This window comes from Desulfovibrio sp. 6_1_46AFAA (assembly GCF_000224635.1).
Classification (GTDB): Bacteria; Desulfobacterota; Desulfovibrionia; order Desulfovibrionales; family Desulfovibrionaceae; genus Desulfovibrio; species Desulfovibrio fairfieldensis.
In genome coordinates, this window is the sequence record NZ_JH114302.1 from 116,578 (window position 1) to 172,281 (window position 55,704).

General features: G+C 62.0%; 54 protein-coding genes and 1 tRNA gene. 26 read left to right on the top strand and 29 right to left on the bottom strand.

The window, feature by feature from the left end; all coding sequences use genetic code 11:
• Positions 1–182 precede the first annotated feature (182 nt).
• The 7 genes from grdB (at position 183) to HMPREF1022_RS07250 (ending at position 7,638) form a co-directional block, all read left to right on the top strand.
• Positions 183–1,493 carry a glycine reductase complex selenoprotein B gene (gene grdB / locus HMPREF1022_RS07210; RefSeq protein WP_083823266.1) on the top strand — a complete coding sequence of 437 codons (1,311 nt, stop codon included), beginning with the start codon at positions 183–185 and terminating at the stop codon, positions 1,491–1,493.
• Positions 1,494–1,568: 75 nt separating this feature from the next.
• Complete coding sequence (trxB, locus tag HMPREF1022_RS07220; protein WP_008683204.1) at positions 1,569–2,486, top strand: thioredoxin-disulfide reductase; 918 nt, start codon at positions 1,569–1,571, stop codon at positions 2,484–2,486.
• 146 nt (positions 2,487–2,632) lie between these two features.
• Positions 2,633–4,171, top strand: a complete 1,539-nt coding sequence (gene grdC / locus HMPREF1022_RS07225) for a glycine/sarcosine/betaine reductase complex component C subunit beta (RefSeq protein ID WP_009302564.1) — start codon at positions 2,633–2,635, stop codon at positions 4,169–4,171.
• Between the two features lie 8 nt (positions 4,172–4,179).
• Positions 4,180–5,361 carry a glycine/sarcosine/betaine reductase complex component C subunit alpha gene (gene grdD, locus HMPREF1022_RS07230; protein WP_008683206.1) on the top strand — a complete coding sequence of 394 codons (1,182 nt, stop codon included), beginning with the start codon at positions 4,180–4,182 and terminating at the stop codon, positions 5,359–5,361.
• A 198-nt stretch (positions 5,362–5,559) separates the two neighbouring features.
• Positions 5,560–5,880: a thioredoxin family protein gene (locus HMPREF1022_RS07235; protein ID WP_008683207.1), complete on the top strand. Its 321-nt coding sequence runs from the start codon at positions 5,560–5,562 to the stop codon at positions 5,878–5,880.
• Positions 5,881–5,931: 51 nt separating this feature from the next.
• The gene (gene grdA / locus HMPREF1022_RS07245; protein WP_083522096.1) at positions 5,932–6,408 is read left to right on the top strand and encodes a glycine/sarcosine/betaine reductase complex selenoprotein A; all 477 of its coding nucleotides are present in this window, start codon (positions 5,932–5,934) and stop codon (positions 6,406–6,408) included.
• A gap of 291 nt (positions 6,409–6,699) precedes the next feature.
• The gene (locus tag HMPREF1022_RS07250; protein ID WP_008683209.1) at positions 6,700–7,638 is read left to right on the top strand and encodes an AEC family transporter; all 939 of its coding nucleotides are present in this window, start codon (positions 6,700–6,702) and stop codon (positions 7,636–7,638) included.
• A 29-nt stretch (positions 7,639–7,667) separates the two neighbouring features.
• Here the strand turns inward: HMPREF1022_RS07250 and HMPREF1022_RS07255 are convergent, their stop codons facing one another.
• The 13 genes from HMPREF1022_RS07255 to HMPREF1022_RS07315 form a co-directional block, all read right to left on the bottom strand.
• Entirely contained in the window at positions 7,668–8,252 is a 585-nt protein-coding gene (locus HMPREF1022_RS07255) for a hypothetical protein (RefSeq protein WP_009302568.1), read from the bottom strand.
• Positions 8,253–8,520: 268 nt separating this feature from the next.
• Positions 8,521–9,057, bottom strand: coding sequence for an HdeA/HdeB family chaperone (locus tag HMPREF1022_RS07260; protein ID WP_008683211.1), 537 nt, complete (start codon positions 9,055–9,057; stop codon positions 8,521–8,523).
• 166 nt (positions 9,058–9,223) lie between these two features.
• Complete coding sequence (locus tag HMPREF1022_RS07265) at positions 9,224–10,084, bottom strand: FAD/NAD(P)-binding protein (RefSeq protein ID WP_035061158.1); 861 nt, start codon at positions 10,082–10,084, stop codon at positions 9,224–9,226.
• A gap of 393 nt (positions 10,085–10,477) precedes the next feature.
• Positions 10,478–11,551, bottom strand: a complete 1,074-nt coding sequence (locus tag HMPREF1022_RS07270) for a 4Fe-4S dicluster domain-containing protein (RefSeq protein ID WP_009302573.1) — start codon at positions 11,549–11,551, stop codon at positions 10,478–10,480.
• Positions 11,548–12,996 (bottom strand): hydrogenase iron-sulfur subunit, encoded by a 1,449-nt coding sequence (locus tag HMPREF1022_RS07275; RefSeq protein ID WP_009302575.1) that lies wholly within the window; start codon positions 12,994–12,996, stop codon positions 11,548–11,550. Before HMPREF1022_RS07275 ends, HMPREF1022_RS07270 begins: the two co-directional genes overlap by 4 nt.
• A complete protein-coding gene (locus tag HMPREF1022_RS07280) occupies positions 12,984–14,945 on the bottom strand; it encodes a CoB--CoM heterodisulfide reductase iron-sulfur subunit A family protein (RefSeq protein ID WP_008683215.1) in 1,962 nt (653 codons plus the stop codon). Before HMPREF1022_RS07280 ends, HMPREF1022_RS07275 begins: the two co-directional genes overlap by 13 nt.
• Positions 14,942–15,838, bottom strand: coding sequence for a CoB--CoM heterodisulfide reductase iron-sulfur subunit B family protein (locus HMPREF1022_RS07285; RefSeq protein WP_009302578.1), 897 nt, complete (start codon positions 15,836–15,838; stop codon positions 14,942–14,944). Before HMPREF1022_RS07285 ends, HMPREF1022_RS07280 begins: the two co-directional genes overlap by 4 nt.
• The gene (locus HMPREF1022_RS07290; RefSeq protein ID WP_008683217.1) at positions 15,835–16,419 is read right to left on the bottom strand and encodes a 4Fe-4S dicluster domain-containing protein; all 585 of its coding nucleotides are present in this window, start codon (positions 16,417–16,419) and stop codon (positions 15,835–15,837) included. The genes HMPREF1022_RS07285 and HMPREF1022_RS07290 overlap by 4 nt, the downstream gene beginning before the upstream one ends.
• A 126-nt stretch (positions 16,420–16,545) precedes the next feature.
• Complete coding sequence (gene aroQ, locus HMPREF1022_RS07295; RefSeq protein WP_008683218.1) at positions 16,546–17,004, bottom strand: type II 3-dehydroquinate dehydratase; 459 nt, start codon at positions 17,002–17,004, stop codon at positions 16,546–16,548.
• A 430-nt stretch (positions 17,005–17,434) separates the two neighbouring features.
• Positions 17,435–18,328, bottom strand: a complete 894-nt coding sequence (locus tag HMPREF1022_RS07300; protein ID WP_009302580.1) for a shikimate dehydrogenase family protein — start codon at positions 18,326–18,328, stop codon at positions 17,435–17,437.
• A 247-nt stretch (positions 18,329–18,575) separates the two neighbouring features.
• On the bottom strand, positions 18,576–20,087 hold the full coding sequence (locus HMPREF1022_RS07305; protein ID WP_009302582.1) for a flagellar hook protein FlgE: 1,512 nt from the start codon (positions 20,085–20,087) through the stop codon (positions 18,576–18,578).
• Positions 20,088–20,243: 156 nt separating this feature from the next.
• Positions 20,244–20,705 carry a rhodanese-like domain-containing protein gene (locus HMPREF1022_RS07310; RefSeq protein ID WP_009302583.1) on the bottom strand — a complete coding sequence of 154 codons (462 nt, stop codon included), beginning with the start codon at positions 20,703–20,705 and terminating at the stop codon, positions 20,244–20,246.
• 16 nt (positions 20,706–20,721) lie between these two features.
• Complete coding sequence (locus tag HMPREF1022_RS07315) at positions 20,722–21,912, bottom strand: pyridoxal phosphate-dependent aminotransferase (RefSeq protein WP_009302585.1); 1,191 nt, start codon at positions 21,910–21,912, stop codon at positions 20,722–20,724.
• A gap of 89 nt (positions 21,913–22,001) precedes the next feature.
• On the opposite strand from HMPREF1022_RS07315, the gene HMPREF1022_RS07320 reads away from it, so the two are divergent.
• On the top strand, positions 22,002–22,433 hold the full coding sequence (locus tag HMPREF1022_RS07320; protein WP_009302587.1) for a hypothetical protein: 432 nt from the start codon (positions 22,002–22,004) through the stop codon (positions 22,431–22,433).
• Positions 22,434–22,588: 155 nt separating this feature from the next.
• Here HMPREF1022_RS07320 and HMPREF1022_RS07325 read toward each other — a convergent pair whose 3' ends face one another.
• Positions 22,589–24,340, bottom strand: coding sequence for a hypothetical protein (locus HMPREF1022_RS07325; RefSeq protein ID WP_009302589.1), 1,752 nt, complete (start codon positions 24,338–24,340; stop codon positions 22,589–22,591).
• A gap of 419 nt (positions 24,341–24,759) precedes the next feature.
• Here HMPREF1022_RS07325 and aprB point away from each other — a divergent pair, with 419 nt between their 5' ends.
• The 6 genes from aprB (at position 24,760) to HMPREF1022_RS07355 (ending at position 33,258) form a co-directional block, all read left to right on the top strand.
• Positions 24,760–25,248: an adenylyl-sulfate reductase subunit beta gene (gene aprB / locus HMPREF1022_RS07330; protein ID WP_008683225.1), complete on the top strand. Its 489-nt coding sequence runs from the start codon at positions 24,760–24,762 to the stop codon at positions 25,246–25,248.
• 37 nt (positions 25,249–25,285) lie between these two features.
• Positions 25,286–27,274: an adenylyl-sulfate reductase subunit alpha gene (gene aprA, locus HMPREF1022_RS07335; protein ID WP_008683226.1), complete on the top strand. Its 1,989-nt coding sequence runs from the start codon at positions 25,286–25,288 to the stop codon at positions 27,272–27,274.
• A gap of 341 nt (positions 27,275–27,615) precedes the next feature.
• Positions 27,616–28,851, top strand: a complete 1,236-nt coding sequence (locus HMPREF1022_RS07340; RefSeq protein WP_009302591.1) for a CoB--CoM heterodisulfide reductase iron-sulfur subunit A family protein — start codon at positions 27,616–27,618, stop codon at positions 28,849–28,851.
• 5 nt (positions 28,852–28,856) lie between these two features.
• Entirely contained in the window at positions 28,857–31,133 is a 2,277-nt protein-coding gene (locus HMPREF1022_RS07345) for a hydrogenase iron-sulfur subunit (protein WP_008683230.1), read from the top strand.
• 13 nt (positions 31,134–31,146) lie between these two features.
• A complete protein-coding gene (gene qmoC, locus HMPREF1022_RS07350; RefSeq protein ID WP_009302593.1) occupies positions 31,147–32,331 on the top strand; it encodes a quinone-interacting membrane-bound oxidoreductase complex subunit QmoC in 1,185 nt (394 codons plus the stop codon).
• A 201-nt stretch (positions 32,332–32,532) separates the two neighbouring features.
• Positions 32,533–33,258, top strand: coding sequence for a hypothetical protein (locus HMPREF1022_RS07355; protein WP_009302595.1), 726 nt, complete (start codon positions 32,533–32,535; stop codon positions 33,256–33,258).
• Between the two features lie 96 nt (positions 33,259–33,354).
• Here the strand turns inward: HMPREF1022_RS07355 and HMPREF1022_RS18530 are convergent, their stop codons facing one another.
• The 3 genes from HMPREF1022_RS18530 to HMPREF1022_RS07370 form a co-directional block, all read right to left on the bottom strand.
• Positions 33,355–33,570 (bottom strand): GNAT family N-acetyltransferase, encoded by a 216-nt coding sequence (locus HMPREF1022_RS18530; RefSeq protein WP_332248523.1) that lies wholly within the window; start codon positions 33,568–33,570, stop codon positions 33,355–33,357.
• A 168-nt stretch (positions 33,571–33,738) separates the two neighbouring features.
• Complete coding sequence (locus HMPREF1022_RS07365; protein ID WP_009302597.1) at positions 33,739–33,957, bottom strand: hypothetical protein; 219 nt, start codon at positions 33,955–33,957, stop codon at positions 33,739–33,741.
• Positions 33,958–33,992: 35 nt separating this feature from the next.
• A complete protein-coding gene (locus HMPREF1022_RS07370; RefSeq protein ID WP_009302599.1) occupies positions 33,993–34,217 on the bottom strand; it encodes a SlyX family protein in 225 nt (74 codons plus the stop codon).
• A gap of 118 nt (positions 34,218–34,335) precedes the next feature.
• Between HMPREF1022_RS07370 and HMPREF1022_RS07375 the strand changes: the two genes are divergently transcribed.
• On the top strand, positions 34,336–34,746 hold the full coding sequence (locus HMPREF1022_RS07375) for a diacylglycerol kinase (protein WP_009302601.1): 411 nt from the start codon (positions 34,336–34,338) through the stop codon (positions 34,744–34,746).
• A 150-nt stretch (positions 34,747–34,896) separates the two neighbouring features.
• Here the strand turns inward: HMPREF1022_RS07375 and HMPREF1022_RS07380 are convergent, their stop codons facing one another.
• The 6 genes from HMPREF1022_RS07380 to HMPREF1022_RS07405 form a co-directional block, all read right to left on the bottom strand.
• Complete coding sequence (locus tag HMPREF1022_RS07380; RefSeq protein WP_009302602.1) at positions 34,897–36,744, bottom strand: YgiQ family radical SAM protein; 1,848 nt, start codon at positions 36,742–36,744, stop codon at positions 34,897–34,899.
• A gap of 448 nt (positions 36,745–37,192) precedes the next feature.
• Positions 37,193–37,627, bottom strand: coding sequence for a calcium-binding protein (locus HMPREF1022_RS07385; RefSeq protein ID WP_009302603.1), 435 nt, complete (start codon positions 37,625–37,627; stop codon positions 37,193–37,195).
• Positions 37,628–37,862: 235 nt separating this feature from the next.
• Entirely contained in the window at positions 37,863–38,258 is a 396-nt protein-coding gene (locus HMPREF1022_RS07390; protein ID WP_009302604.1) for a hypothetical protein, read from the bottom strand.
• Between the two features lie 63 nt (positions 38,259–38,321).
• Entirely contained in the window at positions 38,322–39,587 is a 1,266-nt protein-coding gene (locus tag HMPREF1022_RS07395; protein WP_008683254.1) for a phenylacetate--CoA ligase family protein, read from the bottom strand.
• 147 nt (positions 39,588–39,734) lie between these two features.
• A complete protein-coding gene (locus tag HMPREF1022_RS07400) occupies positions 39,735–40,277 on the bottom strand; it encodes a hypothetical protein (RefSeq protein ID WP_008683255.1) in 543 nt (180 codons plus the stop codon).
• Between the two features lie 9 nt (positions 40,278–40,286).
• Entirely contained in the window at positions 40,287–41,663 is a 1,377-nt protein-coding gene (locus HMPREF1022_RS07405; protein ID WP_009302605.1) for a chloride channel protein, read from the bottom strand.
• A 134-nt stretch (positions 41,664–41,797) separates the two neighbouring features.
• Here HMPREF1022_RS07405 and HMPREF1022_RS07410 point away from each other — a divergent pair.
• The 8 genes from HMPREF1022_RS07410 (at position 41,798) to HMPREF1022_RS07445 (ending at position 50,380) form a co-directional block, all read left to right on the top strand.
• A tRNA-Phe gene (locus tag HMPREF1022_RS07410) sits at positions 41,798–41,873 on the top strand.
• Between the two features lie 598 nt (positions 41,874–42,471).
• Positions 42,472–44,058, top strand: coding sequence for a DNA primase family protein (locus tag HMPREF1022_RS07415; RefSeq protein WP_009302607.1), 1,587 nt, complete (start codon positions 42,472–42,474; stop codon positions 44,056–44,058).
• A gap of 251 nt (positions 44,059–44,309) precedes the next feature.
• Positions 44,310–45,752 (top strand): primase-helicase zinc-binding domain-containing protein, encoded by a 1,443-nt coding sequence (locus HMPREF1022_RS07420; RefSeq protein WP_009302608.1) that lies wholly within the window; start codon positions 44,310–44,312, stop codon positions 45,750–45,752.
• The gene (locus tag HMPREF1022_RS07425) at positions 45,742–46,092 is read left to right on the top strand and encodes a DUF1937 family protein (protein WP_009302609.1); all 351 of its coding nucleotides are present in this window, start codon (positions 45,742–45,744) and stop codon (positions 46,090–46,092) included. The genes HMPREF1022_RS07420 and HMPREF1022_RS07425 overlap by 11 nt, the downstream gene beginning before the upstream one ends.
• The gene (locus HMPREF1022_RS07430; RefSeq protein ID WP_009302610.1) at positions 46,085–47,452 is read left to right on the top strand and encodes a DNA modification methylase; all 1,368 of its coding nucleotides are present in this window, start codon (positions 46,085–46,087) and stop codon (positions 47,450–47,452) included. The genes HMPREF1022_RS07425 and HMPREF1022_RS07430 overlap by 8 nt, the downstream gene beginning before the upstream one ends.
• Positions 47,445–48,206 (top strand): hypothetical protein, encoded by a 762-nt coding sequence (locus HMPREF1022_RS07435; RefSeq protein WP_009302611.1) that lies wholly within the window; start codon positions 47,445–47,447, stop codon positions 48,204–48,206. The genes HMPREF1022_RS07430 and HMPREF1022_RS07435 overlap by 8 nt, the downstream gene beginning before the upstream one ends.
• The gene (locus HMPREF1022_RS07440) at positions 48,206–50,149 is read left to right on the top strand and encodes a terminase gpA endonuclease subunit (protein ID WP_009302612.1); all 1,944 of its coding nucleotides are present in this window, start codon (positions 48,206–48,208) and stop codon (positions 50,147–50,149) included. The genes HMPREF1022_RS07435 and HMPREF1022_RS07440 overlap by 1 nt, the downstream gene beginning before the upstream one ends.
• Positions 50,150–50,158: 9 nt before the next feature.
• Positions 50,159–50,380, top strand: coding sequence for a helix-turn-helix domain-containing protein (locus tag HMPREF1022_RS07445; RefSeq protein WP_009302613.1), 222 nt, complete (start codon positions 50,159–50,161; stop codon positions 50,378–50,380).
• A 33-nt stretch (positions 50,381–50,413) separates the two neighbouring features.
• Here the strand turns inward: HMPREF1022_RS07445 and HMPREF1022_RS07450 are convergent, their stop codons facing one another.
• The 6 genes from HMPREF1022_RS07450 to HMPREF1022_RS07465 form a co-directional block, all read right to left on the bottom strand.
• Complete coding sequence (locus HMPREF1022_RS07450; protein ID WP_009302614.1) at positions 50,414–50,734, bottom strand: helix-turn-helix domain-containing protein; 321 nt, start codon at positions 50,732–50,734, stop codon at positions 50,414–50,416.
• Between the two features lie 9 nt (positions 50,735–50,743).
• Complete coding sequence (locus HMPREF1022_RS07455; RefSeq protein ID WP_009302615.1) at positions 50,744–51,106, bottom strand: type II toxin-antitoxin system RelE/ParE family toxin; 363 nt, start codon at positions 51,104–51,106, stop codon at positions 50,744–50,746.
• 109 nt (positions 51,107–51,215) lie between these two features.
• The gene (locus tag HMPREF1022_RS07460) at positions 51,216–52,487 is read right to left on the bottom strand and encodes an SEL1-like repeat protein (RefSeq protein ID WP_156802899.1); all 1,272 of its coding nucleotides are present in this window, start codon (positions 52,485–52,487) and stop codon (positions 51,216–51,218) included.
• Between the two features lie 704 nt (positions 52,488–53,191).
• A complete protein-coding gene (locus tag HMPREF1022_RS18090) occupies positions 53,192–53,965 on the bottom strand; it encodes a hypothetical protein (protein WP_009302618.1) in 774 nt (257 codons plus the stop codon).
• 17 nt (positions 53,966–53,982) lie between these two features.
• Positions 53,983–54,135, bottom strand: a complete 153-nt coding sequence (locus HMPREF1022_RS18095) for a hypothetical protein (RefSeq protein WP_156802900.1) — start codon at positions 54,133–54,135, stop codon at positions 53,983–53,985.
• On the bottom strand, positions 54,095–54,658 hold the full coding sequence (locus HMPREF1022_RS07465) for a hypothetical protein (protein ID WP_009302619.1): 564 nt from the start codon (positions 54,656–54,658) through the stop codon (positions 54,095–54,097). Before HMPREF1022_RS07465 ends, HMPREF1022_RS18095 begins: the two co-directional genes overlap by 41 nt.
• Before the next feature lie 315 nt (positions 54,659–54,973).
• On the opposite strand from HMPREF1022_RS07465, the gene HMPREF1022_RS18100 reads away from it, so the two are divergent.
• From HMPREF1022_RS18100 to HMPREF1022_RS07475, 3 genes are read left to right on the top strand one after another with little or no spacing between them, the layout of a single operon-like run.
• Positions 54,974–55,228, top strand: a complete 255-nt coding sequence (locus HMPREF1022_RS18100) for a hypothetical protein (protein WP_009302620.1) — start codon at positions 54,974–54,976, stop codon at positions 55,226–55,228.
• Entirely contained in the window at positions 55,221–55,427 is a 207-nt protein-coding gene (locus HMPREF1022_RS07470) for a hypothetical protein (protein WP_009302621.1), read from the top strand. Before HMPREF1022_RS18100 ends, HMPREF1022_RS07470 begins: the two co-directional genes overlap by 8 nt.
• Positions 55,420–55,635, top strand: a complete 216-nt coding sequence (locus HMPREF1022_RS07475; protein WP_009302622.1) for a hypothetical protein — start codon at positions 55,420–55,422, stop codon at positions 55,633–55,635. The genes HMPREF1022_RS07470 and HMPREF1022_RS07475 overlap by 8 nt, the downstream gene beginning before the upstream one ends.
• The last annotated feature ends 69 nt before the right edge of the window (positions 55,636–55,704 follow it).

A 55,704-nucleotide genomic window follows, 5' to 3' on the forward strand; every position in this document is an offset into this window, starting at 1 on the left:
GGCAGGGGCATGATGCCCCTGCACCCGCATTACCGAAATGTTGCTGCAAAGCAACAACATTTCGAAAGTGAGGGGGACCGGGGGGAATGATTCCCCCCGGACGGGGTTTGGGGCGGTAAGCCCCAAAAAAACATCGACACTTCGTTAGAAACAGCGCGGAAATGACAGAGAAGGAGTGGATCATGGCATATCGTGTCATACACTATATCAATCAGTTTTTCGCCGGCATCGGCGGCGAGGACAAGGCGGACGTCGGCCCTGAAGTGCGCGAAGGCGTTGTGGGTCCCGGCATGGCCTTCAAGGCCGCTCTGGGCGGCGAAGCGGAAATCGTGGCGACCTTTATCTGCGGCGACAACTATTTCGCCAACCATATGGATGAAGTGTCCGCCCTGGTGGTGGAAACCGTGCGCGAATACAAGGCCGACGCCCTGATCGCGGGTCCGGCCTTCAATGCCGGGCGCTACGGCGCGGCCTGCGCCTCGGTCTGCGCGGCGGTCCAAAAGGCTCTGCACATCCCGGTGGTCACGGCCCTGTACCGGGAAAATCCCGGCGTGGATCTTTTCCGTAAGGAAATTCCCATTGTGGAAGCCGCCGATTCCGCGCGCGGCATGGCCAAGGCCGTACCGGCCATGGCCCGCGTGCTGCTCAAGCAGCTCGGGGGCGAGGCTTTGGGAACCCCGGCCGAGGAAGGCCTGATCGAAAAGGGCATCCGCGAAAACATGTTCTATGAGCAGCCCGGCGCGGAGCGCGCCGTGTCCATGCTGATCAAAAAGCTCAAGGGTGAGCCCTTTGCCACGGAATACGCCATGCCGGTCTTTGACCGCGTGACCCCGCGCCCGCCCGTGGCGGACATGAGCAAGGCCAAGATCGCCCTGGTCACTTCCGGCGGCATTGTGCCCTTCGGCAACCCGGACCACATCGCGGCCTCCAGTGCCCAGAATTTCGGCGAATACGACATCACCGGCGTCACGGATCTGCTCCAGGGCAAGTATCAGACCGCCCACGGCGGCTACGACCAGACCTACGCCAATCAGGACCCGGACCGCGTGCTGCCCGTGGACGTGCTGCGCGACCTGGAAAAGGAAGGCCGCATCGGCTCCCTGCATCCGCTCTTCTATTCCACCGTGGGCAACGGCACGGCCGTGGCCAAGGCCAAAGCCTTCGGCATCGAGATCGGCAAGCGTCTCAAGGACGCCCAGGTGCAGGCGGTGATCCTCACCTCCACCTGAGGCACCTGCACGCGTTGCGGTGCAACGCTCGCCAAGGCCATTGAGGACACCGCCGACGTGCCGGTGGTTCACATGTGTACCATCGTGCCTATCTCTTTGAGTATCGGGGCCAACCGCATTGTGCCCACGGTCTCCATCCCCCATCCGCTGGGCAATCCCGAACTCTCGCCGGAAGCGGAAAAGGCCCTGCGCCGCGAACTGGTGGAGCGCGCGCTCACGGCGCTCTCCACTCCCGTGGATGAACAGACGGTCTTCAATACGTAAATTGCGGACGTAACAACAGCAATGACGGCCCGGCGGGCGCGACAGCGCCCGCCGGGAACCACGGGAGCATACATCATGGAGCAGCGTGAACTGGTCATCATCGGGGCGGGCCCGGCCGGACTGACCGCCGCCGTCTACGGCAAACGCGCGGGCCTGGACGTGCTTGTGCTGGAAAAGGGCAAGGCCGGCGGCCAGATCCTGATCACCAGCGAAATCGAAAACTGGCCCGGCACCATCAGTGCTTCGGGCGTGGGGCTGGCCGACAGCTTCCGGGCTCACGCCGAGCATTTCAAAGCCGAATTCCGCACCGCCACGGTGAAGGAACTGCGCCCGGCGGGCGGCAAAACCGTGGTGGTCACGGACCAGGGCGAGATTGAGGCCAAGGCGCTGATCATCGCCACCGGGGCCAACTTCCGCAAACAGGGCTGCCCCGGCGAAAAGGAATTCACGGGCAAGGGCGTTTCCTACTGCGCGGTCTGCGACGCGGCCTTTTTTGAGGAGCTTGAGGTGGCGGTCATCGGCGGCGGCAATACCGCCGTGGAAGAGGCCTGCTATCTGACCCAGTTCGCGGAGAAGGTCTACATCGTGCACCGCCGCGATCAGTTCCGCGCCGACAAGCTGGTGGCCGAGCGCGCCCTGAAAAATCCCAAGATCGTGCCCCTCTGGGACAGCGTGTTGGAAGCCATCGAGGGCGACGGCCTGGTGGAGCGCATGGTGCTCAAGAACGTCAAGAGCGGCGAAAAGAACGTGGTGGCCGTCAACGGCGTGTTCATCTTCATCGGCACGCTGCCCAACGCCGCCTTCCTGAGCGGCGTCTGCGAAACCACGGAGCAGGGCTGGATCATTACGGACGCCGACATGCGCACCTCCACGCCGGGCGTCTTCGCGGCGGGCGACGTGCGCGACACGGCCCTGCGGCAGGTGGTCACGGCTGCCGGGGACGGCGCGCGGGCGGCCATGTCCGCCTATGCCTATCTGGCTGAACAGGAATAGATTACCTTTGAAACGCTTCGCTTTTCAAAGGTTCATTCAGCCGAAAAATGTGATTTTCGGCTGAATCCACGCCGCGTTGCGGCGCGCCGCACCGTGTGTGGCGTAGCGGGAGCTCGTGCGGCTATTTTTATACAAGGAGCAAGCACATGGGCAATGTCGGCATCAAAGGCACGGCCTACTGCCTGAATTTCGCGCCGGAACTGGCGCTGCATTACGGCGGCACGCCCGCCCAGGAGCGTCGCGCCAAGCCCGATTCCGAGTATCTCAAGGCCCTGCCCGGGCGGGCCCAGAGCTATGAGGAAGCTGCGGGCTACGCCCCCAACAAGACCTATATCGGGGCCATGAGCGTGGAGGAACTGGCCGCCGCGCCCGCGCCCTGGCTGGAAAATCTCGGCGCGCCCGAGCGTTACGGCAAATACGGCGAGATCATGCCCGAAGACGAGTTTCTCGGCTTCATGGACATCTGCGACGTTTTTGACCTGATTTGGCTGGACAAGGATTTTGCCGCGCGCATCAAGGAAAAATTGGCCCAGGACCCGGTTGTGGGCGAGAGCCAGCTGGCCCGCCTGGAAGCCGGTCATGAGGCCGCTGAAATCGCCGAAGCCGTGGAAAAGCACATGGCCCTGCCGCTGTATCTGGACGGCCGGGTGGTGGGCTGCTGCCGCCGGGCTCATGATACGGACGAAAACCTCTCGGCCCACGTCATGCTGGAAAATCTGGCCTGCAAGGCCAGCGGCGTGCTGGCCCTGTTGCATTTGATCAAAAACAGCGGGCTCGCGCCTGCGGACATCGACTTTGTTGTGGAATGTTCCGAGGAAGCCGTGGGCGACGTTATGCAGCGCGGCGGCGGCAACCTGGCCAAGGCCGTGGCCGAAATCGCGGGCTGCGGCAATGCCAGCGGCTTTGACGTGCGCGGCTTCTGCGCCGGTCCGGCGGCGGCCGTCATCGCCGGCGCGAGCATGGTGGCCTCGGGCGTGCGCCGGAATGTGGCCGTGCTGGGCGGCGGTTCGTTGCCCAAGCTGTATATGAACTCGCGCGACCACGTCAAAAAGGGGCTCAAAGCCCTGGAAAACTGCATCGGCAGCTTTGCGGTGCTGCTCGTGCCGGACGACGGCACGGAGCCGGTGATCCGCCTGGATTCCGTGGGCAAGCATTCCGTGGCCGCCGGGGCGGCCCCGCAGGCCATCACCTCGGCCCTGACCTTTGAGCCGCTGACCCGCCTGGGCCTCAAGCTCACGGATGTGGACAAGTACGCCCCCGAACTGCACAACGCGGAAATCACCCTGCCCGCCGGGGCGGGCAATGTGCCCGAGGCCAACTTCAAGATGATCGCGGCCCTTTCGGTCATGAAAGGCCAGCTCAAGCGTGAGGAGATTCCGCAATTCGTGGCCGAGCACGGCATTCCCGGTTTCGTGCATACCCAGGGGCACATCCCCTCGGGCGTGCCCTACATGGGCCATGCCCGCGACGCCATCAAGGCCGGGAGCATCAAGCGCGCCATGATCATCGGCAAGGGCAGCCTGTTCCTGGGCCGCCTGACCAATCTGGCCGACGGCGCGTCCTTCCTGATCGAAGCTCCTTCCGAAACCGGAGGCGCGACGGGCGCGGGCGTCACCAAGGACGAAGTGCGCGAACTGCTGCTGGACGCGCTTGCCGATCTGGCCGCCAACCTTCAGAAAAACTGAGGTCTGCCATGGCGGAAGTAAACGAAAGCAAACGCGCCCTCATCGGCAAATCCCTGGCGGAGCTGGTGGCCACGGCGCGCGGCGGCGGCCCGCGCAATCGCATCGGGCTGATGGCCGCGGGCAGTGAGCTGCCGGTGGAAGAGTTCCTGCTGGGCGCGGGCACGGCCATGCGCCGGGACAGCCGCCTTCAGGTGGTAGGCCTGGGCCCCCGGCCGGACGCCCCGCTGCCCGAGGGCATGGACTGGATCGAAACGCCCGACTGTGAGGCCGACATTGCGGCGGCCATGGAAAAGGCTCTTGATTCCAAAGGTGCCGACGCGCTGGAAGGCGCGGTGGCCCTGCACTATCCCTTCCCGGTGGGCGTGACCACCATGGGCCGGGCATTCACTCCGGCCAGGGGCAGGGCCATGATCCTGGCTTCCACCACGGGCATCAGCGCGCCGCAGCGGGCCTGCGCCATGCTGCGCAACGCGGTGTACGGCCTGGCGACGGCCAAGGCTATGGGCATTGCCGATCCCGGCCTGGGCGTGCTCAATCTGGATGCCGCGCCTCAGGTTATGCGCGCCCTCAGCCGTATGGCCGAAAAGGGCTATGCCGTGCGTTTCGGCCAAAGCGTGCGCAAGGACGGCGGCGCGTTGCTGCGCGGCAATGACATCCTGGCCGGCGCGGTGGACGTCTGCGTCTGCGACACCCTCACGGGCAACGTGCTGGCCAAGGTCTTCGCGGCCTTCGGCACCGGCGGCGGCTACGAAGCCGCGGGCTGGGGCTACGGACCCTCCGTGGGCGAGGGCTGGAACAAGGTGGTGTCGATCATCTCGCGGGCCTCGGGCGCGCCGGTCATCGCCAATGCCCTGAGCTACACGGCCCAGGCCTTGCGCGGCGGCCTGCCCGCCAGGGTGGCGGCGGAACTCCGGGTGGCCCGCGCCGCCGGTCTGGACGAGGAACTGGAAGGGCTCATGCCCAGGCCCGAGGCCGGAAGCGGCGACGTGCCGGTCATGCCGCCCGTGGTGCCCACGGATGAGGAAATTCACGGCATCGACGTGCTCGATCTGGAAAACGCCGTGCATGTGCTCTGGAAAGAAGGTATCTACGCCGAAGGAGCCATGGGCTGCACCGGGCCGGTGGTCAAGCTGGCCTCGGCCGGTCTGGAAAAGGCCAGGACGCTGCTTACGGCGGCGGGCTATCTGTAAGGGAATCGCTGAGTAATGGTTTTGCCCTCTGCCTGCGTCAGGCTCGCTCCGTGCGAAGGTCGAATATGTTTGAATATACTCCTCCGCCCGCAGCTCGCCTTCCTTGGCAGAGAACAAAAATCTTCATTATCAGTACGTTCCAGGAAAATGTCTCCATCCTTTTGCGGCATATACAACACGCAAGCAGCGAGGTGCACTATGGTTATCGTGGACAAGGAAAATTTCGAAGCGGAAGTGCTCAACAGCGCTATGCCCGTCATCGTGGACCTTTGGGGCCCGCAGTGCGGTCCCTGCCTGGCCCTGATGCCGTCGGTGGAAAAGCTGGCCGAAGAGTACGAGGGCAAAATCAAATTCTGCAAACTGAACGTGGCTGAAAACCGCCGCCTGGTCATCTCCCTCAGGGTCATGGCCGTGCCCACCATTCTGTTTTACAAGGGCGGGGAAAACGTGCAGCGCATCAGCAGCGACGAAGTGACCCTGGACACCATCCGGGAAGGCGCGGAGAAGCTGTTGGCATAACAACGGCTTGGCTTGTTGCGGAACAAGCAAAGCAACAACAAGGAGTGCATCATGGGTAAACTTGCAGGTAAGAAGCTGCTGCTTCTGGGCGAACGGGACGGCGTTCCCGGTCCGGCCATGGCGGCGGTCTTCGCCAACTCCGGGGCCGAGGTGCTGTTCTCGGCCACCGAATGTTTTGTCTGAACCGCCGCAGGCGCCATGGACCTGGAAAATCAGCAGCGTGTGAAAGACGCCGCTGAGAAGGTCGGGGCGGAAAACCTGGTGGTGGTGCTCGGCTCTTCCGACCCCGAAGGGGCGGAAATCTATGCCGAAACCGTCACCCTGGGCGACCCCACCTTTGCCGGTCCGTTGGCGGGAGTCCCGTTGGGACTCTGCGTGTACCATGTGTTTGAAGAGGAAATGAAGAGCGAAGCCGATCCCGCTGCCTGGGAAGAGCAGATCAGCATGATGGAAATGGTGCTGAACACCGAGGCGCTGGCGGCATCCGTGAAGAAGATGCGCGACGCCAACAGCAAGTATTCGCTGTAGGCCGGGCCGCGTCCGAAAATGTGCGCTTCCCCCGCAGTGCGTCACGCTTTGCGGGGGAAGCGTCGTACTGAAGGGCCGTGAATGAGTTTTGCTTCAGGCCTCCTGCCCGCGCCGGGCTTCAGCCGTTGGCGGCAAGGCCGCCTTACGGATGAAGGCCGCAACGATAGGCGGCCCAAACGGCTGGAGGCGTAAAGTCTCCGTGCCCGGAAGGCAAAACAACGGACGGAGAACAGAATGACCCTGCCCTCCCCGGCTGTTTACGGAAGCCGCAAAAGCCGCTAAGAAATCCCTATGGTTTTTCTGCACGCCTTGGGGGGAATTTTCGGCCTGCTGCTGGTCGTGGCGGTGGGCTATGCTCTGGCCTGGAAGGGCTGGTTTTCCACGGAAAGCCAGATGCTTTTGCCCAGGCTGGTGACCTATGTGGCCCTGCCGCCTTTTCTGATGTGCACGCTGTTGCAGTCCTTTGACCGCGACCATCTGCTGCACATGCTCTACGGCGCGCTGCTGCCCTTCACCTCCCTGGTCATCACTTTCAGTCTGGCCTGGGTGGTGGGCAGGATAGCTCATGTGCAGCGAAAGCACTTCGGCCTGTTCTGCGCCTGTGTTTCCAATTCCAATACCATCTTTGTGGGCATTCCGGTCAATCTGGCCCTGTTCGGGGAGGAATCCCTGCCCTATGTGCTGCTCTATTACTTTGCCAGCACCATTTTTTTCTGGACCGTGGGCAACTACGCCATCAGCAGCGACGGCTGCGGGGAGGGCCGGGAACGGACACGGCTCTGCGACAATATCCGACATATTTTTTCACCGCCCATGCTGGGTTTTCTGACCGGCCTGGCCCTGGTGATGTTCAAGGTGGATCTGCCCCGTTTTCTGCTGGATGCGGCCAAATATCTGGGCAATCTGACCACGCCCCTGGCTCTGCTGTTCATCGGCGTCACCCTGCAAACCATGGATCTGCGGCACCTCAAACTCGACCGGGATCTGGTTCTGGCCCTGGTCGGGCGCCTGGTGGTCAGCCCTCTGGTGGTGCTTTTGCTCGTGCCCCTTTTCCCCATACCGGAACTTATGGGCAAGGTCTTCATCATGCAGGCCTCGCTGCCGGTGCTGATGCAGGCGGCCATCCTCAGCGCCTACTACCGCACGGACCCGGAATTCGGCGCGTTGATGGTTTCCCTGTCCACGCTGCTTTCGGCTCTGACCATTCCCATCTATATGACCCTGCTCTGAGCGGCTCCCGAAATCTCGCATAAACCGGGTCATTTTCCCCGCATGCGCCGCAGCACGCCCAGCAGCGGCGCGTCGGGCGTGCGCGCGCATTCCTTCCAGACCAGTTCAGCCGCTCCGGCGGGCATGTCCCGCAGGGCTTCCCCGATGTTGCTGCCGTCCCTGGCCTGATCATAGGCGTAAAGCCAGATGCCGAAAAAGAAGGCGTCCTCATTATGATCGCCCGCAGCCAGGATATCCCGGCAACGGGTCATGGTTGTTTTCCAGGGGCCGCGATGCCAGGTTTTCTTCTGTTCCCGCCAGACTTCGGCCAACCCGCGCTCGGGATGTGCGGCGCAGATCCGTTCCACGCGGGCCAGCAGGGCGCCCAGATCGCGCGGGTTGAAACCCGTGCCGCCGTGCCGGGCGCTGACATAGGCGTCCAGCTCCAACGCCTCCAGGAGACGGCGCATTCTTTCGCCGCCCGGCTTAAGCGCGGGCTGGGCCCAGGCCGCGCACACGGCTGAGGCCGAATCCGTGAAAACTTCCCGTCCGGCGGCGTCAGGCGGCGTGCTTTGCGGCCATGCCGTCAGCGGCAGGCAGAGCAGAAAGGCGCACAGCGCCGGGATGTTCCGCATATTTCCCCCTTCAGACATTTTCACATTGAAAATGGGCAAATGCACGGCGGCCGCGAGGGCAGCGTCACAGCTCTAGAACAGGTCAACTTTGATGTTATGCATTTCAAAGTCAAAGGCACGCTTACTCCGCCGTAAAGCCTTACGGGTTTTGCGTGTCGGATTTTTCAAATGAGGCACTGGATGCTGCGAAGGCCGCGGCCGGGGGAGAGCGCGTGTTGCGTCTCCCGCTGCGGTCGCGGCCTTCGGCATGGTCAGACTTGGGAAGGATTTATTTGACGCTTTCACGCATGACGTCGAGCATCAGCGCCTCGGGCTTTTTGGAGCAGGCATCCAGATACGCCTTGAGCGTGTCGTCGCTTTCCAGCACCGAGCCGGGCTTGCCGCTCTTCTGGCGGTTGTAGCCGTCCAGCCAGATCACAAAGCCGCTGCCGTCGTCTTCATTGGCCTTATAGTCTTTGCAGGTCGTCTTGTTCGCCCGCCAGGGGCCGTCGGCTGCCACAGGCTGGTTCTTGCGGGCCTCCTGCCAGAGAGTGACTACCTTTTCAGTGGGCTTGGCCTGGCAGGCCGCATAGACCTGCTCCAGCAGCGGAGCCATGATGTCCGGATCGGCCACGGCCTTGCCCTGCGCGGCGGCGGCATAGCCGTCGATCTGCAGCCCCTCGAACAGCGGCGGCTGGCCGGACGTGCTGGAAATGGCCACCAGTTCAGCGCAGATGAAATTGGACGGGTCGATTTTTTCGTCCGCCGCCTGGGCTCCTGCGGGCAGGGTCAGCATAAGGCAGCAGAGGATAAACAGTTTTTTCATTCTTTCTCCCTTGGATGGAACGTTGTGACTTTTCTTCCATTACCTACGAGCCCGCATCTGTCAACAGGCGATATAAAACGGCCGCCGGAAAATCTCCGGCGGCCGTGGGACGACGTGAAACCTATGGGATTTTTTGATCTGTTGCCAGCTTTTCAGAAGTGTTTCCCTAAAGTTCCGGGGGCAGCTCCTGCAATTCCTTCCAGGTAAACACCGGCCCGTCCACACAGACGTAGCGGCCGCCGATATTGCAGCGCCCGCAGATGCCGATGCCGCATTTCATGCGTTTTTCCAAGGTGGTGACAATGTTCTCCGGCGCGAAGTTCAGCTTTTGCAGAGCCTGCACCGTGAACTTGATCATGATCGGCGGCCCGCAGAGCACGGCCACGCAGTTGGCCGGGTCGGGATTCAGTTCCAAAAGCACATTGGGGATCAGGCCCACTTTATGCTCCCAGCCTTCAAAGGGGGCGTCGATGCACAGGGTGCAGTCCAGGTCGGGACGCCGCAGCCAGTCTTCCAGCTCATAGCTGAAGGCCATGTCGCGGGGCGAGCGCGCGCCGTAGAGCAGGCTGATCTTGCCGTAGTCCGCCTTGTGTTCCAGCAGATGCAGCATGATGGTGCGGATGGGTGCCATGCCGATGCCGCCACCCACGAAGAAGATGTCCTTGCCCCTCCAGTCGTTGTAGGGGAAGAAGTTGCCCAGCGGGGCGCGCATGCCCACCTTGTCGCCGGGCGACAGGCGGTGGATGGCGGCGGTCACTTCACCGGCCTGCATGACCGAGAATTGCAGATAATCCTTCCGTGACGGCGGGGAGTTGATGACGAACGTGGATTCGCCCGCGCCGAACACCGAGAGTTGGCCTACCTGGCCCGGCTCGTGGGTGAAGGACTCCATGGCTTCGGGATCGTCCAGGACCACGCGCAGGGTCTTGATATTGCCGGTTTCCTGGATGACTTCGGCCACGGTGGCGGGCATGGGTTTATAAGGATTGCCCTGGGGCTTGGGCCGGGGCGAGATCTCCCGCAGCATGCCCTTGCCGCCTGCGGGAGCCGCGGGAGCTTTGGGGGCCGTCTTGGCCTTGGACTCAGCCTTGGGCGCGGGGGCGGCTTCGGGAGCCGGGACCTCGGCGGGCGTTTCCACAGCGGGGACGGCGCTTTCCTTGACGGCCAGTTCGCCCTCTTCTCTCACCACAGGGGGGTGCTCCTCATGCGCCACAAGGTCCGCCTCCGGGCGCACGGCCGGAGAGACCGGCCGTGCGGACGCGGGCACTTCGGCGGGCCGGGGCTTCGGGGGCGCGTCTTTCTTGGGCGCGGCGGCCTTGGCAGCTTCCTTGGGCGCGGTTTTGGGAGCGGCCTTGGCGGCCGTCTTGGATGCGGTTTTGGCTTTGCCGGAAGTTTTCTTGGTAGCCATGCGTCAGCTCCTCTACTCGGCGGTAGCCTGGTCTGCGTTGAGCGCGGCGAGCACTATGGCGCGGATGTCCAGGCAAACAGGGCAGTTGCTGATGCAGCGGCCGCAGCCGTTGCAGGAGAATGCCCCCCAGTTTTCAGGATAGGTGGAGAACTTGTGCGACACGCGGTTGCGCATGCGAAAGGCTTTGAGCATGCGCGGGTTGTGGCCGCTGGCCTCGCGGGTGAACAGCGAGGACATGCAGTTGTCCCAGCTGCGCAGGCGGCGTCCGCCCTTTTCGCTCAGGCCTTCGCCTTCGTCCGTGATGCTGAAGCAATAGCAGGTGGGGCAGAAGTAGGTGCAGGCCCCACAGGACAGGCAGCGGTCGGTCTGGCTCTGCCAGAACTCCGTATCGGTGAACAGGGCCGCCAATTTTTCCGGCGCGCCCTTGATATTGGGCGCGGGCTCCAAGGTGGCCCAGGCGGCTTTGCGCGCGGCCTCGGCCAAGGGGAACTGTTCCGCGCCGTCGGGCAGATCCGAGGCGGCCAGCAGTTCCTCGCCCTTGGGCGTCACGGCCTGAAGCACGTAGCCGCCTTCAATCTCGGTCATCAGCACATCCGACCCCTCGGGGGAGGAAGGACCGCCGCCCACCCAGTGGCAGAAACAGGTGTTGCAGCCGGAGGCGCAGGTGATGGTGACCACCGTGAGCGCCTCGCGCCGGGCCTTGTAATAGGGATCGGCAAAAGGACCTTGCAGGTAGGGCCGGTCCAGCACGGAAAAACCGCGCGCGTCGCAGGGGCGGCAGGCGAAGACCACCGTGGGCTGGGCCTCAATGCTGTCGTCCAGGCTCATGGTCACGCGCTCGGGATTTTCCGGGTCTTTGCTTTTTTTATAGCTCACCAGGGTTTCACACTGGGGCAGCACCGCCGCCTTGGGCGGCACGGTGGCCTTTTCCAGGGTGAAGGGCATGCCCCGGCTCCAGGGCTCGTAGACCACGGAGCGCTTGTTGGCCGGTTTTTCCACCGGCACCAGCACGCGGCGGCCGTTTTGCGAGAGGAAGGCCAGAAGGGCGGGCAGGCCGTCGGATGTGACAAAGCGGGTAGTGCTCATTTCCAGTCCCTCTCATGAATGTTCTTTTCTTCCAGCTCATAGCCCAGCAGAGGCGGCACGGCGGCGGGGTCAAGGCCGGCCTTGTAGTCGTCGAAGAGCCGGCTGACGGCGCGGGCGATCTGCTGGCGCAGAGCCAGGATGGGGATGCCCACCGGGCAGGCCCGCTGGCATTCGCCGCAGCCCGTGCAGCGCCCGGCCAAGTGCAGGGCGTGGATGGTCTGGAAGAAGAGTTTTTCGCGCGTGCTGTCCTCCTGGCTCATCCAGTGCGGGTCGCGGCTGTCGGAAACGCAGAAGTCGCGGCACACGCACATGGGACAGGCATTGCGGCAGGCGTAGCAGCGCAGACAGCGCTCCATCTGGCCGCGCCAGAAGGCCATGCGCTCCTCAAGGCTCATGGAATCCAGCAGGGCCAGCTCCGGCGGAGTGTACGCGCCGGGCTCCACCTTGACCGGCTCGCCCGCGCTCGTGTCGGCCAGCACGGCCATGGGCGTGGTGCAGCCGTAGCATTTGCCCTGGGCGAAGTCGGTCATGCAGAAACGGTGTTCCTTGCCGTCGGCCGTGATGGTCACCCCGGCCTCGTCGTAGGCCACCTTGTCGATCTTCGTGTAGCGGCCCAGCTTTTGGTTGACGCGGGCCATATCCAGCGTGCCCTCGCAGGGCAGGGCGAAAATGGTCACGTCCTCGCGTCTGATCAGGTTTTCCTGCAACAGTTCCACCACCGAGCGCGAATCGCAGCCCTTGACCACGATGCCCACCTTCTTGCCCTTGAAGGAGGGCAGGTAGACGGCCGGGTTATTGACGTTGAAAGGCCCCCAGACCAGTTTGTCCACGTCTTCCGGGGTCTTCATGAACAGGGGCACGGTATGCGCGCCGTCATAGCCCTGCTGCCAGCCGATGACGCAGTCCAGTTCCGGCAGCTTGGCCTTGATGGCTTCCTTGAGCTGGTCCAGGGCGGCGTTTTGGCCGGTGCCCAAGGGGCGCAACGAGGTCAGGGCCATATCCGCGATCTTCAGCAGGGGCTCGGCGTCCTCCAGGCGGGGCGCGGGGCCCAGCTTGTGGATGCGGTCGGTAAAGACCGTGACCACCTGCTGCCAGCGCTGGCCTTCGGAGGCCGAAACCCAGGTGTACTCGAAGCGCCGCTCGTCAATGCCCAGCACGGGCAGAAACTGTTTGAGCACTTCCAGACGGCGGCGGGCGTAGAAGTTGCCCGCGGCGTAGTGGCAGTCACGCGGGTGGCAGCCGGAAACCAGCACGCCGTCCGCGCCGTTGAGCAGGGCCTTGACGATGAAGAGCGGGTCGATGCGGCCCGAACAGGGCACGCGGATGATTCTGAGGTCCGTGGGCTGCCCGGCGCGGGCCACGCCCGCCGTGTCGGCGCCGCCGTAGGAGCACCAGTTGCAGAGAAAACCCACAATCCGCAGTTCTTTGCCGTTCAGCACTGGCATAGCGCGTTCACCTCCGCAAGAATCTGGTTGTCGGTGGCGTGGGAGAGCTGGATGGCGCCCTGCGGGCAGGTGGCCGTGCACAGACCGCAGCCCTGGCAGACGGTCTCAATGACCTGGGCCTTCTGCTCGCCGCGGATTTCCACTTCCTTGATGGCCCCGAAGGGGCAGCAGCGGATGCATTTGCCGCAGTCCACGCAACGGCGGATGTCCACCTGGGCGATCTGCGGGTCGCTCTCCAGCTTGTCGCGGGCGAAGAGCGCCAGCACCTTGGCCGCCGCAGCCGAGCCCTGGGCCACGGAGGCCGGAATGTCCTTGGCTCCCTGGCAGACGCCCGCCAGAAACACGCCGGCGGTATTGGTTTCCACGGGCTTGAGCTTCACATGGCTTTCCATGAAGAAGCCGTAGTGGTCGTAGGAGATGCGCAGCTTCTCGGCCAGCTGGGGCGAGCCCTTGCTGGCTTCGATGCCCACGGCCAAGACCACCAGGTCGGCCTTGATCTCCACGGGCTCTCCCAGCAGGGTGTCCACGCCCATGACCACGTACTGGCCGTTGCCGTCGGGGTAGATGCTCGAAACGCGGCCCCGGATGTACTCCGTCCCATATTCCTCCATGGCCCGGCGGGTGAATTCGTCGTACATCTTGCCCGGCGCGCGGATGTCCATGTAAAAGACGTAGGACTGGGAATTGGGGATGTGGTCCTTGGTCAGCACGGCCTGCTTGGCCGTGTACATGCAGCAGAAACCCGAGCAGTAGGGCCGCCCGATGGATTTGTCGCGCGAGCCCACGCACTGGATGAAGACCACCTTCTGCGGCTCGCGGCCGTCCGAGGGGCGCAGGATGTGGCCGCCCGTGGGGCCGGAGGCGGACAAGAGGCGCTCGTACTGCAGCGAGGTGATCACGTCGGGATATCTGCCGCCGCCGTATTCCTCGTATACGGTCCAGTCCATGAGATCGTAACCCGTGGCCGCCACGATGGAGCCCACTTCCTCGGTGACTATCTCGTCCTGCATGTCGTATTGGATGGCCCCGGTGGGGCAGACCTTGGCGCAGACGCCGCACTTGCCCTTGACGAACTGGCGGCAGTGCGCGGCGTTGATGACTGCCTTTTTGGGAATGGCCTGCGGGAAGGCGATGGTGATGGCCGTGGTGGGGCCGGTAAATTCATTGAAGGCGTCGGGCGTCTTCTTGCTGGGGCATTTTTCAGTGCAGGCCCCGCAACCGGTGCATTTGCTCCAGTCCACATAGGCGGCCTTCTTGCGGATCTTCACCGTGAAGTTGCCCACATAGCCCGAGATGTCCTCCACTTCCGAGTAGGCGTAGAGGGTGATGTTGGGGTGCTGGGCCACGTCCACCATCTTGGGGCCCAGAATGCAGGCCGAGCAGTCCACGGTGGGGAAGGTCTTGTCCAGCTTGGCCATTTTGCCGCCGATGGTGGCTTCGCGCTCCACCAGAATCACCGGCACGCCGCCGTCGGCGCAGTCCAGGGCTGCCTGGATGCCCGCCACGCCGCCGCCGATCACCAGCACCTTCTTGGTCACGTCGAAGGACTTGGCCTGCAGGGGCTTGTCATTGCGCAGCTTTTCCACGGCCAGGAGCACCAGTTCGGCGGCCTTGTTGGTATTGGCTTCCTTGTCCTTGCCGATCCAGGAGACGTGCTCGCGGATATTGGCCATTTCGAACATGTAGCGGTTGAGCCCGGCCCGTTCCACAGTGCGGCGGAAGGTGGGTTCGTGCATGCGCGGCGTACAGGAAGCCACCACCACGCCGTCCAGCTTGTGCTCGTGGATGGCAGCCTCAATGGCGGCCTGGCCCGGCTCGGCGCAGGTGTACATGGGGTCGTCGGCATAGACCACGTCCGGAAAACCGCGGGCGATTTCGGCCACTTTGGCGCAGTCCACGGTGCCGCCGATATTGCTGCCGCAATGGCAGATAAAGACGCCTATTCTCATGATCTGTCTCCTTCGCCGGCCTGCGCGCCGTCAATTTTGCGCAGCAGATCGTCGGCGCTGACGCGGAGTTTTTCAAGGCCGAGATGCTCGGGGGCGATGCCGAAGGCCAGGCCCATCATCTGGGTGAAGTAGAGCACGGGCATGCGGAAGAAGACGTCGGCCTCCTTGGCGGCCTGTTTCTGGCGCAGATCCAGATTCATCTGGCAGAGCGGGCAGGCCACTACAATGGCGTCCGCGCCCATTTGCGTGGCCAGCTCCAGGATGCGGCCCGAATTGCGCGCGGTTATGGCCCGCTCGGGAATGCCGAAGGACGCGCCGCAACAGGCGGTCTTGAGCGGAAAATCCAGCATCTCCGCGCCGCAGGCGGACAGCAGGCTTTCCATGAGGGTGGGATTTTCCGGGTCCCCAAAGTCCATGATTTCCGGCGGGCGGCTCATCAGGCAGCCGTAATAGGCGGCCAGCTTGACGCCCTTGAGGCTCTTTTTCACCATGGCGGCAATGGCATCGGCGTCGTAAACCTGGGCAATGCCCTGCATTACCGAGGTGACCGGAGGAAACTGCGCCGCCGCCGGGCTGTCCAGCAGCTCGTCCACGCGCGCGCGGAACTCGGGATTTTCCATGCGCTTGGCCGCGTGGCGCAGATTGGACAGGCAGCTGGGGCAGGGCGTCAGCACGGTTTCGGCCTGCTCGCGGGCCGCGATGTCCAGATTGCGGACGCAGAGGGCCGCGGAAAGCTCGGTGTCCACGGCGTGGGCCGGGGTGGAACCACAGCAGTTCCAGCCGGGCAGTTCCTCAAGATACATGCCCAGAGCCGCGCATACGGCCTGGGTGGATTTTTCATAATCCGCCGAGGAGCCTTTGGCCGAACAGCCGGGATAGTAGGAAAATTTCATGGCCGCACCCCCTCGCGTTTGGCGCGCTCCTTATAGCGTTGCATGATCCGGGCCACGGCGTCGGCCCCGCCGCCGGGGATGGCGTGGGGTTTGAAGCCCAGCTTTTTCTTTTTCAGCGCCTCGGGCGCGAGATCCAGGTCGGTGAACAAGCGCATGGAGCGCATCATGTACAGCGCCATGGTGCCGATCTCGTAGGTGCGGCCGAAGGCGCGCACGGTATCGAGAAAGGAGAACCAGAACTTTTCCACCTTGGGCACGGCCACCCGGCCCTCTTTGCGGGCCATGTGCCGCAGGGTCTCCATGACCGCCGCCACGTCGATATTGTTGGGGCAGCGCAGGGAACAGGTGGAACAGGACAGGCACAACCAGATAGAGCGCGAATTGAGCACCTCATCTTTCAGGCCGAGCTGCACGCCGCGCATGATCTGATTGACCTGCCGGTCGTAGACAAAGCCTGCCGGACAGCCGGCGGTGCAGTTGCCGCACTGGTAGCAGGTAGAAACGTTTTGGCCGCTTTGCGCCTCCACTTCCGCCGTAAAGGCGGCGTCGCGCATCCGGCTCAGGTTGATGGCGTCGTTCATGACAACTCTCTGGTTAGAGGCTGAAGGACAGGGGCGGGTGAAAGCCAAATTTTTTTGGTATCTACAGGAGAATATAGTAAAAATCTAGGTGCTGGCCGGGAAAAGTCAAATATAAAATCTTTTCTTTCACAACCTCCTGGTATCACGCGTATTTTGGATCAAGTTCCAGGCCGCGCGCAGTCCCAGAAGATAGCTCTGCACGCCGAAACCGGCGATACTGCCCGCGCTGACCGTCGAAAGTACGGACTCGTGGCGGAAGGCTTCGCGCGCATGTACATTGGACATATGCACTTCCACCACGGGCATGTCGAGAATGGCGAGCGCGTCCGCAATGGCGTAACTGTAGTGGGTCCAGGCGCCGGCGTTGATGACCACGGCCCGGATGCCCTCGCCGGGGGCACGGTGGATGCGTTCCACCATCTCCCCCTCGTGGTTGGTCTGGAAGGTTTCCAGCTCCACGCCCAGCTCCTTGCCCAGATCCGCCAGGGCGGCGTTGATGTCCGCCAGGGTGGCCGTGCCGTAGTGGGCCGGGTCGCGTTTGCCGAACATGTTCAGGTTGACGCCGTGCAGAATCAGAATTTTCATGGGAGTGCTTCCGTTCTCTTCTCTGAAAGATGTCAGTGTGCGCCGTACAGGGCGGTTTCCAGAGCCTGCCGGGATTATCCGGGGTAAACGGCTCTTCACGCGCTGGCGGTGTCATCCGGCATTTTTTGCTGCTCACCTACTTGAGTACAGCTCTGCTCTCGATGCCCGTAAGGCTCGCCCGGCTCGCCAACGGGCACGGCCCTTTGGGCCGCCTTCCGGTCGGTTTCCGCGCAAAAAATGTCGTTTTCCTTGCCAGCCCGCAACTATCTTATTTCCCGCCGGATTCTCCCCGGCACCAGCATCCGCCGCCGCTGCGCTCCGGCGGAGCAACGGTGGCTTTGCCCAATACTGCCGGTAGGTGCTGTTAATTGCCTGGATGAATTTGATAACAGCAATTGACCATGGTAGGTATTTGATACGTGTACCTTGGCTATATACCGTACAGGGCGGCTTCCAGAGCCTGCCGGGAGGCGGCGGGCAGGGGCCTGCCGGTCCAGAGCCGGAACTGGGCGTCGCCCTGGCCGAAGAACATTTCCAGGCCCGTGACGCAACGCCGCCCGGCCTGCCGCGCTTCGCGCAGAAAGCGGGTTTCCAGCGGGTTGTAGACGATGTCGTAGGCCAGGCCCGCGCCGCCGTCCCCACCGTAGGGGCTTCCGGTCGCCGTGTCTGTCGCGGATGCGACATGGCCGGGCGCGGCCAGGCTGAAATCGTAGGGACTTTCTTTCTCATATTTGCCGCGCATGCCCAGGGGCGTGGTGTTGATGATCAGATCGGCGGGCACATCGTGGCGCTGCTCCCAGAGCACGGGCGTAAAGCCGAAGCGCTCGGCCAGGGACAGGTGGCTGCGGTTGGAGGGCGTTGCCACAAAGGCCTTGCGGCAACGGCGCAGACGCAGCCCGGCGGCCACGGCGTGGGCCGCGCCGCCCGCGCCCAGCAGGAGCGCGTCCATGTTTTCCAGGGGCACGGCCGCCAGCGGGGCCAGAAAGCCGCTCACGTCGGTATTTTCACCGCAGAGGTCTTCGCCGTCCCAATAAACGGTGTTGGCCGCCCCGGCCAGCTCCGCCTGTTCGCTGACCCGGTCCAGCAGGGGCAGCAGGGCCATTTTGTGCGGAATGGTCACCGAACAGCCCCGGATGCCCAGCAGGCGCACGCTGTCCACAAAAGCGGCCAGGCGTTCCGGCGGCACTTCCCAGCGCAGATAAACGGCCGGAATGCCCAGCGCCTGAAAACCACTGTTGTGCAGCAGCGGGGAAAGGCTCTGGGCCAGGGGCCAGCCGATCACGCCGTAGAGTTGCGAGGGAAGAAAGGGGGTTATGTCGGACATGGGAGGCTCGGGGATGACGGTGACGGACAAGAGGGCCGCGTAAACGCACGCCGCCGCCACGTCAGAATAGCCTATCCCGGTCCGCCGGGCAAGAATGCGGTCCCCGTGGGCAGGACATACCGAGCGGCAGAATCTGCCGCTCGGAGGGTTCAGGTGCGGGCCAGAGCAGGTAACCTTTGAAACACTGCTCGTTTCGCGGCGCGCCTCACCGTGTTCGGCCGTTAAAGCATTTCAATGCTGAAATGCTCTAACGCTTCAGTTCCATGGCCTTCTGGAGCATCTGGTCCGCCGTGGTCACCACCTTGCTGTTGGACTGGAAGCCGCGCTGGGTGATGATCATGTTGACCATTTCCGTAGCCATGTCCACATTGGAGTTTTCGACGTTATAGGCGTTCACGGTGCCGTAGTTTTCCGTTCCGGCCACGCCCATTTCCATCTGCCCGGCTTCCTCAGTGGCCGAGAAAAGATTGCTGCCCTCGCGGCGCAGGCCGTCCTCGCTGGTGAAGCGGCAGACCGGGATCTGCCAGAGGTTCTGGCCCTGGCCGTTGGAATACCGGCCTACCACCGTGCCGTCGGGATTGATGCCGATGGTGCTCAGCGTGCCCTCGGCATAGCCGTCCTGCTTGTAGGCGCCCGTGGGCGAGGAACTGTTGTAGGCCGTGGTGGCACCCTCGGCGCGCACGGCGTCCGCGCCCATGGAGGGCAGTTTGCTCTGGTCCGTGCCCACCTCCGCCGCCGAGGCGGGGGCGTTCTGCCAGCCTCCGGCGGCGCTGATGCCGAAATTCACGGTCATGGCCGCGCCGTCCAGATTGAGCTGGGGCAGACCGCCTTCCAACTGGGCGGGCTGCCAGTCCGCAAGATTTTTGCTGCCTTCCACCGAGGGCGTGAAGGCGGACATGCCGGTCAACCGGCCCGAGGCGTCGAATTGCAGAACGCCGCTCATCAGCAGGCCGTCGCCCTCCGAGGGCTGAACGGGGTTGCCGTCCGCATCGGTCTTGCCCGCGGCCGCTCCGGCGGCAATGACGAATTCAATCATGGAACCCGCCGTGCTGTCGGGCGTGCCGTCGAAATAGGCCGTGACCGTGCGCGCCTTGCCGTCGGCGTCGTAGAGCGTCATGGCCTGGGAATAGGCGTAGGAGTCGGAGGAAAGGGGGGGCTTGCCCGCGGCGTTGTAAAGCCCCAGCAGCCCGAAATAGGGATTGTCGGCATCCTCGGTCTTGTTCTGGTTCGAATTCAGATTGAGGGTCAGATCCACCCGTGCCGTGCTCTTGGCGGGCATGGTGCCGAATCTGTCTATCTTGACTTCCTGCAGGCCGCCCAGGCTGCCGTCCGTGTTATACTGGTAGCCGTTGAGGGCCAGGCCCGTGGGGGTGCGCCACACGCCCTCGTTGTCCGGGCGGAAGTCGCCCGCGCGGGTGTAGTAGAGATTCGCGCCGTCGCTGACCTGGAAGAACCCCTTGCCGTTGATGGCCATGTCCGTGACCGTATTGGTGGCTTCCAGAGCGCCCTGCTGAAAAATGGTGCGCACCGCGTCCACCTGCACGCCCTTGCCGGTCTGGCCCAGGGCCACGCGCGAATTCTCCTGGGCGTTCCACCAGTCGCCCGTACCGCCCTGGCTCGTGGAGAGCATATCGGAAAAAAGGGTATTCTGCTGCTTGTAGCCGATGGTGCTGACATTGGCCAGATTGTTGGTGGTCACCTGCATGCCCTGGCTCAGGCCCTTCATGCCGGTGGCTCCGATGTACAGTGCCGAGTTCACGTGCTGCCTCCTGGAGCAGATTACCTTTAAAAAGGTATCTTGCTCTAAAAAAAGCGGGCGAAGAGGAAAAATCTTCCTCTCCGCCCCCAAGGGAAGCAGTATTCATGCCAACGGCAAATCAGAGCATTTCAGTGTTACATCCTCATGAACTGTCGCTTATTTTTCCAGGGGCAGCCCGGCCTTCTCCCAGGCTTCAATGCCCTGGTTCATATGCAGGATGTTCCTGATCCCCGCCTGCTCCAGCGCTTCCAAGGCTCCGGCGGAACGTTGGCCCGTGCGGCAGTAGAGCAGCACGGGCCTGTCCTTGGGCAGGGCCGCCACGTCCAGATCGAAGCGGCCGCCGAAGAAGTCCAGGTTGCGCGCGCCGGTCAGATGTCCCTGCCGGAATTCGCCGGGCGTGCGTACGTCCAGAATCAGCAGCCCCCCGGGCGGGGACTGCAGCAGAGCCGCCGCCTCCTGCACGCTGACGTCCTTGGCCTGGGCGGAGACGGGCGCGGTCCAGAGCAGAGCGCAGAACAGGATGCAGGCCAGCACGCCCGGCAAGAGTCCGAGAACCGCCGGAATGCGGTTCTCGGTATGATCGGCGAGGGCGGGAAGTGAAAACGGATGCCGGGTCATAATGCCGTGTCTCCTTTTACTGGATGGCCGCGCGGGCTTTGGCGAAGCCGTCGGCGGCCTTGCGGATCACGCTTTCGTCCACGCAGAAGGCCAGGCGGAAGTGGCCGGGGCAGCCGAAGCCCGAGCCGGGCACGGCCAGCACGCGCTCTTCCAGCAGCCTGTTCACAAAAGCCACGTCGTCGCCGCCCGGCGCTTTGGGGAAGAAATAGAACGCGCCAGCGGGCATCTGGAATTCATAGCCCGCGTCGCGCAGCACTTCGGCCATGGCTTTGCGCCGGGCCGCGTAGACGGAAAGATCCACCTGGCTGCCCAGGGCCTTGGCCATGATGTGCTGGCCGATGACCGGTGGATTGACAAAGCCCAGAATGCGGTTGGTCAGGGTCAGGCCGGCCATGAGCTCGGCTTTTTCCCGCAACCGGGGCGAAAGGGCCACATAGCCCACGCGCTCGCCGGGCAGGGAGAGGTTTTTGGAAAAAGAGCTGATGCACACGGCATAGGGGTAGAGGGGCAGCACCGAAGGCACTTCCGCGCCGTCATAGGCCAGGAAGCGGTAGGGCTCGTCGGCCACCAGCCAGATGGGCCGCCCGTATTCCTGGCTCTTGTTTTCCAGCAGGCTTGCCAGGGCCGTGAGGGCCTTGCGGCTGTAGATCACGCCTGTGGGATTGTGCGGGGAATTGATCAGCACCACCCGCGTCTTTTCGCTGATGGCCGCCTCCAGGGCCTTGAGGTCCGGGGCGAAGGTGTCCTTCTGGCTCATGACGGCCTTGAACGTGCCGCCGTGGTTGGCGACGTAGAAGCCGTATTCCACAAAGTAGGGGGCAAAGCTGATCATTTCCTCGCCGGGATTGATCACGGCGCGCAGAAAGGCGTTCAACCCGCCCGCCGCGCCGCAGCTCAGCAACACGTCGTCGGCCGCGAGCTTGACGCCCTGCTCGGCGCTGAGGTGGGCGGCCAGCTTTTCGCGCAGCCAGGGAAAGCCGCCGTTGGGCATATAGCCGAAGGCAAAGGGTTCGCCCGCGTGTTCGGCGAAATCGCGCAGCCCTTCAGCCACGGCGGAAGGGGCGGGCAGGTCGGGATTGCCCAGGCTGAAATCATAGACATTTTCCGCGCCGAAGCGCGCCTTGAGCTGGCCGCCGGCTTCGAACATGCGGCGGATCCATGAAGCGTTGCCCAGGTATCCGGTCACGCTGTCGGCAAGAACTGACATAAACGACTCCTGATGGTTGTTGTCTTCGCCATGACTATTGGTTATACCTTTGCTGAGCTGGAGAAAGCAATCTCTATTGGAGGCTCTGAATGCGTCTGACTGTATTTGCTAAAACGGCGCGGCTCATTGTGCCCGCGCTTTTCGCCGCCCTGCTTCTATCCGCCTGCGCCGCCAAGAATGCGGAGGACGAACAGGTCGATATGACCATTACCGTCACTCTGCGCGATCTGCACCGTTGCTCGCGCATCTCCCCGGAAATTCTCGTCGCCAACGCGCCGGACGGCACGCGGACCTTTGACGTGCGTCTGGTGGAGTACGGCGATGAAGAACGCTTCTTCGGCGGCGGCTCCTGGGATAATGACGGCTCGGGCGTCATTCCCGAGGGCGGCCTGACCCGTCATTATCGCGGCCCCTGCCCTCCGGCGGGCCAGAGCAGAGACTATGCCTTTGTGGTTTCGGCCATGGGCCAGGACAACCTTCAACCCCTGGCCGTGCGGCTTTACCGTTTTACTCAGGAATAAACGCCGCGTCCATGCCTTTATGCACAGAGCCCCGCCTGCATACGCTGGCGGGGCTCTGTGTTTGGTGTTCGTCTCCGCGGCTCCGGCGCAACCGCCGAGGCGGGCCTCCTGAACTCAAAGTTGATCTGCTCCGGGGCCGTTGAAAAATCGCGCTTCTATTCCTCGGGCAGCTCCGGCGGCACGGCCACGACTGAAGTGATGATCCGCCGCCGGGTGGGAGCCGCCGGTGTTTCACCGCTGACAGGCCGTTTGGCCGCCGGTTCGGGCAGGGCGTTGTACAGAGCCCAGAAGGCCGGGTACAGGCCGGTCATGACGCCGGGATTGCCCAGGCGGAAGCCCTGGCCGCGCGCATCGCGCGCGCAGGCGGTGAGGGCCAGGGCCAAGGCCCAGACCGGCGAAGGGGCGTTCCAGGCAGAGGCGGCGTTCAGTTGGGAGGCTGCTTGTTCTGTTTTGCACAAACGTCCTTCGACACTCCGCTCCAGACCCACGGCGTGAAGGAAACTGGTTACTTCGCTCATGTCCGCGCCGGGCAGCTCGGGCAGGCTCGCCTCGCCGCCGCGCAGGGCCGCGCAGGCGGCCAGGGCCACGGGCAGGGGGGCCCAGTCCGGCGGCAGCTCGGCCAGAAGTTCGGCGGGCAGATCCGCGAGACAGGCGCGTTTCAGCGTTGCGTCGGCTTTGGCACGCACCGCGCTGTCCGACCTGTTTTCGTCGGGTTGGCCGGGGCGCGAATCAAGGCGCAGATCCAGGCCCAGCGCCCGGAGAAGCTCCCAGGCGGCCTGCGCGCCCGGCCATTGCGGCCAGTCGCCGTCCAGGCGGGTTTCGCCGGAAAGCACCAGGGGCAGGCCCAGCAGAAAGACGGCCAGTTCAGGCTCCAGCGGCAACCGGGGCCGCGCGGGCAGGCGCAGCGGGCCGGGCGCCACGCGCACGCGGCTTTCCGTCAGGCTGAAATCCGCTCCGGCGGCGCGCAAAATGGGCAGCACGCGGGCCAGAATCAGCTTCCGCTGCGGATGGGCGGCCAGATCCAAGGTCAGGGCGCGTTCATAAAAGGGCACGGCCAGCAGGATGCCTTCAACCAGCTCCGCCGGAACGTCGGCGGGCGGGCTCACGGCGTCCGGCAGAATGCCCGAGCACTCCAGGCGTGCGGGCAGGCCGTCGCTCTTGGGCACCACATGCACGAGGCGCGCGCCCATCTGCGGCAGAAAATGCCGCACGGCGGAAAAATCCGCCAGTTTGAGGCTCGTTTCGCCGGTGAACTTGGCCCGCGAGGGGCGGCCCAGATAATGGCCCAGCAGCAGGAAGAAATTCCAGGCGCTGTCGCCCACGTGCAGCACCTTGTCCGGCGCGCCCAGGGGCGCGGCCTCGCGGGCGGTCACGCCGTCCTCTTCGCGGGTCAGGGCGGCGCCGAGCTGATTGAGCGCCTTCACGCAGTCCACGATGGGGTCGTTCATCAGGCCGGGTTCAATGCGCAGGGGCCGGCCCGAAGCCGCGGCCAACATGAGCCAGGCGCGCGTGGCCCGGCAGGCCAGGGGCGCGGGCATGCTCAAACGCACGGGTCTGAGGGGCGGAGCCAGGTTGAAGGCCGGGCGGCGTTCCGCCCCGGCGTCCTGGCCGGCGTCGCCCGCCTCACGGTCCTGGCTGATGTTGGGCCGGGGCAGAAATTCCACTTCCTGCATCAATGAAAAGAAACGGCCGGAAAGGCGGGCGTCGCGGCTCACTCGGGAGACGGCGGCCTCCCAGGATTCGCGCAGGGCCTTTTCCTCGGCTGGGTCCAGAAAACCCTTGCTTTTGTGCATGCGCGCCAGCAGGTTGTGGCGGCGCAGCAGCAGGCGCAGGATGTCGCGGTCAATGTCGCCGACCACCTCGCGCAACGGGCGGCGGGGGCGGGTGTCGTGGGCTTGCTCGGTCATGCTCGGTCCTCTGCGGGAAATGCGTGCGGCGGGGGTTGATTTTTGTCTGCGCAAGCCTGTTAGCCCGAAACGCGTCCGCTGGCAAGGGCACGCGGCGGCCGCCGGGGGCGTTTTCGAGCCTGTCCCGGGCGCCCGGCCGGGAAAAAACGGCAAGGGGGCTTTACGCGGCCTCTTTTTCCGAATATGCTCTAGGCATTGGTTTTACTGGCTTTACGGGGGAGGGCATTGTGAAGATCCCGCGAAATTTTGCAAAAGGGGCTTGACGCGAACAGCGCTCGCTTGTTACTAAATGCGCAAGCCATGCGCCCCCATAATTTTCGAGGCGCGCGACTGACTTGGCGTGCCGGCAAGGGATCGCGCACGCCTCGCCGAGGGCTTGGCGGGAGTTTTGTAACACTTTTAAGAGTTGGAGGATACGTATGCCGACGTTTGTCGATCCGTCCAAATGCGACGGCTGCAAGGGTGGCGAAAAGACGGCCTGCATGTACATTTGCCCCAACGACCTGATGATCCTCGACCCCGAGGAAATGAAGGCCTACAACCAGGAACCCGACGCTTGCTGGGAATGCTATTCCTGCGTGAAGATCTGCCCGCAGGGCGCCATCACGGCCCGTCCCTACGCGGACTTCGCGCCCATGGGCGGCACCTGTATCCCCATGCGTTCGGCCGACTCCATCATGTGGACGGTCAAGTTCCGCAACGGTAGCGTGAAACGCTTCAAGTTCCCCATTCGCACCACGCCTGAAGGTTCCATCAAGCCCTTTGAAGGCCATCCCGAAGGCGCCAACCTGGAAGATGAACTGCTGTTCACCGAGCAGGTTCTGGCCGCTCCGAAGGAAGCCTTGGGCAAGAAGTTCGACGTGTCCGACGCCGACAAGGTCTTCACCTGCATGGAACACGGTCGTTAAGCCGTTTCAACCGCTAGTGCGATAAGGAGAAACAATTATGCCGATGATTCCCGTTAAGGAAGCGACCAAGGGCGTAGCCATCAGCGAACCCGAAGTGAAAGAACATGCGGTTGACCTGCTCATCGTGGGCGGCGGCATGGGCGCTTGCGGCGTCGCTTACGAAGCTGTGCGTTGGGGTGACAAACATGGCCTGAAAATCATGCTCTGCGACAAAGCCGCGCTGGAACGCTCCGGCGCCGTGGCGCAGGGTCTTTCCGCCATCAACACCTACCTTGGCGAAAACAGCGCCGACGACTACGTGCGCATGGTCCGCACCGACCTTATGGGTCTGGTCCGCGAAGACCTGATCTTCGACGTGGGCCGGCATGTGGACGACTCCGTGCATCTGTTCGAAGACTGGGGTCTTCCCTGCTGGATCAAAGGCGACGACGGCCACAACCTGAACGGCGCCGCCGCCAAGGCCGCCGGCAAGTCCCTGCGCAAGGGCGACAAGCCCGTGCGTTCCGGCCGCTGGCAGATCATGATCAACGGTGAGTCCTACAAGTGCATCGTGGCCGAAGCGGCCAAGAACGCCTTGGGCGAAGACCGGATCATGGAACGCATCTTCATCGTGAAGCTGCTGCTCGACAAAAACACCCCCAACCGCATCGCGGGCGCCGTGGGCTTCAACCTGCGCGCCAACGAGGTGCATATCTTCAAAGCCAACACCGTTATGGTGGCCGCCGGCGGCGCGGTGAACGTGTACCGCCCCCGCTCCACCGGTGAAGGCATGGGCCGCGCCTGGTATCCCGTGTGGAACGCCGGTTCCACCTACACCATGTGCGCTCAGGTCGGCGCTGAGATGACCATGATGGAAAACCGCTTCGTGCCCGCCCGTTTCAAGGACGGTTACGGCCCGGTGGGTGCCTGGTTCCTGCTGTTCAAGGCCAAGGCCACCAACTCCAAGGGTGAAGACTACTGCGCGACCAACAAGGCCATGCTGAAGCCCTACGAGGACCGCGGCTACGCCAAGGGCAACGTCATCCCCACCTGCCTGCGCAACCACATGATGCTGCGTGAAATGCGCGAAGGCCGCGGCCCCATCTACATGGACACCAAGACCGCCCTGCTGAACACCTTCGCCAGCCTGAACGAAGAAGAGCAGAAGGACCTTGAGTCCGAAGCTTGGGAAGACTTCCTCGATATGTGCGTGGGCCAGGCCAACCTGTGGGCCTGCACCAACACCGCCCCCGAGGAACGCGGCTCCGAGATCATGCCCACCGAGCCCTATCTGCTCGGTTCGCACTCCGGCTGCTGCGGTATCTGGGTGTCCGGTCCGGACGAAGCCTGGGTGCCCGAGGACTACAAGGTCAGAGCCTCCAACGGCAAGGTCTACAACCGCATGACCACCGTGGAAGGCCTGTTCACCTGCGCCGACGGCGTGGGCGCTTCCGGGCACAAGTTCTCCTCCGGCTCGCACGCCGAAGGCCGTATCGCCGGCAAGCAGATGGTTCGCTGGTGCCTGGACCACAAGGACTTCAATCCTGAAATCAAGGAATCGGCCGACGAACTGCGCAAGCTGATCTATCGTCCGTACTATAACTTCGTGGAAGGCAAAGCCATTTCCACGGATCCCGTGGTGAACCCGAACTACATCACGCCCAAGAACTTCATGATGCGCCTCATCAAGTGCACCGATGAATACGGCGGCGGCGTGGCCACCTACTACACCACCTCCCAGGCGCTGCTCGACACGGGCTTCAATCTGCTGGCCATGATGGAAGAAGACTCCCAGAAGCTGGCCGCCCGCGACCTGCACGAACTGCTGCGCTGCTGGGAAAACTACCATCGCCTCTGGACCGTGCGCCTGCACATGCAGCACATCGCCTTCCGTGAGGAATCCCGTTATCCCGGCTTCTACTATCGTGCCGACTTCATGGGTCTGGACGACAGCAAGTGGAAGTGCTTCGTGAACTCCAAGTACGATCCCGCCACCGGCGAGACCAAGATCTTCAAGAAGCCCTACTACCAGATCATCCCCGACTAGTCGGCGGTATTGACCATCAGGGGGCGGCCCTCGGGCCGCCCCCGTTGCCGGCGGCGCCGGCGATCCGGCGCGTGGGGCCGTCAAGAAACGGTATGCCGTTTCCGGCGGTCGCGCGGGTTCCTGAGAACGGTTCAGGCTTGAGATGTCTGCCTGGTGGAGGGCAACCTTCGGCACCCATCTCGCGGCAAGGATGCGCGAGCAGTTCTTGCGGCCCGGTCCGTTCAGGCGGAGCCGGCCATCTGTCAGGGTTGGCCCTTTGTGGTCCGCCCTCTTTTTTCCCGCGGCGGGAGGCCGGTCTTCCTTCTTCAGCCGCTATGCAACAACGCAGGAGGATATCCAGGATGTCCAATGCCATTCTCGTCGTGGGCGGCGGCTTTTCAGGCCTCACAGCCGCCATTGAAGCGGCGGAACTGGGCCACGACGTCTATATCGTCGAAAAGTCGCCCTGGCTCGGCGGCCGCGTGGCTCAGCTCAACAAATATTTCCCCAAACTCTGTCCCCCCTCCTGCGGCTTGGAAATACAGTTCCAGCGCATCAGGAAAAACCCGCGCATCAAATGCCTGACCATGGCCGAAGTCACGGGGCTCACGGGCCGCAAGGGCGACTACAGCGTGCGGGTCCGCCTGAGCCCGCGCCGCACCGCGCCCCACAACGTGGACTTCAGCCTGCTGGCCTCCAGCCTGGAAGGCGAAACTCCCAGCGAATTCGATCTGGGCCTTTCCAAGCGCAAGGGCTTGTATAAAGCCATGCCTTTCGCCTTCCCCGGCCGCTATGTGCTGGACCCCTCCACCCTGTCCAAGTCCGACGCGGCGCGGGTGGCGGGCAATAAATTTCTTAATCTTACGGAAAAAGAGCACGAGATCGAGCTGAACGTGGGCGCCATCGTGGTGGCCACGGGCTGGAAGCCCTATGACGTGACCCGCCTGACCAATCTGGGCGCGGGTTCGGTGAAAAACTGCATTTCCAACATGCAGATGGAGCGTCTGGCTTCGGCTTTCGGCCCCACGGGCGGCCGCATCGTCCGTCCTTCGGACGGCCGGGCCCCCCACACTGTGGCCTTTGTGCAGTGCGCGGGCTCGCGTGACCAGAACCATCTGAATTACTGTTCCTATATCTGCTGTATGGCTTCGCTCAAGCAATGCCTGTACATCGCCGAACAGAATCCGGATACCCTGATCACTGTCTATTACATTGATTTGCGCGCCCCCGGCCGCTACGTCAACGTTCTGGAAAAGGTCAAGGCCTTGCCCAACGTGCGTTTCGTCAAGGGCAAGGTGGCCGACGCTGTCCAGGCTGACGGCGACAAGGTGCGCGTCACGGTGGAAGACGCCGTGCGCGGCGAAAAACTCACCCTGGACTATGATCTCGTGGTGCTGGCCACAGGCATGCAGCCCTCGCTGGCCGGCGAAAATCCGCCGCTGCCCCTGCCCCTGGATGAAGACGGCTTCATCGCGGGCGGCGAGGAGGCCGGCATTTTCGCGGCCGGTTGCGCGCGCATGCCCCTGGATGTGACGCGCTCGGCGCAGTCCGGCACAGCCGCCGCCCTGAAGGCGGTACAAACGGTGAAAGGGAGGTAGGCGGCATGGCCGGTAAAATTGGCGTCTATTTTGACCTGCAGAACATCGGCGGAGGCCTCGACGTGGAGGCCCTGGCCGCCCAAACGCGCGACAAGTGGGGCGACCTGACTCCCGTGGTCAAGGTCGTTCCCCTGCTGGCCGAGGCGGTGGACGAAGTCAAGGCCGATATCGAGGCCCAGGGCCTGGACGGCGTGCTGCTCTGCGGCGCTTCGCCGCGCGTGGACGGAGACCTGTACCGTTTCCCCGTGCAGGTGGAGCATGTGAATCTGCGCGAGCAGTGCGTGCTGGCCTATAAGAATCCGGACAACAGCCCGGTGGACAGCGCCGAGGGCGCGCCGGAACTGCTGACCCTCATGGCCCGCGACTATGTGAACATGGGCGTGGTCAAACTGCAGAAGAGCGAGGTGCCGGACTCTGCGGCCATTCCGGGCGTAGCCCGCATCCTGGTCATCGGCGGCGGCTGGACCGGCCTCACGGCTGCGGCCGAGGCGGCGGCCACCGGCTATGAAGTGGTGCTGGTGGAAAAGGCCGAAAAGCTGGGCGGCGCGGTCAACAACATTCCCACCGCCTCGCCCCTGGGACCGCTGTGGACCGACAAGCAGCCCACCAACCTGGCGGCCAAGATCGAAAAGGTCACGGCTGACGACAAGATCACGGTGCATCTCAATGCCCGCATGGAAAAGCTGGAAGGCCAGCCCGGTGAATTCACGGCCGTCATCGCCACGGCCGGGGGCCCGGTGAGCGTGGAAGTGGGCGCTGTGGTCCTGGCGAGCGGCTGGGTGCCCCTGGATGAAAAATACCTGGCCCCCATGGGCCTGGGCGTGAGCCCCAAGGTGGTGCATGCGGCCCAGTTCGGCAAAATGCTGGTGGCCGGCGAAGTGACGGCCCGGCGCATCGCCTTTGTGCTGGACACGACCCTGGCCGAGGAGGCCGTGCGCAAGGCCGCTGAGGAAGCCCCCGAGGCTCCGGCCGAAGCGGAGGCCGCCAAGCCCGCTCCCGCGGGGGAAGAGGGCGGGGAAAAGCCCTTTGTCAAGGAAGACCTGGAGAGCGTCAAGCATCTGCAGTACTCCAACGCGGTGAACAGCGTGGGCATGCTGCGGCTGGCCAACACCATTTGTGAAAAGACCGACGACGCCACCCAGGCCTTTATTCTCTACAAAGATATGACCGTGCCCGGCATTCTCGAGCGCTTCTACAAGAAGATGCAGGACCGCCTGGGCGTGATGATGACCAAGGCCGATGTGACCGAAATCCGCGATCACGGCGACCGCATGGTGGTGGCCTGCAAAAACACCCTGCTGGGCATGGATTTCGACCTGGACGTGGACCTGGTGGTTCTGCCCACGGGCCTGGTGCCCACCACGGCCAAGGACGTGACCGTGGGGTTCGCTTACCGCCAGGGCCCGGATTTCCCGGATCTGGAGCTTTTTGACGGTTTCGCGGACTCCAACTATATCTGCTTCCCCTACGAGACCCGGCGTACCGGCGTCTACGCGGCGGGCTGCGTGCGTCAGCCCCTGACCATGGACGCCTGCGAGGAAGACGCCAGGGGCGCCGTGCTCAAGGCCATACAGTGCATTGAAGCGGCCGAGCACGGCGTGTCCGTGCACCCGCGTTCCGGCGACCGCTCCTACCCGGTGTTCAACTTCGTGCGCTGCACCCAGTGCAAGCGCTGCACCGAGGAATGCCCCTTCGGCGCCCTGGACGACGACGAAAAAGGCACGCCCAAGCCCAATCCGGCCCGTTGCCGCCGCTGCGGCACCTGCTTCGGCGCCTGCCCCGAGCGCGTGATCTCCTTTGCCAACTACAATATCGACCAGATCGGCTCCATGATCCGCGAGGTTCAGGTGCCCAAGGACTTCAAGAAAGAAGGCCCGCGCATCCTGATCCTGGCCTGTGAAAACGACGCCTACCCGGCCCTGGACATGGCCGGTATGCGCCGCAAGAGCTGGAGCCCCTACTGTCGCATCATCCCGGTGCGCTGCCTGGGTTCGGTCAACGCCATCTGGGTGTCCGACGCCATGAGCAAGGGCTTTGACGGCGTGATGCTGCTGGGCTGCAAATACGGCGACGATTACCAGTGCCACTTTGTGAAAGGCTCCGAAATCTGCAACCGCCGCAAGGAAAACATCGCCGAGACGCTCAACCGTCTGGGCGTGCAGCCCGAGCGCGTGGATCAGCTGGAAGTGGCCATTGACGAATATGACAAGGTGCCCGATCTGATCGACGGCTTCGTGGCCCGCATTTCGGCTATGGGCCCCAACCCGTTCAAGGGCATGTAGGAGGATGGCAGCAATGGCACAATGTACGCTTAAACCGGATCTTGAGTTTACCCGGGAGCTCACGGAAGCGGGGGGCGAATCCCTCAAAAAGTGCTTCCAGTGCGCCACCTGTTCCGTGGCCTGCCCGCTCGCTCCGGCCAACGCGCCCTATCCGCGCAAGGAAATGGTCTGGGCTTCCTGGGGCCTCAAGGACAAACTGCGCGCCGACGTGGACCTCTGGCTCTGCCACAACTGCGGCAACTGCTCGGATCTCTGCCCGCGCGGCGCCAAGCCTGCGGACATGATGGCCGCGGCCCGCAACGTGATCTATAAGGACCTTACCGCGCCCTCCATCGTGGGCAAGTGGATGAGCAAAGCCTCGGGCCTGCCCATTCTCTTCGCCATTCCGGCGGCGCTCTGGCTCATCGTCTGGTGGATTCGCGCCGGGTACAACAACGGCGAGTGGTTTCCGCGCGCCGCTGACGGCCGCATCGTCTTCGGCCAGATCTTCTACGGCGACTATACCATCGACCCCATCTTCATGATCACCTTCTTCGGGGCCTGCTTCATCCTGTTGCGCGGGGTGATGAAACTCTGGGCCATGTTCAAGCCCGAGGGCCGCATGACGGTCATCGGAAAAACCAAGTGCTGGGTCTGGCACCTCTGGGACGTGCTCTGGGATGAGGTCATTACCCACCGCAAGTTCAACGACTGCGAGGACGGCCCGGCCACCGGCGTGGACACGCCCAACCGCAAGTACGGCCACGCTATCCTGGTCTGGAGCTTCGTCATCCTGGCTTGCGTCACCGCCATCGTGGCTGTGGGCCACTGGGGCGGCAAGATCATTCCCATGATCAAGATCGAGACGCCCATGCCCCTGACCTTCCCGGTCAAGATTCTGGCCAACATCGGCGCGCTCATGCTGCTCGCGGGCCTGGCCATTCTCACGGTGCGCCGCCTGCGCCTGAACCCCGAATACCAGGGCTCCAGCTTCTATGACTGGTACCTGCTGGGGATCATCTGGCTGGTGGCCGTGACCGGCGTGCTTTCCCAGTGCTTCCGCCTGGCGGACGCCATCAAGCCAGCCTTTGTGGTCTATTATCTGCATCTGGTCTTTGTCTGGATGCTCTTCGCCTATTTGCCCTGGTCCAAGTTGGGGCATTTCGTGTACCGCACGGCGGCCCTTGTCTATGTTCGCATGTACGGGCGAAGCAACTAGCGGCTGAGCCTTTTTGCCGCTGGCGGCGTTACACGGCGTTTTTTGCTCCGGTTACGGGCCGAAGAGCCCGCGCCCTCCGCAAAAAATTTGTGTGCCTTGCCAGCGAACAAAAAATCTCACCCACCGGTGAGAGTGGGTAAGGCGGAAGGAAAGAGCAACGCATCAAAGTAAAAAATAACGATCTCCGAGGAGGAGGCCGCCATGTCTGATAGTGATCGCAAAGTATTTCCCGTGGAATCCGTGCTGGCCCTGGTGGTGGGCAAAGAGGGCGTGGACATCAAGGATATCGCCGGTTATGTGGTGGGGCGCTCCATCGCCTGCGACTGCTGCGCCAAGGCCGTGGGGCCGTTCGCGGCGGCCTGGCTGGCCCGCTGGTACCCCAAATTCATGGACCTGACCTGGAGCGAGGACCAGTCCTGGGAAGGCTTCGTCACCCGTGGGCGCGGCATGCTGGGCGACAATGTCTCACTGACCCCGATGGACGGCCGTACCAAGGCCCTGGCCGGCCAGACCCTGGATTATCTGGCGGATACCTTCGCCAGTCTGTCCGCGCAGACCGCCGCCGTGGTCAAGCTGGAAGAGCGCGTGCGTGAACTGGAACCCGCCGAGGCCCGCGCCGAGGCGCTCCAGAAAAAATGCGACGAGCTGGAAGCCAAGATCAAGACCATGAATTCCGACATGGGCGGCCTGCGCAAGCAGGTGGCCGAATTCCAGGGCAAGGTGGCCGTGAGCCATGACGACCTGATGCAGACCATCAAGGACGCCATCAAGGACGGCCTCAAGGGCATGGTGGTGGGCGGTGTGGCCGCCGGTGCCGCCGTAGCCGGGGCTGACGCCGCAGAGGCCGCGCCCGCTGAGGAAAATGCGGTGCCGGATGATTTCGGTTTCGGTGCCTCCGGTTCCAATTCGGACGGCTTCGGTTTCTAGCCGCTGTTCGGACTTTGTGAATGCAAAACGGCTCTTCCGCCTTGGCGGAAGGGCCGTTTTTTGCGGAAAGGACACGCGGACGCGTTGCGGCCGGGTTCAGAGCGGAGCCGCGTAGATGCGCGAGCTTTCGCCCCAAGGGCGCCAGCCTTGCCCCAGATAGGCAAAGCCGTAGCGTTCGTAATAGCCGATGTGTTCCGTGCTGAGATAGATTTTGCGGAAACCGAGCCGCCAGGCGTCAGCCTTGGCGTAATCCAGCAGTCGGCGGCCGTATTCATGGCCCCGGTGTTCCCGCGCCACATACAGCGCGCAGATCCAGGGTCAGAGATCCATGCGGCTGATGAAATCATTAGAGCATTTCAACTTTGAAAATGTTGAAATGCTCTGGTGGCCGAGTGAGCGGACGCCCGCGCCTGAAGCCAAGGCGGGACCACGTTCCCGCCGCAGGGTGAGGGCAGCGTCAGCTTTGAAATTGGCACAATTTCAAAGTGAATTCACTCTAGGGATCAATCCGGCGCAACCCGCAAGCGTCTCTCCGTCGCGCAGCAGATACCACTGGGGCAGGGGGCTTGGGCTGCCCAGGCAGTGCCGGACGCAGTCCTCATACATGATCTCATTGTTGCCGCCGCCCCAGGCCTGTTGCAGAAAGGCGATGGCGGCATCCGCACAGCCCGGCTGCGCGCGGACGGAAATGATTTCCATCCCACCTCCAAAGAATCTTTAACCCTTGAAGTGCGTCAGTAGCGTTCCGGCATGAAATGCGGCGGCAGCGTGTTTTCCGGCTGCTCGGCCAGCTTTTCGCGCAAAAGGCGGATCACGGCCAGCGCGTCGGCCAGATCCCGCTCCACCTTGTCCAGCTGGGTCTGCTGGGCCGTGAGCGCGGCGTTAAGTTGCCTGAGCTGTTCTTCCTGAAAGAAGCTCAGCTCCTCCAGGCGGGCCAGACGTTGTTCCGGATCGGGCATGGTTTTCTCCCTGGTTCCCTGTTTACGCCGCACTGGCGCGTCCGGGCTTTTTCAGGCACACTGGCCCGGACGCGCCCGGCGTTTTGTCCGGGGCGGACGATAGTTGTAAGGGGGCGACATGGCTGCGCATGGTCCACAGACGCCGGACAATCTCCGCAACCAGCTCAAAGGGCGTTCCGGTCTGCGGCGACTCTGGAATGCCTGCCGCTATTCCCGCGACGGCTTTACGGCGGCCTGGCGGGACGAGCAGGCTTTCCGCCAGATAGTCTGGGGCTGCCTCGCGGGCCTGCCGCTGGCCTGCTGGCTGGGCCAGGCCTGGGGCGACCGCGTGCTGCTGGCCCTGGTGTTGGTAGTGGCACTGCTGGTGGAGTTGCTGAACAGCGCCATTGAAAACGTGGTGGACCGCATTTCGCCCGAACTGCATCCCCTGTCCAAAAAAGCCAAGGACATGGGCAGCGCCGCGCAATTCACCGCCCAGATCTGTATCCTCGTGGTCTGGGGCACGTATCTGATCGGTCGCTTTTTTTAAGGAAGCGCTGATTCATACTCTTTTTGTCCTCTGCCTGTGCCAGGCCCACTCCCTCCGCCCGGTGTTCGCCTTGCTTTAGCCGTAGGCTCAAGCAAACCGCCGACGCGACAACGACTTGCGCCCTTGGCAGAGAACAAAAATCTTCATTGATCAGCGCTTCCTGCGATCTTGCCGGTTTTCGGACCTGCGCATGCCCTGAGGCTTGCGAGGGCTCTCCGCCGTTTCCGCCACCGGCATGAGAATGCGATGCTGGCGCAGCCGGGCCGCGTCGCTGCGGGCCACTTCAATATCTTCACCGGCTTCATTTTTAGCACAATAATACATAGCCGTGGCAATGGTGCCCGGCGTGGGGATGAAGCACTGGGTCTGGCGCGGATTCCAGCGGCGCTGGCGCAGCCAGTGGGCCAGGGCATACATGTCTTCATCCGTGCAGCCGGGAAAGGCGCTCATCAGATAGGGCACCACATACTGCTCACGTCCGGCGGCCCGGCTCTGGCGGACGAAACTCTCCAGAAAGGCCTCGAAAACCGCCAGCGGGGGTTTGCGCATCAGGGCCAGCACCGAGGGCGCGCAGTGTTCCGGGGCCACTTTGAGCTGCCCGCCCGTGAACTCGCCGGTATAGGCAGCCAGAGCCTCGGCATCGCGCAGGGCAAGGTCCGCGCGCACGCCGCTGGCGACACGCACCTGTTTGACTTCGGGCAGAGCCGCCACCGCGCGCAGCAGTTCCACATGCTTGCGCTGCGGGGCCACAAAGGCCTTACAGACCGTGGGAAAACAACAACTGGAACGGCGGCAGCGGCTTTTGCGCATGCCGGTCGGGCCGTCGCTCCCCGCCTTGGTCCCCGCGTCTTCCAGAGCGCAGTGGGCCTGCCACATATTGGCTGTGGGGCCGCCCACGTCGGAAATGGCCACGCCAGCCTTGCTCCGTCTGCCGGAGGCCGCGTCACGGCCCAGAGCGCGCGCCTCGGCCAGAATGGAGTCCGCCGAGCGCGAGCTGATGTGGCGCCCCTGATGCAGGGCCAGGGAACAGAACGAACAGCCTCCGCCGCAGCCCCGGTGGCTGGTGATGCTGGTGCGCAGCATTTCCGCCGCCGGAATAGGCTGCGTATAGACGGGATGGGCCTCCCGGCAAAAGGGCAGGCTGTAGAGTTCGTCCATTTCCGCCGTAGTCAGGGGCGCGGGAGGCGGGGCCAGAACCAGGGCGCGGCCGTCCACGGGCTCAAAGGCCCAGGCGTCGCCCCGGTGCACCTGCTGTTCCAGCATCTGGGTCAGTCTGAGCAATTGTTCCGGTTCGTCCAGCAGCTGCTGATGGCTTGGCAGGGTCATCAGCGGCGCGTCCGCCAGCGTGGCGGGCGGCTTGGCGGGTCGGCCCTCGGCGTTCAGTTTGTCAAGCCAGGCCGTGCCGGGAATTCCGGCCAGCACGTTCGCGCCCTGGCTCTGGTCCCGGCCCTGATTCCGGTCTTGATCCAGGCGGCGGGCACATTCCAGAATAGCGCGTTCGCCCATGCCCCAGACCAGCAAGTCAGCCTTGGCGTCCATAAGAATGGGGCGGCGCAGGGCGTCGGTCCAGAAATCGTAATGGCTGACCCGCCGCAGGGAGGCTTCAATGCCGCCCAGCACCAGGGGCAGGCCGGGAAAGGCCCGGCGCGCCAGGTTGGCGTATACCAGGCAGGCCCGGTTGGGTCGCGCGCCCGCCTTACCGCCGGGGGTGTAGGCATCGTCATGGCGTTTTTTGCGAAAGGCCGTGTAATGGGCCAGCAGGGAGTCCAGGGCTCCGGCGCTGACGCCCGCGAACAGGCGGGGCCGCCCCATGACCAGCAGGTCGTCGGGGCTGTCCCAGCGGGGCTGGGCCACCAGGCCGGTGCGGAAGCCGTGATGGATCAGCCAGCGCGCCAGCAGCACGCAGCCGAAGGAAGGATGGTCCACATAGGCGTCGCCGTTGATCAGCAGCACGTCCAGTTCGTCCCAGCCCAGGGCGAGCATCTCTTCGCGGGACATGGGCAGAAAGCGGGGCTGGGCCAGGGCTGCCGGACCTCCCGAACCTCCTGGATGGCGCAATCGTGTCGAATGGTCGGGCCGGGCCGGGGCATTTGCCGTATCCGGCATATTTTCCGCGAGAGCGCCGGGCCGCCATTTTTTATCCGGCCCGCACGGCATCGTCCGGGAACGCGGGCCGGGGTCGGCTTGTCCGTATGCGCCTGCATCCGACGGCGCTGAAATGTCGGGAAATTGGGGACAATGCGGCTGGCCTTGAGTCTCCGCATTTCGGGGAGCGCTTTGACGACGCGGGCGTGGCCGGGCTCCGCGCGCGGGGCGTTCCCGGCGGGCCGGAGAAAGAGGCGCGCCGGACGTTTCCGGCCGGCGCGGGGAAGCTGCGCCCGCTTCTTCCGTGCCAGGCGTCGTTGCCGGACGCCAGGGCACGGGAAAAGGCGGGGCCTTGTGTTTATCAGCGGCCATTGGGCGGCGTAACCAGAGGCATGTCCGCGCTGTCCGGCGACGGAATCATGGGATCGCCGGGCATATTGTTCATGGGAGCGCCCATCTGGGGCGGCATGCCGCCCATGCCGGGCTTCATGCCCGCCGCGTGGCCTTTGAGAAATTCATCCCATTCCACGCGGTCAATGGCGCCGTCGCCGTTTTTGTCAATGACGACAAAGGCGCTTTCCTTCATATTGGGGAAAGAGGCCTGGAATTCTTCCAGAATCACTTTGCCGTCCTTGTTTTTATCCATTTCCTCGAATTTGTCCTTTGAGGCCGCCTTGGCCGGATCGTCGGCCGCCCGGGCCTGAAGGGCGGGCAGAGCCAGCAGGCCCGCCAGGGCCAGCAGGGCGAACATCCGCAACAAAACCGGCAGGGCCGGAAAACGCAGTACACGCGTCATAATTTGCTCCTTATACGTGGATTTTGTCTTGCCCGCGCCGTGCGGCGCGAAACAATTCTTTCGGCGGTCGGAGGGCCGCCGATTTTTTTAGTATCGGCCAATCCGTCGTCCCTGTCCAGCCTCTTCGGCGGCCAGGGCCGTGGCCGTTGGCACGCGAAGCGCGCCATACGGCCATCGAGAGCAGGGCGAGCATCTTAAAAACGTTGAGAATGTCAATTCTCAACCTTGATCTGCTCTAGGAAAAATTTTCGCCTTCGCGCTCCACGCGGTCGATGCAGACCTTCAGGTCGTCGGGCTCGCCCTGTTTGTGGTCCTCGGGATAGAGCAGGGCGGACATGTAAAAGACCGAATTGAGGCCCAGCGCATTGCGGGCGCTGCCCGAAAAACGTTCCAGGGCCAGAGCCAGGTTGAAGCGCAGTTCGCCGGGCAGTCCGGCCAACAGGGGCTTGGCGTCCTCGCCCAGGGCGGCGAGCATTTCGGCTTTTTCGCGCATTTTGGCGTTGTGGCCGGGCGTGTTCCCGGATTCAAGCAGGCGCAGGGCCTCGGCCTCCACGGCCATGATCCTGTCATGGCGCTCTCTGAGCCATTGGATGAGCCCGGCCAGGGTTTCAGCGGTATTCTGATCGGACATGTCGTCCTCCTTTTGAAGAATAGACAAAAGCCCGGCCAAGAGGCCGGGCTTTTGCAACAGCGGTTAATCCCAGTGGCGCTTGTCCTCGATGGGCCGGATCTGCGGCGGCAGGCTGCCCGGAGCCAGAACGCGCAGTTCGGGGCGCAGCTTGATTTTTTCGCGGAACTGGTGCAGCAGCTCCTCTTCGCGCTTGAAGCCGCTGGTTTCGATGAACAGCGTCATTTCGTCGATGCCGCCGGGGTTGGTGACCTCGATCTGCCAACGCTTGATCTCCTCGAAACGGCTCATGACCTGCTCCACCTGATGCGGGTAGACGAACATGCCCATGATGCGGGCGGTGGTGTCCACGCGGCCCACAATGCTGCCCAGGCGCGGGCTGGTGCGGCCGCAGGCGCAGGGGCTGCGGTCGATGTAGGAAAGGTCGCCCGTGGCCAGGCGGATCAGCGGATACGTCTTGTTGAAGGCCGTGACCACGATTTCGCCCACTTCGCCGTCCTTGAGCGGAATGCCGGTGTCCGGATGGCAGATTTCCACATAGCAGCGGTTGGCGATGTGCAGGCCGGTCTTGTGAAAGCATTCATAGCCGATGCAGCCCACGTCCGCCGTGCCGTAGCCCTGGCGCATGATCAGGTCGTATTTCTTTTCCATCTGGGAGCGCATTTTTTCCGAGAGACGCTCGCCGGTGACGAAAGCCACTTCCAGAAAAAGATCCTTGCGCAGATTCAGGCCCTTTTCCTCGGCCTTCTGGGCCAGGTGCATGAGGAAGCTGGGCGTGCCCACATAACCGGAGACGCGCAGCTTTTGCATGATGTCCAGCTGGGTGGCCGCGTCGGACGGCCCGGCCGGGATCACCGCACAGCCCAGGTTGCGCAGGGGTTCTTCAAACATCAGGCCCGCGGGCGTGAGCTGGTAGTTGAAGGTGTTCTGCACCGCGTCGCCGGGGCGGAAGCCCACGGAATAGAAGGCTTCGGTATAGCCCCAGTAGTCCTCTCCCCGGTCTTCGGGATCGAAGATGGGGCCGGGCGAAAGAAAGATGCGCTTGAGTTCGCCGATGTCCTTGGTCAGCAGCCCGCCCAGACGCGGCCCCATGGACTGCAGAAAGATCAGTTCTTTCTTTTTCAGAATGGGGATGTGCTTGATGTCCGAGAGAGTCTTGAACTTCTCCACATTGAACTGCGCGCGGTCAAAACGCTTTTTGACGTCTTCCGAATAGCGGTAGGCGTAAGAGAGCAGATCCTTGAGCTGGATCAGGCAGTATTGGCGGCGCTCGCTCTCGTCGAGCACTTCACGGCGGCTGTAAATGCCTTCAGTACGGTCTTTGCGGGTCATGACGTTCGCCTTGTAATATTGATGGGAGGCACCATATGTAAGCAATGATCTGTACTATTGCAAGTATTTTTTTATTTATATTGATATTTCAATATGTTATATGCAAACAAAAATGATTCTTGATCATGCTCACGGCGATAGACCCGTTCAATGGGCCAGCTCCCGCATGACATCTAGCACCATATCCTGTGGGCGCCTCTTGCAGGCCTCAAATAACGGTCCGTTTCGGTCGATGACGGCCTCCATGTCTTCGACAAACCAAGGCGCCGCGCCGCGTCCGGCATGCAGATAACCCACCAGCCAGAGCGCTATGCCCTTCTCCGAGGCCCAAGGGCGTCCGGCGCTTCCGTGCACAAGCTCGTGGCAGGCAAGGGTAGTCATAGTGTAGCTTTGGCCTGGTACAATCAGGGTTTTTTTGAGTTCAATCCAGATCTCCATGACCCTGGCCTGGGGGCGCGTCTCGCACTGCCTGTGCAGTTGGCTCAATGCCTCGTCAACCCATTCCGGATTCAGACTTTCCTGGCCGGTTTTGCGGGCGGCGTAGCCGTCGAAGCAAAGGAACGCGGGGGAGAGTTCCCGAATATGAGCAGTCGGGCGTGTAAAATCGGCGCACGTGCTCTCCGGATAGGTGTTCGATTCGCAGGCCGTGAGCGCCGATAAAAGCAAAAGCGGCAGGAAAAAGCGGCGCACGTATCCTCCCTACGTGGTTGCGCCCGGAGCACCGGCGGCCGGGTCGATTTTGGCTTGCCGGGCTTTTTCCTGGTCCACGGCGCGCTGCTTCAGGCTGTCGTAGACCGGCGGCGAATTCAGGCAGTTGGCGGTCAGGGCGGCCAGATAGGATGTGACCACAATGGCCGGGGCGTTGTGCAGCGAGCCGGTCATTTCGATCAGCAGGGCCGCGCCGGTGAGCGGCGCGCGCACCGTGGAGGCAAACAGCCCGGCCATGCACAGAATAAGCAGGGTGGCGCCCTGTTCCGGGCCGATGCAGTTCAGGGAGAGCAGGGCCGAGGCCGCGCAACCGCCGGCCAACGCGCCGCCGAGCAGCATAGGCATGAGCAGGCCGCCGGCCACGCCAGAGGCGAAGCTCACGCAGGAAAACAGGATTTTGGCGGCCAGCAGCAGCAAGAGCGCGCCCAGCGGCAGGGCCAGGCCTTCCAGATCCAGCGCGCCCGGACCAAAGCCCACCAGCACCTGGGGGTAGAAGTAGAGCAGCAGGCCGCTGATCAGAAAGGGGGCCAGCACGCGCACGGGCTGGGGCATCAGCGGGCTGCGGTCGGCCCAGTGGGTCAGGCGGATCAGGATGGCGTTGTAGGCCGCGCCCAGCATGCCCACCATGCCGCCCAGCAGGGGCACGATCCACCATTGCAGCAGGGAGAGCGTGCCCGTATTGTGGAAGGGAAAAACCCGCCCGAAGCCGAAGAGCACTTCGATCACAAACCAGGCCGAGGCGGCGGCCAGCGCGGCAAACAGCAGCATGGGCGCGCTGATCACGGTTTTCATTTCCTCAAAGGCGAAACAGAGCCCGGCGGCCGGAGCGCCAAAGGCCGCCGTGAGCCCGGCCACGCTGCCGCCGATGAGATAGCGCGGCATGGTCTGGGCCTTGTCGTCATGCCAGATGCGGCCCACGCCGCAGCCCACGGCCGCGCCCATCTGGATGCAGGGCCCTTCGCGGCCCACGGAAAGCCCGCCGCTCAAGGACACCAGGGTGCCCACGAATTTGGCCCAGATGACCGTGACCCAACGCATGGGCAGATGCCCGGCCACGGTCAGCTCCACCTGGGGGATGCCACTGCCGCTGATCAGCGGTTCATGCCGTAGCAGTTGCCAGGCCAGAAGGCCGAGCAGAACCAGCGCCACGAAGATGCTCAGGCCCACCAGGGGGTCGGACAGGCTGTGGTCGTGCACATAGCCCACAACCGCCGTGTTGATCAGGGTGTAGGTCTGGCGAAACAGGCCGATCACCGCGCCGGTGATGCCGCCCGTGACCAGGGCCTGCAACATGAGCCGCCACACGCCCAGGGTGCGCAGGGCTTGCATTTCACGTAAAATCGGGGGGACTGAGGCACGAAATTGCACGGGAACTCCTTGGCTGGGCTGCAAACAACGCGAGTATGGCCGGAAGATGCGCAAGATTCAAGTTTTCGCGGGAAATTTCCCCAAAAAAGGCTTGCCAAAGCCGCGCCAAGCGGGTACAAGACTTTTCCACATGGGCCGAGGTAGCTCAGTTGGTAGAGCAGGGGACTGAAAATCCCCGTGTCGGCAGTTCAATTCTGTCCCTCGGCACCACATAGAAATCAAGGACTTACGTTGTATAAACGTGAGTCCTTTTTCTGTTTCTACAGTATTGTGGTCCCTTCATGGTCCCTTGCTCGTGGTGGTGGCCTACACGTAAGTGTTCGAAGCTTCACTCTTTGCGTTTCCCCTTATGCCTTTCCCTTCCTGCCATGCATCTGGGCAGGAGCGCCCGCCTGGGCCCTCATTCAACGACATTCCTGTGGCCATTCTGACACACGTCGCCAGGGCACGCACACCGACACTCAAGGACGTGGCTGTGGCCATTACGACGGCCGTCAGCCAAGCTATGGAGCGGGCGCTTCCTTTCACGCCGGCGTAGCCGGCGATCTCCAGGGAGGCGCGGCCTTCCCCTCCCCGCACCCCTCCTTCCAAAAAAGACAGGGCAAAACATCCTGGTTGGCAGCCGAGTGGCCGAGCGGCTGCGGGTCCTTCCTAGGACCTCGGGCGAGGGACGGAACGCCGGCCCCGAGAGTTCGGGGATTTTGTGGGTTTTGTTTCCTGGGAATCCGGGATCGTTCCGGCGCGACAAAGGTGAAGCAACGTGCGGCGCTCCAGATCCCCGAAGTGCCTGTGCCCCTGGAGGTGCGCCATGGCTGATAATGACCAGTCACCTCTGGACGCTATGGCCGCCCGGGTGGCCGCCAAGGTGCAAGACGAAACCGCACAGCAATCATCGCCAGACGCCGAGGCCGTCACGCCAGACTTTGTCTCCCGATGCTCCAAATTCAACGAGAAGGGCGACGGCATTCTGCACAGCGCGCTGTTCCGTGGTAAGTTGGTATACGTACCGGAGATCAAAACTTGGTACACTTGGACCGGCCAGCACTGGGAGACCACGCACATCCATCGGGTGGAGGCGTCCGTTGAAGAGGTGGGCGTCAAGTACAGGGAGATCGCGGCGCACTATGACAAACTGGCCACGGAGGCCCGTGACGCTGGTGACACCGAACAGGCGGCTCGCCTGGGGGCTGCGGCAGACCGCCTGACCAAGAGAGCTTCTTATCTTAATAGCTCCCGCGGTGTGAACGCCTGCATCAAATTTACGCTGGCCAATGTCGACCCGTTGATCACCAAGCCGGACATTTGGGACGTGGATCCCTGGCTGCTGGGTGTGACTAACGGAGTGGTTGATCTGCGCACGGGAGAGCATCGCCCAGGGCGGCCGTCCGATTATATGCGCCGGGCCTGCCCGGTGGAATGGAAGGGGCTCGATACACCGGCGCCGATGTGGGAACAGAGCCTGTCCGAAATCATAGGGGCGTATGAGGGGGTAATTGATTATCTGCACAAGGTGCTGGGTTACGCCATTACCGGGCAGTCGACCGAGCCTTTGTTCCTCATGCTCTATGGCGACCGCGGCCGCAATGGCAAGACCGTCATCATGGAGACGCTGAAAAAGGTGCTGGGTCCCTATATGGGGCCGGTGCCAGCCGAGATGCTGCTGGACCGCAACGTGCCCAAGGACCCGGACAGCGCGTCGCCTACCATCATGAACCTTAACGGCCTGCGCATCGTCTGGGCCTCGGAGACCAACGAAAACCGGCGCTTCAGCACATCGCAAGTCAAGCTGCTCTCCGGCTCCGACTCCCTGACCGGCCGCTATCTCTGGGACAAAGAAAACACCGAATTCCGCCCCACGCACACCCTGTTCCTGCTGACCAACTTTCTCCCCAGGGCGCCCGCGCATGACACCGCGTTCTGGGAGCGCCTTAAGTTGCTCAACTTTCCATTCCGTTTTGTGGACCAGCCAACCGGCGAGTTCGACCGGCAGCGGAACCCCAAGCTGGAGAAACAGCTGGAGGAGGAGCTGCCCGGCATTCTGGCCTGGCTGGTGCGGGGCTGCCTCATGTACCAGAAGGAGGGCCTCATCCCGCCACCCAGCATCACGCAGTCCACGGCGGAATACCGGGTGGAAGAGGACACTATGGCGCTCTTTATCAGTCAGTGCCTGGAGACCGCGACTTCAGAGGATCGCCTTAATGCCACGGAAGTCTATGAAATCTATCACAACTGGTACAGGCGCTACATCTCCGCAAAGACCGTGCCCTCTATGCACCTTTTCGGTCGCCAGCTGTCGGCCAAGGTTGAACGCCGCAAAGTGGGCGGCCACACCTACTACTTCGGCGTGGCCATTTCCGAGGAAGGGGAGAAGTTCCGTCCGAAGTCAGGCTCTTAGGAGCTTATGACGTTGCCAGGATATTTTCAAAAGGAAGGGCCTGCGCCGATGTTTTTATATACCGCTAGGATAGGTGCGTCAGGACAAAAGGACATCTCCCCGGAAGGGCCAACGCGTTAACGGCTATAGCGATTTGTGTGCATGTGTCCGCGTTTACGTCCTATTGTCCTGTTTCTTGAAAGATAAAAAAAAACAGGAAGATATGGACAGGAGATTTTACAGGACCTTTCAAGACCTTTGGAGGTTTGGTCATGCCAGCCGATATCACCGACCTGTTTCGTGAGCACGGCCTGACCCCTGTCAAAAAAACCGCCAAGGAATGGGCGTCTCCCTGTCCCTGCTGTGGAGGAAAGGATCGCTGCCAGATCTGGCCGGAGCAGCAGGAGGGGCGCGGCTACTACTGGTGCCGCCAGTGCGAGGCCAAGGGGGACGGCATCCAGTTCCTGCGGGACTATGCAGGCATGAGTTATGCCGATGCCTGTAAGCGGGTAGGCGTGGCTCCGGTGGCCAACCTGAAGGCGCCCTCGCTGCCCCCGGTCCGGCGGGCGGAAACCTTCCAGCCCGTGGCCAAAGATCTGGGCCAGCTGGAGGGCGTGAACCGACCGGTCTGGCAAGGCCGGGCCGCGGCTTTCGTGGCTTGGGCCACGGAGCACTTGATCAATACTCCGGCCCAGATGGCCTGGCTGGCCGCCCGCGGTATCGATGCGGCAGCGGTGCGACGTTACCGGCTGGGCTACAACCCTGGCGAAAAGGGCAACAACAGTATCATCCGCCCTCGGGAAGTTTGGGGCCTGCCGTCTCTGACCAAGGAAGACGGCAAGCCGAAGAGGCTCTGGTTGCCCAGGGGTATCGTGATCCCGCAGATCCTTCCCGGCCCGGCTGGTGCCAGCGTGGTGCATCGGGTCCGTATTCGCCGCCTCGATGCTGACCGGGAAGAGTTCAACCCCAAATTGAAATATTTTGTCGTGCCCGGATCCGCCATGGACGTCCTCTGGCTGCCGTGCACCACGTCACTCTATGAGGGCGGGGGAATCGTGGTGGTCACCGAGTCCGAGCTGGACGCCATCCTGCTGCACCATCTGGCCGGAGATCTGGTGCACTGCGTGGCATCCATGACCAGCAATATCCGGAACCTTTCGCGGACCGTTTTCGACCGCCTGCAGGATGCGCTCTGCATCCTGGTGGCCTTGGACATGGACAAGGCCGGTGCTGAAGGTTGGCCCCGCTGGGAGGCCACCTTCCCCCGCGCCAAGCGCTGGCCGGTGCCCACAGGTAAGGACCCGGGCGAGGCCTTCGCCGCGGGCGAGGACCTGCGCCTGTGGCTTCAGGCAGGCATTCCTGCGGGGCTCCGGATGGCTACGCCGTCAGGACCCCGGCCTGATATGCCCTTGCAGGTGGAGGGGCGCGAAAAAGCAAGGCCCGTGCCGCCGCCGGATGTGCTGCAGCTGGACGCCATGTGGCAGGAGATCCCCATCACCTATACCCGGTTCCAAGATGAGGGCGGCAACTGCGTCGGTTTCAGCTGGGATTACGATTACGCCTGGGCGGCAAAGCATCGGGCAAAAGTGGACGCATTTCTGCAACTGGTGGATCGCTCGCGGGACATATGGGACTGGCTGTCACGCAATCCCGAAAATCTGATTACGGCCAAAAATTTTTTAAACTACAGACTGGAGGTGCCCGATGTGTGGTGACCAGCGGATTTATCTGGCGTCGCCGTATAGCAGCGACGAGCAGACTGTGCGCGAATATCGATACCGGATTGCCTTGAAATTTACTTCTGCTCATCTGACGCATGGTCGGGCCATATTCAGTCCGATTGTCAATGGCGTGTCGCTATCCGGCACAAGGGACCATCTGTGGGGATTTGTCCACTGGAAGGACTACGATCTCAGCTTCCTGCAGCATTGGGCCACGGAACTTTGGGTTTTGTGCCTGGGCGGCTGGGACGAGAGCGAAGGTGTGCTGACGGAAATCAAGGAGGCCCAGGAACTCGGACTGCATGTGTACTTTCTGGAGGAGGCCGATGTCTGATCTGCGTATTGAACTCTGGCCCCTGGAACACCTGCACTCGTATGGCCGCCAGCTGAAGGACCGGGATACGGCCTTGCCGAAAATGGTGGAGGCCCTGCGGACCTGGGGTTTTCGCGTGCCGTTGCTGGTGACTGCGGACGGCGAAGTGGTCGACGGCGAGATCCGTCTGGAGGCTGCCCGCGAGCTGGGCATGACCGAAGCGCCGGTGCTGGTGCAGGACGATCTGACCCCCACGCAGGTCCGGACCTTCCGGCTGCTGGTGAACCGCAGTGCAACTTGGGCGGACTGGAACGACGAAGCGTTGCGGGCCGAAATGGCCGAACTGCGCCTGGAGCTGGACAACCTGTCTCTGACCGGTTTTTCCGACCGGGAGCTGGACGCCTTTCTGGCCGGCACGGTGGCCGACAACGAGAAAGATCCGGACGCGGTGCCCGAGGAGCCCGAGGTGCCCACCAGCGCCCTGGGAGATGTCTGGCTGTTGGGCATGCATCGACTGATGTGCGGCGATGCGACCAAACCAGCAGATGTGGCCACGCTGATGGCCGGGGAGCAGGCGGATCTGGTCTGGACCGACCCGCCGTACAATGTCGATTACAAAGCCAAGGCGGGCAAAATCAAGAACGATAGGATGTCTCCGGAACAGTTTGACGCCTTCCTGCGCCGCCTGATGATCTCCGCGTCCGACATCTTGTGCGACGGCGGGGCCATCTACGTGGCCCACTCCGAGGCCGGTGACGGCATGGCCTTCCGCAAGGCGTTCCATGCTGCGGGCTTCTATTTGTCCGCCGTGGTCATCTGGCGCAAGAACCAGCTGGTACTCTCCCGCAGCGACTACCACTGGCAGCACGAACCCGTCCTCTACGGCTGGAAGCCCACCGGCAAACACACCTGGTACGGCGACCGCAAGCAGACCACCCTGTTCGAGCACTTCGCGGGCGTGCCCATCATCCGCGTGTCGGACAATGTCTGGCAGGTGGCCTGCGGCGATTCCATCCTGCGGATCAGCGGCAAGGACGTCATGGTGGAGGAGTTGACCTCGACCATCGTCAGTGCGCCCAAGCCCCAGAAGTCCAAGCAGCACCCGACTATGAAGCCCGTGGCCCTGGTGGAAAAAATGGTGGCCAACTCATCTCCCCGGGGCGGCCTGGTGGCGGACCTGTGCGGCGGCTCCGGCACCACACTGATCGCCGGTGAGCGCTTGGGGCGTCGCTGCAATCTCATGGACCTGGATCCGCACCACGTCGACGGCACCATCCTGCGCTGGCAGGAATACACCGGCAAGGTCGCTGTGCATGCCGTCTCCGGTCGCCCCTACGAAGCTCTGCCGCAACTCGAAGCCCTGGAGGCATCCCATGACTGACGATCTGGATCTGCTGGCGCTGGCCGAGAAGAGCGCCGAGAACGATCTGGCTTTCCTGATCCGGGCCAAGGAAGACACCAAGCGACTGATGAAACAGAGCCCGACCCAGGACAACATCGCCGCGTTCAAGAAGGCGAAGGCGGCCGTGGCCGACGAAGTGGCCCGACTGCAACAAGGAGGCGGTACATCCATGCGAGTGTTCAAAACGCAGCTGGATGCTGCGGCATTTCTGCGCGACCAAGGTTTTAAAATCTCGAAGAGCCAGTTCAACCGCGATGTGCAGGCCCGGAAGGTGGCCAAGAACGCGGACGGCAATTTTGAGGAAGGCGCGCTGATGGGCTACGCGGCCGCGCATCTGGATCCCATTGCCCAGGCCGAGAACCGCGCCCTGTCCGACGCCACCGTGGGCCGCCTCACCGCTGACGCCGAACTGAAACGTTATACCGCTGAACGCGCCCGTCTGAAGCTGGCAAAAGAACAAGGGGAGCTGATGCCCCGCGCTGCACATGAGGAGGAGCTGTCCGCCCGGGCGCTGTTTTTCAAATCCGAGATTGGGTCCTTCGGCTTCCGGAAGGCCAGCGAGATCATCGCCCTGGTGCACGGCGATGAAAGCAAACTGCCCGAGCTGATGCGCTGGTGGGATGACAACACGGCCGACTGGATGGACGCCTGGGCGGCGGACCGCGACTTCGGCACAGCCGTCGACGAGCTGCCCGATCAAGCGCTGCCCCTGGAGCCTGATGGAGAAGCCTGATGTTCCGCTTCACCCCCGGCGAACGCCATATCTTCCGCAAGCGACCTTACGTCTCTCTATCGGACTGGTCGGCATCCAACCTGATCGTCAAGGATGGTCCCTACGCCGGCGCCCGCTACCGCAAGGACGTCAATCCGTACCTTGTGGAGATCATGGACACCTGGTCCTTGCCCGGCGTGGAGGAGGTGGACGTCTCCGGTTCCGCTCAGACCGGCAAGACCCTGGTCATGCACGCGGCCCTGGCCTACTCGGTGGACCGGCGCCCCGGGCCGCGCATGCTGGCCATGCAGGACGACGACGCGCTGGGAAAGGTGGTGGCCAACAAACTTCTACCTATGTTCAAGGCCAGCCCTGTCACCAGGACGGAGCTGCGCAAAGTCAAGGCATCCCAGATTTCATTTCGGGACAGCACATCCCTGTTTCTGGCCAGCGCGCAGTCGCCGTCGCAGCGTGCCTCCATCTCAATCCAAGACCTGATGCTGGATGAAGAGGCTCTGTACAAGCAGATTGCCGGGCAGGGCGTACCTGTGGCCGAGTTCCTTGAGCGCACCAGATCCTACTCCCGCACACGCAAGATACTCCGCGTGTCCAAGCCCATCGGCGGCGACGAATGCAGCATCGTGCAGGCCCTGGAAGAGTGCGACGAGGTGCGTCACTTTGAGGCGCGCTGTCCGGCCTGCATGAAGTACAACCAGCTCGAGGAGGCCGGCCTGGCGCTGGCGGAAAAGTGCAGCGACCCCAAGGAAGTGGAGCGCCGCAAGCTGGCCCGCTACAAGTGCTCTCACTGTAACTACCCCTGGACCGACTATCTGCGCGACCGGGCCGTGGGCATGGGCCGGTGGGTGGCGGATGAGCCCGTGCCCCATCCGCGCAAGGTGGGATTCTACCTGCCTGCCATCCTGTCCAAGAACGTCTCATTGTCGGAGATCATGGCCGAAAAAATGCGCGCCGAGGCCTCCGACGCTCTGGCCGTAAAACAGCAGTATGTCAATGGGATGTGGGCGCTGCCGTATCAGGCTGTGGAAATGGAGACCGAGGAGAGCCGGGTCCTGGAGCGGGTGGACCTGGAACTGCCCGCCCGGACAGTGCCGGGCGACGTGGTGGCCCTGACCGCCGGGGTGGACGTTCAGAAGCGCGGCTTCTGGTACACGGTCTACGGCTGGCGGCCGGACCTGTCGTCGGCGCTCATCGACTACGGCCGCCTGCCGGAGTGGGATGCCGTGCATGCCTTGCTGCATGAAACCCGCTACGACTTTGAGCCCGACTCTCCCAGGAGCGGAGAGAGCCTGGGCCTCTGGCGCGCGGGCATGGACTCGGGCGGTACACGCGGCAAGGATGACGTGGTGTCCCGCACCGAGGAGGTCTATAACTACGTGCGCCGTCATGGCGCCGGGAAGGTGTTTGCCTGCAAGGGGGCATCACATGAGTCGCATACCCCGGTGCGCGCCACCATGATCGACCGCCTGCCCAGCTCCCGGATCCGCATCCCCGGAGGCCTCTGGCTCTATCTGTTGGATACCTACTATTTCAAGAGCCTTATCTTCGCCCGCCTGGAGCCCGATGCGCGTCAACCCATGACCCTGCACCGGGAGACGGACCAGTCCTTTGCCGCGCAGATCTGCGCCGAGGCCCTGGTGCGCGACCGTAACGGCAAGCTGGCCTGGGTGCGGAAAAATCGGAACAACCACTATCTGGACTGTACCGTCATGGCCAGCGCCTGCGTGGACGGGGCTTGGTTGCCCAGCTTTCAGATGATCGTGGAACGCGAGCTTTTGGCCGCGGCCCAGGCCCGGCTGGTTCGGCCAACCGGGCCGGAAGCCCGGGGCGTGGATCTGCGGGCCGGCATGTCCGCCCGGCCGCCTTTGCCCGCTCGCGTGCTGCCGGGCCGGGAAGCGCCCCAACGCAACCGCCCCGGCTTCCTGCGAGGCCGGGGCGAGTATTAGGAGACCTCCATGGGCCGGAACGCCAATCTTCCCCATGACCGGGCCAAAGGGCCACGGGTCAATGTGCAGACAGCGGCCGCCCGCCTGGGCTGCACGGATTCCTGGGTATACAAGCTGGTGGCGTCCGGACGGCTGGTGGCCTTCCGCATCGGCAACCGCAAGGGCCTGCAGGTGACGGTGAGCAGTATCGAGGCCTACCTGGTCAGTCGCCGGGTGGATCCGGAGGCGTAAAAAAGGGGAGGAATCGCTTCCTCCCTTGTGTTTTTACAGGCTGATGGATTGCAGTCCGTGGGCTTTTACCAGATTCAGCAGCTTCAGGGCCGCGCCTCCGGGGTTCCGTACTCCGCGTTCCCAATCAGAAACCAGGTTTTTGCTGACGTTCAGGTGCCATGCGAGTATGGGCTGGGATACCCCCTCACGTTCCCGGAGCTTCCGGATTTCTTCCCCGCTCATGGGCTCGACCGGCACCAGACAAAGTTCGTCAAACGTGCGCATGGTCTGCTTGTCGATAACGCCGAGCTTGAGCATGTCCTGCATGTCCTTGTGGACGGCTTCGGCAATTTCGCTGTTGTAGTTGTTCGGCATGATATGCTCCTAAAATTCCATCAGGATGCCGTTTTTCAGCAGCGTCCTGAGTTTGTCGTCCGGGCTGTGCATGAGCACGTCGGCCTGCGCCTTGAAGATGGCCAGATCATTGGAGCGGATATTGGCCATGGTGGATTTGGCGAATCCGAAGGCGAAGAATACGCGCTCGCCCTGGCGGTAGTAGAGGATGACCCTGTACCCGCCGGACTTTCCGCCGCCTGGCCTGGCCAGCCGCTGCTTGTAGACGAATCCGCCCAGGTTGGCCGTAATTTGCCCCGCTTCCATTTGGGCGGCTACGGCTTTCAGGGATTCGTCCGTGATGCCTTCTTTGGTGGCGAAACGCTCAAAGGCCCGGAGTTTGAAAAAACGCATGGCTGGTCCTTTTAAAAAGGTATCCGACATTGTGTGACATATACATATGTCACACAATGTCGGACGTCAAGGGCGGCATAGGGTGCCGCGCGTACAGGGCAGGGGTATATTAATCGTCGCGCGTATTATCGATTTTGTTCCACAAGGCCGTCGCTTCCCGCTGGGCAGCGGCAATCTGTTCAGGTGGCAGAAGGTTGGCGAGAGATTGCTGCAGGTTCTGTGCTAGGGAAGCATTTTTATCTTCGCTCTTGCTGGCTTTGTACAGCAGAAGGAAAACGTATGCCTTGATATAATTCTCCGGCACGCCTTTGCCATTGAAATAGCGGCTGGCCATTTCCAAGGCGGCCGGGGCATGTCTCTGTTCCGCAGCCTTCTGATACCAGGATACGGCCGTCCGCTGGTCCGGATTGACGCCATCACCTTTGTCATACATTACGGCCAGATTAAACTGTGCCTTAGCATTGCCTTGTTCAGCCGCTTTTATGTACCATTTTTCCGCTTCAGCCTTATCCTGTTCGATTCCATCTCCTATACTATACATTACGGCCAGATTGAACTGTGCCTTAATATGGCCTTGTTCAGCCGCTTTTATGTACCATTTTTCCGCTTCAATCTTGTTCTGTTCGATGCCATCACCCTGACTATACATTACGCCTAAATTGAACTGTGCCCTAGCAAGGCCTTGTTCAGCCGCTTTTTTGTACCACTTTGCCGCTTCAGCCTTGTTCTGTTCGATGCCATCATCTTCGTCATACATTATAGCCAGATTGAACTGTGCCCTAGCAAGGCCTTGTTCAGCCGCTTTTTTGTACCACTTTGTCGCTTCAGCCTTGTTCTGTTCGATGCCATCACCCTGGCTATACATCACGCCTAGATTGAACTGCGCCATAGCGTGACCTTGTTCAGCCGCTTTTTTGTACAACTTTGCCGCTTCAGCCTTGTTCTGTTCGATGCCATCACCCTGGTTATACATCACGCCTAGATTGAACTGTGCCATAGCGTGACCTTTTTCAGCCGCTTTTTTGTACAACTTTGCCGCTTCAGCCTTGTTCTGTCCGATGTCTTGTCCTGTTCTATACAGCTGTGCCAGAATAACTTGTGCTTCGGCATCGCCGTGGGCGGCGAAAGTCTCTAGCTGTTTCAGATCTGTCTGGTTTACCTGGACGGATGCTTCGGGAGTTCCTGCCGTAGGAGCAGGCTGCTCGACCTCGGACGCAGGAAGGGGGGGGCGGAAAGAGGACGTCCGGCGTCTCCTGATTCTCCTCCCCGCTACTGCCGTCTTTTTCCGATTTTTGCTCTTCGGCGCCAAACTGACTGTCGCGGGATGTGCCCTCCCGCTTTTCTTCGGGCCCGGTTGCGGGCGAGCGCCTGAGCTTTTCAAAGCCTTCCTTGATTTTGTCCACCTCTGTATGGGCTGTTTCACCGCATTGCCGGATTTCGGCCAGTATGTTTTTGGCTTCAGTCCTGAGTTCCTTCATTTCGGAGATGGCTTGCTCTTCCCGGCGAGCCTGGGACAGACTGAAGATAGCGAGAATGACCGCCGTGCCCATGCCTGCCATGGCGAGGAGCATTGTGAAGTGATCCCGGAGGCGGGTTTCAGCCTGTTGTGCCGCACTGTCAACCATACTCCGGATTGTCATGTGCCATATGGGATCGACCTTGGCGGAGGACAGTCCGACGCCAGAGATTGTATGCGAGGCGATATAGCAACGTGATTCGAAGGTAAATAACCCTGGAGCCAGGCAAAAGATGAGTATCGCTCCGATTGTGACGCCGATCAGTCCCGCCAGAGCATAGGATATCCAGATTCTGAAGGCTCTTTTATGCGGCGTTGCGTCCGACTGTGTCTCGCCTCTCATGGTCATTGTTCTTCCGTAGGGTGGGCGGCAGGATGCATCCGCCGCAGTTCGTGATGTTGTTGCAACTGCTGGACAATGTTATGCAGTATGCTAAAAGCAGACCGACAGTCAATGGGACGGCCGGGGGTGTAGGTATTCATTTTGAGGGTGGTTCAGGGTATATGTAGACGCTGTCAAACATATCTGTTTACAATATATATTGTAGTCATTTTTAACGTAAATTGTATCATGGAATATATTCTAAGCCATTCATAAGAAACATATTTCCTGGATTTGGCACTGTTATGCCGTCTGTTGAAATATTAAGTATTTCTATAAGTTCTTTGGGGGCTACAAGATTGCAGTGAATATTTATTTTTTTATCTTTTAACGCATTTTTATAAGCATTTATTAATTTTTTATCATCTGTAAGAAAATAATCTAAATTATTGCATTCTGCTGCCCATAAATGATAAATGTCTCGTGCCCTTTTTCTTCCCAAAACTTTATCTGAACACATCCCTTGAAATATTGGGAGATTCTTTGCACAAGAAATTTCAAACTCAGAAAATATATTTAATTTATGCATAAGAGAATGTAATTTGATATGATCAGTTTTTAAAAGAAAATCCATAAATAACTCAACTTCTTTTCCTTCTACCCAATTTGATGACTGAAAAAATTTAGATCGATCTATAGGTGATGGAATATTATGCCATTTTACATCTCGAAATGCGTACAAAGGAGATACATTATTTCTCCAACTTTGATATCCAAGCCATGTCTCCCAGACTAATTCTGGATATTCATAGAGAAATATTTCGTTATTTCTAGCAGCTCTCCCGATTGCCTGAATATCTATTTGAGTATCAAGTGTTATATTTTTTCTCTCTTTTATAATATATACAATAAGCTTATTAGAAAAGAACTGACTATCAGTATCTATCTGAACCCAACAGGCTGGATCGGCATGGCCAGTGGAAACAATACACGTATCAACTAAAACTTTTGGGATACTCATTTGCTTATCTTCTTCAACTAGAGAGCGTTAGCCCAGGCGTCTTCGGCAAGGATGGCGATATTTTTGCCCTTGGCGTTAAAGTCGATGGCCTGCTGGATTTTGCGGCCGAAGGTGGAATGCGCCCAATCTTCATCCGCGCCATCCCGCCCGCGTGCAGAAAGTTTTGCCATAGCTTGATGCGCCATCCTTGCAGTAGGCGTCAATAGCATTTTTACCAAAGGGACCAACGCCTTCAATACTCGCAAGATCGATCAACTGCCAGTTTTGAACTCCATCCCAATTGACTTTTTTCAGCGTTTCCATGTTCCATCCCAACTTGAGGGCCAAAACAGGGCTCTTGTTGCCCAGCTGGTCGACGCCCGTTTCATTGAGGAAGAGCAGCACCCAGCCGATATTGTCATTGCCTTTCGCCAGGGCGATACTCTGCAACAATGTTTTGATGTCGGTCTGCTCCATAAGGAGGGGCGACGGTCCGGAGTTGGCCAGCCATGTAATCCAAACAACGCTGGGACCCTGCACAGTCGGCTGCAGGCGCGCTTCGGTAATTTTTTTATCCAGTCCCTTGATAGCGTCCGCTGCCTGTTCGGGGCTTTTGCCCTCCAAGTCAAGCTGACTGCTGCCGCAGGCGGAACACAGCAGGCTCGCGCAGATAGTCAAAGAAGCAATAACGCTCTGGGCAAAGTACAGTCGCATAATGTTTCTCCCTCGTATCAATTTCCTTATAAAATGTACGGAATTCAGATTAGCCTTGACACGCTCCGTGCATTTTGGCAAGCAATTTTGCAGGTGCCTAAGAACACCTTCAACGACGGCTGTCACCCCGTGAGCGTGGCTTTTTTTGCGCCCCCGCGCCTGACAAGCGGTGGTGTATCCTTCGGCTTTCAGGCCGGGAGTGGGCTAATACAAGACCTGTTCGCAGGGAATACGCCCGCCGTTCGTTGACGGTTCTTAGCTCCCGGCCTTTTTTGCGTCCGCAGAAAGGCAATAAGAAACTCAACGAGGTGCCTTATGTCTCAATCCCTTTCCCGTTCTGCTGTTCGCGGCCCGGCTCTTGGCCAGTGCTGCCATTCTATCGTGCTTATTGAAGACGTCATGGGCAGGCTTGCCCTTTTGCAGGGCTACTTCTCTCTTCTGAGCGGCAGCGCGCCGGAGACTCCGGCCAATGGCACCGCCCGCATTCTTGCCGGCACCTGGACCGACCTGCGTCAGGTACGCGACACGCTGTCCGGCATGGTGCATGAAGCGGGAGGGCGCCATGTCTAATCTCGCCCGTCTCTGCTTCCCCGTCTGGAACTATGCCGACTGTGCCGATCCCTACATGGCCTCCATCCGGCGCATCCGCAAGATCTGCGCCAATGATCCGGAGCGCGAGGCCGTGCTCATCGGCAGCGTATTCGATCAGGCCCATAACGAGCTGTCTGCCCGCAGCCGTGCTCCGGAATCGGAGGTGGTCAATGCGTAACGCGGTTTCCCTGGGCACTATGCTCACCACGGATCTGCTGACGCCGCTCATGGCCCATGCCGAGTTGGTGCGGCAGAGCGGATCGCCCGCGCAGAGTCGTCTGCTCTGGGTGCTGATTGAGGATGTGGACCGCAAACTTCTCCAGGTCTTTGCCGAAGTGACTGCACAATGTCCCGCTGTGAAAGTGAAATTGCCGTCGCTGGAGTGATCGTCAATGAGCGCGACAGGATGCATGCAGGACAAACAGGAAAAAAATTGTCCTGTGAAATATCCTGAT

Coding starts and splice junctions, on each gene's coding strand:
- HMPREF1022_RS07250 (WP_008683209.1), top strand. CDS start 6,700: ATGGTTTTTCTGCACGCCTTGGGGGGAATTTTCGGCCTGCTGCTGGTC.
- HMPREF1022_RS07355 (WP_009302595.1), top strand. CDS start 32,533: ATGTCTGATAGTGATCGCAAAGTATTTCCCGTGGAATCCGTGCTGGCC.
- HMPREF1022_RS07395 (WP_008683254.1), bottom strand. CDS start 39,587: ATGACCCGCAAAGACCGTACTGAAGGCATTTACAGCCGCCGTGAAGTG.
- HMPREF1022_RS18100 (WP_009302620.1), top strand. CDS start 54,974: ATGTCTCAATCCCTTTCCCGTTCTGCTGTTCGCGGCCCGGCTCTTGGC.
- HMPREF1022_RS07385 (WP_009302603.1), bottom strand. CDS start 37,627: ATGACGCGTGTACTGCGTTTTCCGGCCCTGCCGGTTTTGTTGCGGATG.
- qmoC (WP_009302593.1), top strand. CDS start 31,147: ATGGCACAATGTACGCTTAAACCGGATCTTGAGTTTACCCGGGAGCTC.
- trxB (WP_008683204.1), top strand. CDS start 1,569: ATGGAGCAGCGTGAACTGGTCATCATCGGGGCGGGCCCGGCCGGACTG.
- aprB (WP_008683225.1), top strand. CDS start 24,760: ATGCCGACGTTTGTCGATCCGTCCAAATGCGACGGCTGCAAGGGTGGC.
- HMPREF1022_RS07430 (WP_009302610.1), top strand. CDS start 46,085: ATGTCTGATCTGCGTATTGAACTCTGGCCCCTGGAACACCTGCACTCG.
- HMPREF1022_RS07320 (WP_009302587.1), top strand. CDS start 22,002: ATGCGTCTGACTGTATTTGCTAAAACGGCGCGGCTCATTGTGCCCGCG.
- HMPREF1022_RS07310 (WP_009302583.1), bottom strand. CDS start 20,705: ATGACCCGGCATCCGTTTTCACTTCCCGCCCTCGCCGATCATACCGAG.
- HMPREF1022_RS07290 (WP_008683217.1), bottom strand. CDS start 16,419: ATGAACGACGCCATCAACCTGAGCCGGATGCGCGACGCCGCCTTTACG.
- HMPREF1022_RS07375 (WP_009302601.1), top strand. CDS start 34,336: ATGGCTGCGCATGGTCCACAGACGCCGGACAATCTCCGCAACCAGCTC.
- HMPREF1022_RS07475 (WP_009302622.1), top strand. CDS start 55,420: ATGCGTAACGCGGTTTCCCTGGGCACTATGCTCACCACGGATCTGCTG.
- HMPREF1022_RS07340 (WP_009302591.1), top strand. CDS start 27,616: ATGTCCAATGCCATTCTCGTCGTGGGCGGCGGCTTTTCAGGCCTCACA.
- HMPREF1022_RS07345 (WP_008683230.1), top strand. CDS start 28,857: ATGGCCGGTAAAATTGGCGTCTATTTTGACCTGCAGAACATCGGCGGA.
- HMPREF1022_RS07260 (WP_008683211.1), bottom strand. CDS start 9,057: ATGAAAAAACTGTTTATCCTCTGCTGCCTTATGCTGACCCTGCCCGCA.
- HMPREF1022_RS18095 (WP_156802900.1), bottom strand. CDS start 54,135: ATGGCAAAACTTTCTGCACGCGGGCGGGATGGCGCGGATGAAGATTGG.
- HMPREF1022_RS07415 (WP_009302607.1), top strand. CDS start 42,472: ATGGCTGATAATGACCAGTCACCTCTGGACGCTATGGCCGCCCGGGTG.
- HMPREF1022_RS07390 (WP_009302604.1), bottom strand. CDS start 38,258: ATGTCCGATCAGAATACCGCTGAAACCCTGGCCGGGCTCATCCAATGG.
- HMPREF1022_RS18090 (WP_009302618.1), bottom strand. CDS start 53,965: ATGAGTATCCCAAAAGTTTTAGTTGATACGTGTATTGTTTCCACTGGC.
- aroQ (WP_008683218.1), bottom strand. CDS start 17,004: ATGAAAATTCTGATTCTGCACGGCGTCAACCTGAACATGTTCGGCAAA.
- HMPREF1022_RS07425 (WP_009302609.1), top strand. CDS start 45,742: ATGTGTGGTGACCAGCGGATTTATCTGGCGTCGCCGTATAGCAGCGAC.
- HMPREF1022_RS07465 (WP_009302619.1), bottom strand. CDS start 54,658: ATGCGACTGTACTTTGCCCAGAGCGTTATTGCTTCTTTGACTATCTGC.
- HMPREF1022_RS07300 (WP_009302580.1), bottom strand. CDS start 18,328: ATGTCCGACATAACCCCCTTTCTTCCCTCGCAACTCTACGGCGTGATC.
- grdD (WP_008683206.1), top strand. CDS start 4,180: ATGGCGGAAGTAAACGAAAGCAAACGCGCCCTCATCGGCAAATCCCTG.
- HMPREF1022_RS07265 (WP_035061158.1), bottom strand. CDS start 10,084: ATGCTGCGGGAGATCTCGCCCCGGCCCAAGCCCCAGGGCAATCCTTAT.
- HMPREF1022_RS07275 (WP_009302575.1), bottom strand. CDS start 12,996: ATGCCAGTGCTGAACGGCAAAGAACTGCGGATTGTGGGTTTTCTCTGC.
- HMPREF1022_RS07270 (WP_009302573.1), bottom strand. CDS start 11,551: ATGAGCACTACCCGCTTTGTCACATCCGACGGCCTGCCCGCCCTTCTG.
- aprA (WP_008683226.1), top strand. CDS start 25,286: ATGCCGATGATTCCCGTTAAGGAAGCGACCAAGGGCGTAGCCATCAGC.
- grdC (WP_009302564.1), top strand. CDS start 2,633: ATGGGCAATGTCGGCATCAAAGGCACGGCCTACTGCCTGAATTTCGCG.
- HMPREF1022_RS07455 (WP_009302615.1), bottom strand. CDS start 51,106: ATGCGTTTTTTCAAACTCCGGGCCTTTGAGCGTTTCGCCACCAAAGAA.
- HMPREF1022_RS07380 (WP_009302602.1), bottom strand. CDS start 36,744: ATGTCCCGCGAAGAGATGCTCGCCCTGGGCTGGGACGAACTGGACGTG.
- HMPREF1022_RS07435 (WP_009302611.1), top strand. CDS start 47,445: ATGACTGACGATCTGGATCTGCTGGCGCTGGCCGAGAAGAGCGCCGAG.
- HMPREF1022_RS07315 (WP_009302585.1), bottom strand. CDS start 21,912: ATGTCAGTTCTTGCCGACAGCGTGACCGGATACCTGGGCAACGCTTCA.
- HMPREF1022_RS07285 (WP_009302578.1), bottom strand. CDS start 15,838: ATGAAATTTTCCTACTATCCCGGCTGTTCGGCCAAAGGCTCCTCGGCG.
- HMPREF1022_RS07365 (WP_009302597.1), bottom strand. CDS start 33,957: ATGGAAATCATTTCCGTCCGCGCGCAGCCGGGCTGTGCGGATGCCGCC.
- HMPREF1022_RS07255 (WP_009302568.1), bottom strand. CDS start 8,252: ATGCGGAACATCCCGGCGCTGTGCGCCTTTCTGCTCTGCCTGCCGCTG.
- HMPREF1022_RS07470 (WP_009302621.1), top strand. CDS start 55,221: ATGTCTAATCTCGCCCGTCTCTGCTTCCCCGTCTGGAACTATGCCGAC.
- HMPREF1022_RS07280 (WP_008683215.1), bottom strand. CDS start 14,945: ATGAGAATAGGCGTCTTTATCTGCCATTGCGGCAGCAATATCGGCGGC.
- HMPREF1022_RS07450 (WP_009302614.1), bottom strand. CDS start 50,734: ATGCCGAACAACTACAACAGCGAAATTGCCGAAGCCGTCCACAAGGAC.
- HMPREF1022_RS07370 (WP_009302599.1), bottom strand. CDS start 34,217: ATGCCCGATCCGGAACAACGTCTGGCCCGCCTGGAGGAGCTGAGCTTC.
- HMPREF1022_RS07325 (WP_009302589.1), bottom strand. CDS start 24,340: ATGACCGAGCAAGCCCACGACACCCGCCCCCGCCGCCCGTTGCGCGAG.
- HMPREF1022_RS07235 (WP_008683207.1), top strand. CDS start 5,560: ATGGTTATCGTGGACAAGGAAAATTTCGAAGCGGAAGTGCTCAACAGC.
- HMPREF1022_RS07420 (WP_009302608.1), top strand. CDS start 44,310: ATGCCAGCCGATATCACCGACCTGTTTCGTGAGCACGGCCTGACCCCT.
- HMPREF1022_RS07440 (WP_009302612.1), top strand. CDS start 48,206: ATGTTCCGCTTCACCCCCGGCGAACGCCATATCTTCCGCAAGCGACCT.
- HMPREF1022_RS07445 (WP_009302613.1), top strand. CDS start 50,159: ATGGGCCGGAACGCCAATCTTCCCCATGACCGGGCCAAAGGGCCACGG.